Origin of the sequence: Streptomyces cinerochromogenes, assembly GCF_014648635.1 — a bacterium.
In the GTDB taxonomy this organism is placed as follows: Bacteria; Actinomycetota; Actinomycetes; order Streptomycetales; family Streptomycetaceae; genus Streptomyces; species Streptomyces cinerochromogenes.
On sequence record NZ_BMRM01000002.1, the window covers coordinates 57,672 to 113,737 of the forward strand.

Consider the following 56,066-nt stretch of genomic DNA (forward strand, 5'->3'; position numbering starts at 1 on the left):
GGCGGACGCGGCGCCGCCGGAGGACGACGAGGAGGACGAGGAGGACGAGGACGAGCCCCCGGAGGACGACGAGGACGAGCCGCCGGCCGCCGACACGTCCAGGGTCAGGGACGGCTTCGGGCTGTTGGCCGGCGTGCACGTCGTCGTCGTACCGAGCGCCTTGATGGTGAGCGTGCCCGCCGTGAAGGTCACCTTGCCGCTCTTCTTCGGCGTGTACGTGCCGCTCAGGTCGCTGATCTTGATGGGGGTGTCGGCCGGGATGGCGGCGGAGTTGGCGGGACCGCTGACGGCGAGCGTGCCGCTGGCGGCGCCGCCCAGTTCGATGGTGGCGCTCGGGCTCATCGCTCCCTTGCCCAGTTCCACCGGGCTGGAGGAGACGCCCTTCTGCCAGGACATGGTGATCGTGTAGCCGCTGCCGCGCCTGGCGCTCTTGATGTCGATGGGCGAGACCGCGCTCTTGACGCCGATCGGCGTCTGGCAGCGGTAGTTGACGTCGACGACGTCGGCCTGCGCGGCCGGCGCGGTCAGCAGCACCGCGGAGCCGGCCAGGGCCGCGGCGGACGCGAGCGCGGCGGTTCGTTTCGGGTACGACACGTTCGGTCCACCCCATTCATTCCTGACGGCACATCAGATTCGGCCGTCAAGGTACGCCCGGGGTCGTGAGGAAGGAAGACGCGGCGCACGCCGGAGTTGTGGCGATCCGGCGTGCGCGAAGGGGTGCCGGAGCGGAGACCGCGGCCGAGGCGGCCCTACGGGGCGTCAGGCGGGGGCGCCCAGCTCCGCCCAGACCGTCTTGCCCGGGGTGCCCGGGGCGCGGACGACGCCCCAGTCCAGGCAGAGCCGCTGCACGATGAACATGCCGTGCCCGCCGGGACGGCCGGCGCGGTGCGGGGTGCGCGGGGACGGCTGGCCGGCGCCCCGGTCGGAGACCTCCAGCCGGATCACCTTGTTGTCGCAGGCGAGCCGGAGTTCGTCGGGACCCTCGGCGTGCAGGCAGGCGTTGGTGACCAGTTCGGAGACGACGAGCAGCACGTCCTCGGCCGCGGCCTGCTGGTCGGCGCCGGCGGCGGGCAGCCAGCCCCACGCGTACAGCGCCTGGCGGGTGAAGTCGCGGGCGAGCGGGACGACCCCGCTCTCGCCTTCGAGGCGGAGTCTGCGGACCTGCCGCCCCCGCGCCTGTGGCGCGCCGTCGGCCGGCACGGCCGGCGGGGCCGGCGCAGAGGGCGCGGTCGGCACGGACGGCGCGGCTGCCCCCGTGGCTGCGCCGACGGCCGGCGCCTCCCCCTCGGGCGCCCCGGAAGCGCCGCTGGGCTCCGGGCCGCGGTCGCCCGGCGAGTAAGGCCGGGTGGTGCTCATCAGCGCTTCACCTCACCGATTCGCCAGTTCACGATTCAATAGTCCGGTCAGTTGTCGCTCGACAGCCCGGTGAGCGGTCCGGCCGGCCGTCCGGCCGGTGGTCCGGCCGGTGGTCCGGCCGGTGGTCCGGCCGGTGGTCCGGCCGGTGGTCCGTACGGCGCCGGTGCCGGCCGGTCGCAGACCGCCCGCGGGCCGTACGCGCCGCGTCCGCCGCGGGCCGCTGCCAGGGCGGGGTCCCGTCCCCCGCCCGTCCGCCGGACGCGCGTTCCGTCCAGGGCGTTCGTTGCATCCAGGTCTTCCGCCGGCCTCCGTCGGGCTCCGGCGACCGGCCGGCGGCCGGTGGCCGGCAGGAGACCTCCTGCCTTCTGCCCTCTCCTGCCCGGCCGATCCGGCGGGACACCCCCGTATTGGACGTGACCCACACAACGCCCGCGGAGGCCGGTGCGGACCGGTCCGGACGAGGTCAGGGATCAGTCGGCACCGTCGGCCAGGGCCGCCTCCACAGAGTCGTGGACGGTGAAGACCGCCTCGGCCCCGGTGATCTCGAACACGCGGGCGACGACGGGCAGCATCCCGGCGAGATGGACCCCGCCTCCGGCGGCCTCCGCCTTCAGCCGGGCGCCGAGCAGGACGTTCAGCCCCGTGGAGTCGCAGAACTCCAGCCGTGAGCAGTCCACCACGAGCCGCGAGAAGCCCTTGGCCAGGAGGTCGTCGAGGGGCTCCCGCAAAAGATCGGCGGTGTGGTGATCGAGCTCACCCGCCGGTGTCACAACGGCGCTGGAGCCCTCTTCCCGCACCTCCACCAGAAGCCGGCCCGACTGTGCGCTGCCGACCGTCCCGTGGTCCATGCCGTCTCTCTCTCCCGAGGTCGTGGCTGCTGATGCCCTCGAACATTACGCCTTCTATGCGCACTCCGACACCCGAACATCCGCACACAATCGGACATATCGACACAGAACGCACTTGCGACCCGCTCGGTGCACCGGGTAGGGCTAGTAAGGACACACACCCCTACACGCCGGCTTCGGAGGCGCCCGCACACCGCAGTGCACGTACTGGCTTCGGCAGCCATATGCCGAGAACGATGGAGGACACCCATGTCACCCCGGCTCGACGCATCGCCTACCCCGATCGCGACGTCGACACCCCCACCGGAACAACTGGATCATCCCATCGACACCCTCGACCTCTTCGAGGGACTCCCGGAGATCCCCCCGTACGACGAGATCGGCCCGGTCGACGCGCGGGCCCTGTCCAAGACCCTCTTCGAGCGCCTGGAGTCGCTGGAGGAAGGGACGCACGACTACGCGTACGTCCGTAACACCCTGGTCGAGCTGAACCTCGCGCTCGTCAAGTTCGCCGCCTCCCGCTTCCGCTCCCGCAGCGAGCCGATGGAGGACATCATCCAGGTCGGCACCATCGGCCTGATCAAGGCGATCGACCGCTTCGAACTCTCCCGCGGCGTCGAGTTCCCCACCTTCGCGATGCCGACCATCATCGGCGAGATCAAGCGGTTCTTCCGTGACACCTCGTGGTCCGTGCGCGTCCCGCGCCGGCTCCAGGAGCTGCGGCTCGACCTCGCCAAGGCCGGCGACGAGCTGGCGCAGCAGCTGGACCGCGCCCCCACGGTCGCGGAACTCGCCGAGCGCCTCGGCCTCTCCAACGAAGAGGTCGTGGAGGGCATGGCGGCCTCGAACGCCTACACCGCCTCCTCGCTGGACGCCCAGCCGGAGGAGGACGAGTCCGAGGGCGCGCTCGCGGACCGCATCGGGTACGAGGACCACGGCCTGGAGGGCATCGAGTACATAGAGTCGCTCAAGCCCCTGATCGCCGAACTCCCGCCGCGGGACCGGAAGATCCTCTCCCTGCGCTTCGTGGCGAACATGACCCAGTCGGAGATCGGCGAGGAACTCGGCATCTCCCAGATGCACGTGTCCCGGCTGCTGTCGCGCACCCTGGGACGGCTGCGCAAGGGGCTGACGCTGGAGGAGTGACCCTCCGTCCGTTCGAGGAGCGGGCTCCCTGTCCCCCACCAGGGAAGCGGCCCGGCGGACGGCCCACTCGGGAAGCGGCCCGGCGGACGGCGCCGGGCCGCTCCGCCGTGTCCGGGGCCTGCTCCGCCGGTCACCGGGTGCCCCGCACCCCAACCGTTATGCGGTGACCGGCACAAACCTCTTCCCGGCGCCCGCCCGCTCCCTCACCATGGGCCTCCCGAACACCACGGCCTCCCGAACACCACGGCCTTCCGAACCGACTGACGCGCCAGCCGGTTCGGAAGGCCGTGGTGGTGGAGGGGGCCGCACGACCGAGGGGAAGCACGCCGGGGCGGGGAGCCACGAGACACACCCTGGTGATCGCGGAGACACAGCCTGGTGATCGCGCACACGGCGCGCCGAGCACCCGCCACCGTGTGTCCTACCCCGTTCCCGTACGTCCCCCGTCTCCTGAGGAGTGTGCGCATGCCCGTCACCGCGGCCGGCAGAGGCCGACTGACCGATCTTCCCGTGCTGCTGGTCGCGGTGGTCTGGGGCTCCAGCTATCTGGCCGCCAAGGGCGTGACCACGGAGCGGACCGTGCTCGCCGTGCTGGTGCTGCGGTTCGCCGTGGCGCTGCCGGTGCTGGCAGCCGCCGGGTGGCGGCGGCTGCGCGCGCTGAGCGCGGTGCAGCTGCGCGGCGCCGGGCTGCTGGGGCTGGTCCTCGCCGGGATCTTCCTGCTGGAGACGTACGGGGTGGTGCACACCTCGGCGACGAACGCCGGGCTGATCATCAGCCTGACGATGGTGTTCACCCCGCTCGCCGAGAGCCGGGTGCGCGGCACCCGGCTGCCCGGGTCCTTCATGGGGGCGGCCGGGCTGTCGGTGCTGGGCGTGGCCCTGCTGACCCAGGGCGCGGGCTTCACCGCCCCGACCGGCGGCGACCTGCTGATGCTCGGGGCGGCCGTCGCCCGTACCGTGCACGTCCTCGCCATGTCCCGCATGGAGTCGGTGCGCGGGGCGGACGCGCTGTCGCTGACCACCGTCCAACTGGGCGGGGCGGTCCTCGTGTTCGCCGCTCTGGTGGCACTGCCGGGCACCGGTGCCTCACCGTGGTCGGCGGCGGCCGCCTTCGACGGCGGGGACTGGCTGGAGCTGGTGTACCTGTCCGTGTTCTGCACGTTGTTCGCGTTCTTCGTGCAGATGTGGGCGGTCCGTCGCACCTCTCCGTCCCGGGTCAGCCTGCTGCTCGGCACGGAGCCGGTGTGGGCCGCGGCCGTCGGCATCGCCGTGGGCGGTGACCGGCCGGGCGTGCCCGGCCTGCTCGGCGCGGTCCTGGTGCTCGCCGGTACGGCGTGGGGGCGGACGGTGGCCGATCGCGAGCGGGGAGCCGGTGCGGACGGCGCGGCAGACGGCGGGAAGGGCGGTGGGAAGGGCGACCGGAGGGGCCGTGGGGTCGTGGCGGCCGGCGGTGTCCCCGAGGGTGCTGGGGGTGCCCCCGGGGGCACCGGGGGTGTCCCCGAAGGCGCCGGTGGTGTCCCCGAAGGCGAGGCGAGGACGCCTTGACCGGTGTCCCCGCCTCCCGGGCTCGCCGGCGTCCGGTCAGACGACCCGTACGCCCTTCCGCCACACCCCGCTGACCAGCGGTACGCCCGGCCGGTAGGCCAGGTGGACGTGGCTGGGGGCGTCGAGGAGGGTGAGGTCGGCGCGGGCACCGGGGGCGAGGCGGCCGATGTCGGTGCGGCGGAGGGCGGCGGCGCCGCCCGCCGTGGCCGACCAGACCGCCTCGTCCGGGGTCATCCGCATGTCGCGGACGGCCAGGGCGATGCAGAAGGGCACGGAGGAGGTGAAGGACGAACCGGGGTTGCAGTCCGTGGAGAGGGCGACCGTCACCCCGGCGTCCAGCAGGCGGCGGGCGTCCGGCCACTCGGCGCGGGTGGAGAACTCGGCGCCGGGCAGCAGCGTGGCGACCGTGTCGCTGTGCGCGAGGGCGTCGACGTCCGCGTCCGTCAGGTGGGTGCAGTGGTCGGCGCTGGCCGCGTCCAGTTCGACGGCCAGCTGGACGCCCGGGCCGTAGGAGAGCTGGTTGGCGTGGATGCGCGGGTGCAGGCCCTTCGCCTTGCCCGCCGTGAGGATCGCGCGGGCCTGGTCGCCGTCGAAGGCGCCCTTCTCGCAGAAGACGTCGATCCAGCGGGCGTGCGGCGCGCAGGCGTCCAGCATCTCGCCGGTGACCAGGGCGACATAGGCCGCCGGGTCGTCGGCGTGGTCGGGGCTGACGATGTGCGCGCCGAGGTACGTCACCTCGTCGGTGTGCTTCGCCGCGAGGCGCAGGGCGCGGGACTCGTCCTCGACGGTCAGGCCGTAGCCCGACTTCGTCTCGAAGGTGGTGGTGCCCTGGCGGAGGGCCTCGGCGAGGTAGCGGGTGAGGTTCGCCTCCAGTTCCGCGTCGCTCGCGGCCCGGGTGGCGGCGACCGTGGTGCGGATGCCGCCGGCCGTGTAGGAGCGGCCGGACATGCGGGCGTTGAACTCCTGCGTCCGGTCGCCCGCGAAGACCAGGTGGGAGTGGGAGTCCACGAAGCCCGGCAGCACCGCCCGGCCGCCCGCGTCGACCCGGTTGTCAGTGGCGGGTGCTTTGCTTGACTCACCGGTCCACGCGACACGGTCGCCGTCGATGACGACGGCCGCGTCCTGGATCAGACCGAGAGGGGAGCCGTCACCGAGGGAGGGGTCGTTGGTGACCAGCGTGGCGATGTTGGTGATGACGGTGCTGCTGCTCATGGTGTCCTCGTGGGTGATCGTCAGGCGCGGAGGGCTTCGACTGCCCGCGCGAGGGCGTGCGGCACGTCGGGTACGAGCGTGTGCGCCCCGTCGCGTACGACATGCCGCCCGCCCACGACCGTATGCCGGACGTCCGCTGCCGTCGCCGCGAATACGGCCGTCTCGGCGCCCAGCCTGGGCAGCGGCCCGGCCGTCCTGACGGAGTCCAGGGCGACCGTCGTCAGGTCGGCGAGCGCGCCGGCCTCGATGGTGCCGGCCTCGTCCCAGCCGAGGGCGGCGTGGCCGTCGGCGGTGGCGGCCCGCAGCAGGGCGGCGGCCGTCCAGTGGCCCCGGGTGCGGGTGCGCAGCCGCTCGTTCAGCTCCATCGCGCGCGCCTCTTCGAGCAGGTCGATGACGGCGTGGCTGTCGGAGCCGAGGGAGAGCGGGGAGCCGGCCCGCTGCAGGGCGACGGCCGGTCCGATGCCGTCGGCCAGGTCCCGTTCGGTGGTGGGGCACATGCAGGTGCCGGTGCCCGAGCCGCCGAGCAGCGCGATGTCCTCGTCGGTGAGGTGGGTGTTGTGCACCCCGGTGGTGCGCGGCCCCAGGACACCGTGGTCGGCGAGCAGCCGGGTGGGCGTGCGGCCGTGCGCGGCGAGGCAGGCGTCGTTCTCGGCGGTCTGCTCCGACAGGTGCACGTGCAGTGGCGCCCGCCGCTCCTCGGCCCAGCCCGCCACGGTCGCCAGCTGCCCCGCGGGCACGGCCCGCACGGAATGGATCGCCGCCCCGATCCGCGCGTGGTCCCGCTCCTTGAGAACTGCACAGCGTGTCGCCCAGGCCTCCGCGCTGCCGTCGGAGAACCGCAGCTGGTGGTGGTTGGGCGGCTCCCCGAAGCCGGAGGAGAGGTAGCAGGTGTCCAGCAGAGTGATCCGGATGCCGGCCTCGGCGGCGGCCGCGACCAGAGCCTCGCCCATGGCGTTGGGGTCGGCGTAGGGGGTGCCGCCGGGCGCGTGGTGGACGTAGTGGAACTCGCCGACACAGGTGATGCCGGCGAGGGCCATCTCCGCGTACACCGCGCGGGCCAGGTCGTGGTAGGTGTCCGGGGTGAGGTGGTCGGCGACGGAGTACATCACCTCGCGCCAGGTCCAGAAGGTGCCGGAGCCGACCTGGACGGTGCCGCGCAGTGCCCGGTGGAAGGCGTGGCTGTGGGCGTTGGCGAGCCCCGGCAGCGTGAGCCCGCGCAGCACCTCGGCACCGGGCGGCGGGGTCGGCACGCCCGTGCGGACGGCACTGATCCGCCCGTCCGCGACGTCGACGGCCACGCCGGGCTCGACGGTCGTGCCGAGCCAGGCGTGCTCCAACCAGTAGGTCCCCTTGGTCACCTGCAGGCCAGCCCTTCCAGTACGTCGGCGAGTGCGCGCACCCCGGCCACGCAGTCGTCCTCGGCCGCGAACTCGGCCGGGGAGTGCGAGACACCGGTGGGGTTGCGCACGAACAGCATGGCGGTCGGGATGCTCCCGGACAGGATCCCGGCGTCGTGTCCCGCGCCGGTCCCCAGGACCGGCACCGTCAGGCCGGTGTCCTTGCCGAGGATGCGGCCGAGTTCGTCCCGCAGGGCGTGGTCGAACTCGACGACGGGGGTGAAGGACTCCCGGACGACGTCGAGGTCGATGCCGTGGGCGTCGGCGTACTCCCGGGCCGCCTTCTCGATGCCGCCCACCACCGTGTCCAGGGTGTCCTGGTCGGCGGCGCGGGAGTCGAGCCACCCGCGCACGAGGGACGGGATCGCGTTGACCCCGTTGGGCTCCACGGCGATCTTCCCGAACGTGGCGACGGCACCGGCGAGTTCGGCCTCGCGGCGGGCCGCGAGCACGGTCTCGGCGTACGACAGCATGGGGTCGCGCCGGTCCACGAGCCGGGTGGTGCCGGCGTGGTTGGCCTCACCCCGGAAGTCGAACCGCCACCGGCCGTGCGGCCAGATGGCGCTGGCGATGCCGACCCGGTCGCCGGACAGGTCCAGCGCACGGCCCTGTTCGACGTGCAGCTCCACGAACGCGCCGATCCGGGCCAGCCGCTCGGGGTCGGGCCCGATGGCGTCGGGGTCGTACCCGGCGGCCTCCATGGCCCGGGGCAGGCTGATCCCGTCCCCGTCGGTGAGCCGGTGCGCCTGCTCCACGGTCAGCTGCCCGGCGGTGAGCCGGGAGCCAACGCAGGCGAGCCCGAACCGGGCCCCCTCCTCGTCCCCGAAGTTGACGATGGCGACCGGCTTGGCGAACTCCGCTCCCCGGCCGCGCAGTTCGTCCAGTGCGGCGAAGGAGGACACGACACCGAGGGGCCCGTCGAAGGCACCGCCGTCCGGCACGGAGTCCAGGTGCGACCCGGTGACGACGGCGTCCCCGGCCGCCGGGTCCCCGAGCCACGCCCACTGGTTCCCGTTCCGGTCGGCCTCGTACACCAGTCCCCGGTCCTCGGCCTGCTGCCGGAACCACTCCCGGCAGTCGGCGTCGGCCCCGGTCCAGGCGTAGCGGCGGTAGCCGCCGGAGGCGGAGCTGCGGCCGATCGGCAGCAGCTCCGTCCACATGCTGTGGAAGGTCACGCCTGGTCACCCTCACGCATCGGCACCCGGACCCCCCGCTCGCCCGCGACGGACTCCGCGATGTCGTACCCGGCGTCCACGTGCCGGATGACACCCATCCCGGGGTCGTTGGTGAGGACGCGCCGGATCTTCTCGCCGCCCAGCTTGGTGCCGTCGGCCACCGTCACCTGGCCGGCGTGGATGGACCGCCCCATGCCCACGCCGCCGCCGTGGTGGATGGAGACCCAGGACGCCCCGGACGCGACGTTGACCATGGCGTTCAGCAGCGGCCAGTCGGCGATCGCGTCGGAGCCGTCGAGCATGGCCTCGGTCTCGCGGTACGGAGAGGCGACGGACCCGCAGTCGAGGTGGTCGCGGCCGATGGCCAGCGGCGCGGCCAGCTCACCGCTCGCCACCATGTCGTTGAACCGCTCGCCGGCCTTGTCGCGCTCGCCGTAGCCGAGCCAGCAGATGCGCGCGGGCAGGCCCTGGAAGTGGACGCGTTCGCCGGCCATCTTGATCCAGCGGGCGAGGGACTCGTTCTCGGGGAACAGCTCCAGGATCGCCTTGTCGGTCTTGGCGATGTCGGCCGGGTCGCCGGACAGGGCGGCCCAGCGGAAGGGGCCCTTGCCCTCGCAGAAGAGGGGGCGGATGTAGGCGGGGACGAAGCCGGGGAAGGCGAACGCCCGGTCGTAGCCCGCGAGCCGGGCCTCGCCGCGGATGGAGTTGCCGTAGTCGAAGACCTCGGCGCCAGCGTCCATGAAGCCGACCATGGCCTCCACGTGCCGTGCCATGGACTCACGCGCGCGCGTGGTGAAGCCGGCCGGGTCCTTCGCGGCCTCGTCGGCCATGTCCTCGAAGGCGACGCCCACCGGGAGGTACGACAGCGGGTCGTGGGCGGAGGTCTGGTCGGTGACGATGTCGATGGGGGCGTTCATCGCGAGCAGCTGCGGGACCAGCTCGGCGGCGTTGCCGAGGACGCCGATGGAGAGCGGCCTGCGCTGGTCGCGGGCCTCGGTGGCCAGCTGGAGCGCGTGGTCGAGGCTGTCGGCCCTGACGTCGAGGTAGCGGTGCTCGATGCGGCGCTCGATGGCGCGCGGGTCGCAGTCGATACAGATCGCGACGCCGTCGTTCATGGTGACGGCGAGCGGCTGGGCGCCGCCCATGCCGCCGAGGCCGGCGGTGAGGGTGATCGTGCCGGCCAGGGTGCCGCCGAACTTCTTCGCGGCGACGGCGGCGAAGGTCTCGTAGGTGCCCTGGAGGATGCCCTGGGTGCCGATGTAGATCCAGGAGCCGGCGGTCATCTGGCCGTACATGGTCAGGCCGAGGGCCTCCAGGCGGCGGAACTCCTCCCAGTTGGCCCAGTCGCCGACCAGGTTGGAGTTGGCGATGAGAACGCGCGGGGCCCACTCGTGGGTCTGCATGACGCCGACCGGGCGGCCGGACTGGACCAGCATGGTCTCGTCCTGCTTGAGGGTCTTCAGCGTGCGGACCATGGCGTCGAAGGAGCGCCAGTCGCGTGCGGCCTTGCCGGTGCCGCCGTAGACGACCAGCTTGTCGGGGTGCTCGGCGACCTCCGGGTCGAGGTTGTTCTGCAGCATGCGCAGAGCGGCTTCCTGCTGCCATCCCAGGGCGCTGAGTTCCGTGCCGCGCGGTGCTCGTACGGGGCGGGGTCCCGACATCGTCTGCCTCCTCCTGTGCCTACGTCTATTCACATCCTGTCGATCTGAATAGAGCTAGTCAATACATCGGCTCGGCCACGTCCGCGCGCGGCGGGTGTTTGGCTGGAAGCACCGGTAGCCGACAGGACGGAGCAGCCGTGGCGGAGATCGAGACGGTCGAGGACATCGGGAGCGAGGCGCACGGGCGGGCGGCACGGCGGGACCGGGCCGTGCGGGCGGCCGTCGAGCAGGGGCTGTTGGGCCCCGACGCGGCCGTGGCGGGCCTGCTGGACGTCACCGGCATCCGGGAGTCGGCGGCGGCGCTGCGGGCGGCGTTCGAGGCGGTGACGGCGCCCGGCACCCCCGTGCTGCACGCCTTCGCGGTGAAGGCGACCCCGCTGGTGCCGGTGGTGCGGCTGCTGCACGAGGCGGGCGTCGGCGCGGAGGTCGCGAGCCCCGGGGAGCTGGCCCTGGCCCGGGCGGCCGGGGTCCCGTCCGGCCGGACGGTGCTGGACTCGCCGGCGAAGACCCCGGCGGAGCTGCGCGAGGCCCTGGCCCTGGGCGTCGCCGTGAACGCCGACAACCCGCAGGAGCTGGACCGGCTCGACGCCCTCGTGGGCTCCGGCCCGGTCCGGTCCCCGCTCGGGCTGCGGGTCAACCCGCAGATCGGCGGCGGCACGATCGGGGCGACCTCCACGGCGACGCGGACCTCGAAGTTCGGCGTGGCACTGCGGGACGAGGGGGCGCGCGAGTGGGTCGTACGGGCGTACACGGAGCGGCCGTGGCTGACCCGGCTGCACGCGCACACCGGCTCGCAGGGCATCCCGCTGCCGCTGCTGGCGCGGGGCGTGGCGGAGGTGTACGCGCTGGCGGAGGAGATCAACGCGGCCGTCGGGCGGCGGCAGGTCGACACGGTCGACATCGGCGGCGGGCTGCCGGTGAACGTCGCGTCGGAGGCGACGGCCCCGACGTACGCGGAGTACGCGCGCGTGCTGGCCGGTCAGGTGCCGGGGCTGTTCGACGGGCGGTACGGGCTGGTGACCGAGTTCGGGCGGTCCCTGCTGGCCAAGCACGGGACGGTGGTGGCCCGGGTGGAGTACACCAAGAGCGCGGGCGGGCGGCGGATCGCGGTGACGCACGCGGGCGTGCAGGTGGCGGCGCGGACGGTGTACGTGCCGGGGGCGTGGCCGCTCCGGATCGCCGCGTACGACGCCGGGGGGCGGCCAAAGGCGGGGCCGGAGACGGTGCAGGACGTGGCCGGGCCGGCCTGCTTCTCGGGCGACCTGCTCGCCGAGGGGCGCGCCCTGCCACTGCTGGAACAGGGCGACTACGCGGCGGCGCTGGACACGGGGGCGTACTACTTCGCCCACCACTACGCCTACAACTCCCTGGCCCGGCCGGGCATCTACGGCTACGCGCCGGACCCGGACGGGGGCGTCGCCTTCGCGGTCGTACGGGAGCCGCAGAGCCTCGCGGAGGTGGTGGCCGAATCCGGAGGGGCGCACGCGTCCGCGCTCACCACCCTGGGCGCGCCCGGGAGCCGTTGACGCACTCCGGCCACCCTCGAACAAATGGATCAACGGCCATGGAACATACGTCAGTTGACCCACACTAGTACGCGGGACGAATGTTCCACTGGAAAATGCCAAAGGCCTCACCTCCCGCACACACGTTGCGTAGTGTCGGCGTCACTCAACCGGAGTCACAGGCGGGAGGGGAGCCACGGTGCCCGGAATCGACGAGTGCTTACTGGAAGCGATGCGGCTGCCCGGTGCCCGGGGGGCCGCGCTGGTGGACTGGACGAGCGGACTGGCCCTCGGCACGGTCGGGGAGGCACCCGGCGGCGATCACGAGACGACCGCCGCCGAGGCCGCCGAACTGGCCCGGATGGCCGCCGAGCACGGCACCTTCGCGGCGCGCGGCGATGACGCGCCCCCGGTGGAGGACGTGATCATCAGCAACGGGGACAGCTACCACCTGCTGCGCTTCGTGGACACGTCCTTCGACAGCAGCGTGTTCCTGCACCTGTGGCTCGGCCGCGAGGAGGGCAACCTGGCGCTCGCCCGGATACGCCTCGGCGAGATGGCCGCCCGGCTGGTGCTGGGATGACCGTGGTCAGGACCCCTTCGCCGGCCCTGCCGGTGCGGGACAGGGGCGCCACCCGCGCCCTGTCCCCGATGCTGACCCGGCTCGCCGAGGAGCGGGCCACCGGCGTCCTGGTCCGCGAACACGGCGTCCTGTACCTGGCCGAGGGCCGGGTGGTGCACGCCGAGAGCCCCCTCGCCCCGGGCCTCGACGTGCTCCTCACGGCCCACGGCACACTCGCGGGCACCGCCTGGCAGCAGGCCGCCGCGCAGAGCCCGGGCCCCCTGCACGCGGCCGAGCTGCTGCTGCGCTCCGGGGTGCTGCCCACGGGCGCGCTGGAGCTGTGCCACCTGGACGCGCTGTACGACGCCGGGTACTTCACGCTGGCGCCGAGCAGCACCCCGGGCCGGTTCCGGTACGACGCCGCGCCCCGCCTCGGCCCGCTGCCCTCGGTCCCGGTCGTCGCGCTGGAACGCGAGACGCTGCGCCGCCGTCTGCTGCTGCACCGGCTCTGGCCCGACCCGGCCGCCGACAGCGCCCCGCTGATCCGCGCGGACCCGGCCGCCGGCCGCACGCCCGGGGCGCCGGTCACCCCCCGCCAGCGCGCCGTCCTGGACCGCGTGGACGGTGTGCGCACGGCCGCCGACATCGCGCGGAACCTCGGCCGGCAGGCGTTCCACACGCTGGTCGACGTACGCCGGCTCACGGCGGCCGGGCTCATCGCGCCCGCGCCCACGGCCCCCGCCCCGCCGCCCCCGGCACGGGCACCGGCACCGCACCCGGCACGGGCACCGGCACCGGCACCGGCACCGGCACCGGTCCACCTGGTCACCACCGACCCCGACATCGCGCTGCTGAAGAGGCTCAGGGATGCGCTGGAGGCGCTTTGAACGGCACCGCCCCGCCGAGAGGAGAGACCTGATGGTGGCCGAAGACGACCTGCGGACCGTCCTGGAGGAGCTGCACCGGCTGCGCACCCGGGTGCCCCAGCTCACCGGCGCCCTCGCGGCCGGCGTGGACGGTCTCGTCGTCGCCCACGACACCCCCGGCGTCGATCCGGAGGGCCTGGCCGCGCTCACCGCCGCCGCGCTCGGCGTCGCCGTGCGGATCAGCGACCACACCGGGCACGGCGGCTTCCGGGAGCTGCTGGTGCGCGGCGAGCGCGGCTACATCGCCACCTACGCGGCCGGCCGCACCGCCGTCCTGACCCTGCTCGCCCAGGACCGGGTCAACGTCGGCCGGCTGCACCTGGAGGGCCGCCGGTCCGGCGCCCGCATCGGGGAACTGCTCGACGCCGTCGAGGCCGCACGCCCGCTCCCCAGGCCCACCGCCCCCGCCCGCACCCGCGCTCCTCGCGCGCCCCGCACCACGGCCGCCGAGGCGCGCACCGCAATCGACACGCGCACCGCAACCGACAGCTGAAAGGACCACCATGGCCAACACCGAGACCGCCCTGAAGGAAGCCCTCACCTCCATCGAGGGCGCCACCGGCGTCGCGCTCGTCGACTACACCAGCGGAATGGCGCTGGGCACGATGGGCGGCAGCAAGACCTTCGACCTGAACGTGGCCGCCGCCGGCAACACCGACGTGATCCGCGCCAAGATGCGCACGATGGAGATGCTGGGGCTCAAGGGCGGCATCGAGGACATCCTGATCACCCTGTCCGACCAGTACCACCTGATCCGTCTGCTGAGCAGCCGCGGCGGCAACGGCCTGTTCCTGTACCTGGTCCTCGACTCCGGCCGGGCCAACCTGGCCATGGCCCGGCACCAGCTGAAGAGGATCGAGGAGGACCTGGAGGTCTGACGGCGGCTCAGACCAGCGCCGCGGTACGGCGGCGGGCCCCGCCCGGGGCCGCGTCGCCGGCCGCGATGCCCGTACCGCGCAGGCCCTTCACGGCCTTGCCGGCCGGACGCCCGCCGCGCCGGTCGAGCCAGTCGACGCGCACCCACAGCAGCGTCTCGCCGGCCCGCTCCAGCCGCCCGATCCAGGCGGCCTTCAGCCGCACCCCGGTGCCGAGCCCGGCCAGCAGCATGCCGCCGGCCGCGGGCACCGCGAAGGCGGAGCCCAGCGCGGCCGCCCAGCCCAGCAGCAGCCACCAGCGGTGCCCCCGGCGCCAGGTGCGCACGGTCACCGCCCGGTCCTGCAGCACGTCGTACTTGCCCGCGCGGACCGCCCCGCGGGCCAGGGCGGTGTACCGGCCGCGCCGGACCAGCGCCACGACGGCCGCGCCGGCCAGGAACAGCACGGCCCCGGCCAGCACGCCGATCCGGCGCCCGGTCACTCCTTCCGGCACGATCCCGATCCCCGCGGCGGCCACCCCGAGCCACCACAGCGGTGCGGCCCCCGCCCGTACGACGACGGCCAGCCGGGCCAGTCCCTGTCCTCCGCGCGCCACGTCAGCCTCCCGTGTCACGTGTCCACAGCGCTTGTGTCCGCAGGGAAGCTAATAGCAGAACGTGAGACGAATCTGAGAGCGGCGGGGCCCGGTCGTCGCGAACCGGTCACCGTGACCCGGTCGTCGGGGCCCGGTCATCGTGACCCGGTCACTGTGACCCGGTCATTCGACGAACAGCCCGCGGGCCGCCGCCTTCGTGTCGAACTCCTCCAGGCGGGCCTGGGCGTCCGGCAGGTCGTCGCAGAGGGCCTCCAGCAGCACCCGGCCGAGCAGCATCGGCGCGCACGCGGTGTCGAAGGCGAGCCCGGTACCGACGGCGGCGGGCAGCAGCAGGTCGGAGTGCTTGGCGACCGGCGCGAACGCCGAGTCGGCGACGGTGACGACGGTCAGGCCGGCGTCCTGGGCGTAGGCGAGGGTGTCCACGACCTCGCGGGGGTGCCGGGGCAGCGCGAAGCAGAGCAGGGCGGTGGCGCCCGCGCGGACGGCGGCGTCGACGCGGTCCTGGATCATCGTGCCGCCCTCGTGCAGCAGCCGGACGTCCGGGTGGACCTTGGCGGCGAAGTACGCGAAGCCGTACGCCTGGGAGGCGGCGGCGCGCAGGCCGAGCACCGGCAGCGGGCGGGAGGCGGCGAGGATCCGGCCGGCCTTCTGCACCGGGCGCGGGTCCGCGAGCAGCTCGGCGAGGTGCTTCAGGTTCTCGATCTCGGCCTCGACGGCCTGCTGGTACTCGTTGTAGGCGGAGGCCTCGGCGGCCGGCTCGGCCGGGACGACCTCGCGCAGGTGCCTGCGCAGGGCCGGGTAGCCGTCGAAGCCGAGGGCGACCGCGAACCGGGTCACCGACGGCTGGCTGACCCCGGCCAGTTCGGCCAGCTCCACGCTGGACAGGAAGGGCACGTCGGCGGCCCGGCGCACCATGCTGTGCGCGATACGGCGCTGGGTCGGTGTGAGCCGGTGGCCCTCGAAGAGCGCCTGCAAGCGGTTGGCAGGGCTGTCGGTCGCGCTCATCACGTACTCCCCCTCCGGATTCCTCGACGCCCCGGGAGAGTACAGCGCCGAGGCATGGACGAACACGGACTGACTATTCAGACAGTGTGTCGCTGCATACCGTTATACAGCCCCGCGTGGGGGGTGCGCATGGCACCGGACCGGGGGGTTAGCCCCAGTGCGGCGCGGCGGACCGCTTCCTAGGCTGGCCGGTATGAGCACACTCGATCCGCGGGACGCCGGTCTCAGGTCGGACCCCGGCCTGGGGAAGGACCTGGACGCCACCGTGCGGGCCCGCCGGGAACTGGGCGACGACTACGACTCCGCCCTGGTGGAGTCGTTCCTGGAGAAGGTCGAGCAGCGGATCGACGGCATCGTGGACCGCCGGGTGCGCAGGCAGCTGGCCGAGCGGCAGATGGCGACGGCCCGCGAGAACCGGCACCCGAAGCCGGCCGACTCCTGGACCGAGCGCTACGGCTTCGCCCTGATCACGCTGGTGCTGGCCATCCCGCTGTCCGCGATCGCCGGTGCCTTCGCGGGGCTCGCCGGGATGGTGGTCACCTGGCTCGGCATCGTCGGCGTCAACGCGGTCCAGGCGGCGCGGCTCCACCCGGACCTGTTCACCGGCCGCGACGCTTCCGCGCGGGACGACTGACCGCCCCGGACATCAGGCCTGCCGGGTCGGCAGCACCATGATCTGGCGGAGGTTGACGTGCCGGGGGCGGCTGGTGGCGTAGGCGACGACGTCCGCGACCTCGGCCGCGGAGAGCCCGCCGATCGCCCCGAACATCTCCTCCAGCTGCCCGGACAGCTCCGCACTGCCGACGTGCGTCTTCAGCTCCGTCTCCGTCAGTCCCGGCTCGATGTTGGTGACCCGGACGTCCCGCGGGCCCAGCTCGCCGCGCAGCGACTGCGACAGGTAGGTGACGGCCGCCTTGGTCGCCCCGTACACCGCGTAGTTGGGGAAGGTCACGTGGGCGCCGATGGAGGAGATGTTCACCAGGTCGGCGGTGCGTCCCTGGGCCGCGGCGGCCAGCAGGTCCCCGGTGAAGGCGCGGATCATCCGCAGCACCCCGGTGACGTTGGTGTCGAGCATCCGCTGCCACTCGTCGATCCGGCCGTCGTCGACCGGGTTCGGCAGCATGACGCCGGCGTTGTTGACGAGGAGGTCGACGGCCCCGAACGCCTCGTGGATCCGGTCCCGGGCGGCCTCCACGGAGCCGTCGTCGGTGACGTCGGCGGCCACGGCGAGGGCCTCGCCGCCCTCCGCGCGAATCTTGTCCACCAGCAGCTGGAGCCGGTCCGCGCGCCGGGCGAGCAGCGCCACCCGGGCACCCTCCGCGGCCAGTTGCCGTGCCACGGCCTCGCCGATCCCGCTGGCGGCTCCGGTGACGACGGCGGTACGGCCGGACAGGTTCTCGTACGACATGGTGTTCCCTCGGGGTCGCTGGCCGGGGCGTTTCCCCGGCGGCTGACACCACTCTCACCGCGGCCGGCCGTCGTACCCAGGGATGCGCTTTTCCTGGGTCTGCCAGTACCAGGATGGCACCGGCACCGCTCCCCTACGATCGGGCCCATGGACGGGGACTGGACCGAAGCAGAGGTGGGCGACTTCCTGCGCTCACGCCGCGCCCGCATCCGGCCGGAGGAGGTCGGGCTGCCCGTGTACGGGCGGCGCCGGGTGCCGGGGCTGCGCCGCGAGGAGGTGGCCCAGCTCGCGGGCGTGAGCGTCGACTACTACGTCCGGCTGGAACAGGGCCGGGGCACGAACGTGTCGGACGCCGTCCTGGACGCGGTCGCACGGGTGCTGCGGCTGGACGAGACCGAGCACGCGTACCTGCGCACGGTGGCCCGTCCCCGCCGGCAGCCCGGGCGACCGGCCCCCGCGCCCCGCGTGCGCCCCGGCGTCCAGCTCATCCTCGACGGCTTGGAGCGCAACCCCGCGTTGCTGCTGGGCCGCCGCATGGAGGTGCTCGCCTGGAACGCGCTCGGCGACGCGGTGAACGGCTTCAGCCGCATGGCACCGGCCGAGCGGTACATGCCCCGGCACGTCTTCCTCGCCCCGGACGCCCGGGACCTCTACCCCGAGTGGGCGGCGGTGGCCGCGCAGACGGTCGCCCACCTGCGCCTGAACGCGGGCCGGTACGCCGACGACCCCGGGCTGTGCGCCCTGGTCGGCGAACTCTCCGTGAAGAGCGAGGACTTCCGCCGGCTGTGGGCGGACCACGAGGTCAGGGAGTGCGCGTACGGCGTGAAGAAGATACGGCACCCGGTCGCGGGCCTGCTGACCCTGCCGTACGAGACCCTGGCCGTCCCCGCGGACCCGGACCAGACCATCGTGGTCTACACGCCCGAGCCGGGCTCGGAGACGGCGGAACGGCTCGCCCTGCTGGGGAGTTGGAAGGCGACGGCCACCGCGACCGCCGACTGACGGCCCCCGAGACCGTCGGCCGAGGAGCCCCGGCGGCGGCAACCGCCTCCGCGGAAGCGGCGGCGGTCCAGCCGGAAAGAGGGATGCGCGGGGACCGCCGCACCCCCGTTTCCGGGGGGCGGGACGACGGCGGTCCCCGCGAAGGACGCGGGCCGGGTCAGGCCGGGCTTGCGCGTCCGTGGCGTCCATGGAGGTCCGGGAGCCGCTCCGGAGGTCCTTGGCGCCGTTCGGTGCCGGTTTGGGAGGGGAGCCTCCCCAGTGCTCAACGCCTGGGCGGTTCCCCCGCCTCCCTGCCGACACCCACTACTGTGCCGGACCCGTGTTAAGCCGGTGCTGCGCGCACGTGACACGCTCGTACACCTTCCGCGAACCCCGGTCCTCGGCCCGTGCCGGTCACCGCCCTCGGCGGGACAGGACGGCAGGTCCCGCCGACCGCGGCCGGACCGGCTCACCGGAGCCGGCCTGCGGCGGCGGGGCACTCCCGTCAGGTCAGGCGGAAGGGTTCGCGAGGAACGCCAGGAGGTCCTGGCGGGTGACGATGCCCGCGGGCTTGCCGTCCACCAGGACCACCGCCGCGTCACGGCCTTCGAGGGCGGACATCAGGCGCTCCACCGGCTCTCCGGAACCGACGACCGGCAGCGGATCCGACATGTACTTCTCCAGCGGAGCGTCGGAAGGGGCGTGGTCGGTCGCCAGGGCGTGGAGCAACTCCCGCTCCTCCACCGCGCCGATCACCTCTCCCGCCATCACGTCGGGGTGTCCCGCTCCGGGGGCCACCACCGGCATCTGGGACACGCCGTACTCGCGCAGCACGCTGATCGCCTCCCCCACGGTCTCCGTGGGGTGCATGTGCACGAAGTTCGGCATGCCCTCCTCCGCGTCCGCCTTCTGCGCGAGGACCGCGCCGACCGTCTGGGCGGCCGAGGCGTCCTCGCTGAAGCCGTGCTGACCGATCCACTCGTCGTTGAAGATCTTGCTGAGGTAGCCGCGGCCGCTGTCCGGCAGGAGCACCACCACGACGTCGTCCGGGCCGAGCCGCTCGGCGACCTTCAGCGCGGCCACGACGGCCATGCCGCAGGAGCCGCCCACCAGCAGGCCCTCCTCCTTGGCCAGCCGGCGGGTCATCTGGAAGGAGTCCTTGTCGGAGACGGCGACGATCTCGTCCGCCACGGTGCGGTCGTAGGCGGTCGGCCAGAAGTCCTCGCCCACGCCCTCGACCAGGTAGGGCCGGCCGGAGCCGCCGGAGTACACCGAGCCCTCGGGGTCGGCGCCGATGACCTTGACCTTCCCCTGGCTGGCCTCCTTCAGGTAGCGGCCGGTGCCGGAGATGGTGCCGCCCGTGCCGACGCCCGCCACGAAGTGGGTGATCTTCCCGTCGGTCTGCTCCCACAGCTCGGGGCCGGTGGAGTGATAGTGCGAGAGCGGGTTGTTGGGGTTGGAGTACTGGTCGGGCTTCCAGGCGCCCGGGGTCTCACGGACGAGCCGGTCGGAGACGTTGTAGTAGGAGTCCGGGTGCTCCGGCGCCACGGCGGTCGGGCAGACCACGACCTCGGCACCGTACGCGCGCAGCACGTTGATCTTGTCGGCGCTCACCTTGTCGGGGCAGACGAAGATGCACTTGTAGCCCTTCTGCTGGGCCACGATGGCGAGTCCCACACCGGTGTTGCCACTGGTCGGCTCGACGATCGTGCCGCCCGGCTTCAGCTCGCCGCTCTGCTCGGCGGCCTCGATCATGCGCAGGGCGATACGGTCCTTCACCGATCCGCCGGGGTTGAAGTACTCCACTTTCGCCAGGACGGTCGCCTGGATGCCCTTGGTCACGCTGTTGAGCTTCACCAGCGGGGTGTTGCCGACGAGGCTGATCATCGAGTCGTGGAACTGCACCGTTGTCTCCGGTCGCTGCAAAAGAAGTGTTCGTAGTGGTGCCGCCAGCCTACGGCCCCGCGTGCGGCCGGGGTGGTCGTTCACTCCCAGTGGAGATTGACCCACGGTCCGTACGGGGCAAGGAGTGGGTACGGCTACGAGGAGGTGGCGGCGACGCATGACGAGCATGTCGAGGGCGCGGGTGGCCCGGCGCATCGCGGCCGGGGCGGCGTACGGCGGGGGCGGGGCCGGACTGGTCGGCGCGGCCGTCGTCGGGCTGGTGCTGGCGGAGGTACGGCTCGCCCGGCGCCATGTGGGCAACGGCAGCGGCGGCCGGGTGCCGGTGGCCGACGGGGTGTACGGCCACGCGTACGACATCCCCGGCGAGCCGCCCCTGCGCCTGACCATGCTCGGCGACTCCACGGCGGCGGGGCAGGGCGTGCACCGGGCGGGGCAGACGCCGGGGGCGCTGCTGGCCTCCGGTCTCGCGGCGGTGGCGGAACGCCCGGTGGAGCTGCGCAACGTGGCGGTGCCGGGGGCCCAGTCCGACGACCTGGACCGCCAGGTGGCCCTGGTGCTGTCCTCCCCCGGCCCCGTCCCGGACATCTGCGTGATCATGGTCGGCGCGAACGACGTGACCCACCGGATGCCGCCGACCCGCTCGGTACGGCACCTGTCGGCGGCGGTGCGGCGGCTGCGCACGGCCGGCGCGGAGGTGGTGGTCGGCACCTGTCCCGACCTCGGCACGATCGAGCCGGTGCAGCAGCCGCTGCGGTGGCTGGCCCGGCGGGCGTCCCGGCAGCTGGCGGCGGCGCAGACGATCGGGGTGGTGGAGCAGGGCGGGCGCACGGTGTCGCTGGGCGACCTGCTCGGGCCCGAGTTCGAGGCCAACCCCCGGGAGCTGTTCGGGCCGGACAACTACCACCCCTCGGCCGAGGGCTACGCGACCGCGGCGATGGCGGTGCTGCCGACGGTGTGCGCGGCGCTGGGCCTGTGGCCGGCGGACGAGGAACGGCCGGACGTGTCGCGCCGCGAGGGCTTCCTGCCGGTGGCGCGGGCGGCGGCGGAGGCCGCGTCGGAGGCGGGCACGGAGGTGACGGCGGCGATGCCGACGGGCCCGCGGGGACCGTGGGCGTTGCTGAAGCGCCGGCGCCGGCGGCGGGTACCCGAGGCGGAGCCGGCCACCCGGCCGCTCTGACCGTCTGCGCCGAGGACCGGCGGAGCCAAGCAAGCGCTTAGACAATTGCGGTCAGTGTCACACCGCAACACCGGTGACCTGGGCCATACGTACGGGTAACTTCCCAACCGGCCCTGCCCAACCCCCTTCCACTGGAGCCGTGATGCCCGAAGCCGTCATCGTCTCGACCGCCCGCTCCCCCATCGGCCGCGCGAACAAGGGCTCCCTGAAGGACCTGCGCCCCGACGACCTCACCGCCACGATCATCCAGGCCGCGCTCGCCAAGATCCCCGAGCTGGACCCCCGGGACATCGACGACCTGATGCTCGGCTGCGGCCTCCCCGGCGGCGAGCAGGGCCACAACCTCGGCCGGATCGTCGCCGTGCAGATGGGCATGGACCACCTGCCGGGCTGCACGATCACCCGTTACTGTTCCTCCTCCCTGCAGACGTCCCGCATGGCGCTGCACGCCATCAAGGCCGGCGAGGGCGACGTCTTCATCTCGGCCGGTGTCGAGATGGTCTCCAGCTACCGCAACGGCAGCTCCGACATGCCGGGCACCTACAACCCGCTGTTCGCCGAGGCGCAGGCCCGCACCGAGGCCGTCGCCCAGCAGGAAGGCACGACCTGGCACGACCCGCGCGAGGACGGCCTGCTGCCCGACCCGTACATCGCGATGGGCCAGACCGCCGAGAACCTGGCCCGCGCCAAGGGCGTCACCCGCCAGGAGATGGACGAGTTCGGCGTCCGCTCGCAGAACCTCGCCGAGGAAGCCATCAAGAACGGCTTCTGGGAGCGCGAGATCACCCCGGTCACGCTGCCCGACGGCACGGTGGTCAGCAAGGACGACGGCCCGCGCGCCGGCGTCACGCTGGAGGCCGTGCAGGGCCTGAAGCCGGTGTTCCGCCCGGACGGACTCGTCACCGCCGGCAACTGCTGCCCGCTGAACGACGGCGCCGCCGCGCTCGTCATCATGTCCGACACCAAGGCCCGCGAGCTGGGCCTGACCCCGCTCGCCCGGATCGTCTCCACCGGCGTCTCCGGCCTCTCCCCCGAGATCATGGGCCTCGGCCCCGTCGAGGCGAGCAAGCAGGCCCTTCAGCGCGCCGGCCTGACCATCGACGACATCGACCTGGTCGAGATCAACGAGGCCTTCGCCGCCCAGGTGATCCCGTCGTACCAGGACCTCGGCATCGACCTCGACAAGCTGAACGTCAACGGCGGCGCCATCGCCGTCGGCCACCCCTTCGGCATGACCGGCGCCCGCATCACCGGCACGCTCATCAACTCGCTCCAGTGGCACGACAAGCAGTTCGGTCTGGAGACGATGTGCGTCGGCGGCGGCCAGGGCATGGCGATGGTCATCGAGCGCCTCAGCTGACCCACCGTCCGTAGCGAACCCCGCACGGTACGTCGCAGAAGGGCCCAGAACCCAGGAAACACCACGGTTCTGGGCCTTTTCGTGATCCAATCTCCCCCAGGATGTGACCTATCTCGCTCGGCTGGCGCATCGGTGCAGGTCAGGGCCGGTCAGCGGAGCGTGCGGCGGAACGGCGGACCCAAAGTCCTGTCCGTTTCGTGACGTTACGCACTGACAGTTGGATAGTCCGCCCTTCAAGCTGATGTAGGAAGTCGGGGGTCGACTTTGAACCGGGAGTATGTCAGTGAGCGCCATGCCTATCGCCCTGCTGCTCACCACGGCAGCCACCGGCGCCGTGGGCGTCGCCGTCCTGCGCACCGTTCTGAAGCTGCGCCGCCAGCTCACCGAGCTGCAGCGGCAGCTCGCCGCCGACCAGGCGGCCTCGGCGCGCGCCCTGCTGCCGAACGCCCGTACCACCGCCGACGCCGAGCAGATACGCGCGGCCGTGGCCGCGGCACTCGCCGAGGAGCGGGAGCGCGAGCTGGCCGAGGCCCGTGCCTTCTGGGCGGCGCAGGAGGCCCGCGACGCCTCGGACGCGCCCTCGCTGTTCGGGCTGCCCGAGGCGGACGTCTTCCTGCCCCGGCAGGCGGACTTCGTCGGCCTGGAGCCGCTGGAGCCGGTGTCCGAGCCGAGCGTCGACGCCGAGGACTTCGCCGGGGGCACGCCTCCGGGCGCCCCTTCCGGAGACTCCCCGGAACTGGCCGCGGCCCGCCGCCGGCACCCCTCGCACCCCGACTTCGTCCCGGTGCAGTCGCCCGCCGTGGGTGACCACGAGCGCACGGTGACCACCCTGGAGGAGCTGGCCGCCGACCGCGTCGAACTCTCCGACGTCCGCCCCGGCCCGCTCGGCACCCTCGACGTCTACGTCTTCGCCGACGGCACCACCCTCTGCATGACCCCGGGCCACCGTGAGACGGCGGAACGCCTGGCGGCGGCCCTGGAGTCGGGCGAGTCCCCGTACCTGCTGGGCGGTTCGGGCATCTCGGGCGCGTACACGCTGACGTTCGCGTGCGGCGAGGAGACGGTCTACATCCTGGCGGACCGCGTCATCGCGTCCCTGTAGGACATCGCGTCCCTGTAGGACATCGCGTCCCTGTAGGACAGCGCCCTCAGACCCCCGCCCGCTGCCGCGCCTCCTCCACCAACCGCACCGCTTCGGCGACCTGGTCCTCACTGCGCACCACGACCGCGAGGTCGTGCGCGGCCACCAGGATCTGGTCGGCGGCGGCGAACATGCCGGCGTCCGGCATCTCCCGGGGCTCACGCCCCGGGTCCTCCATCAGCTGGGCCCGCCGGGAGAGTTCCCGGGCCACGGCCAAGGCCTCGGCGGCAGCGCCGCGTTGGAGCCGGCTCTGCGGTGCCGCCCGCAACCGGTCGGCGAAGTGATCCACTGCTTGGGTCAAGGGCGTCGTATCAACCACCAGCCGAGCGTAACCCGCCGCACTGTTGCCAATACGCGAACGCTCAGGCACGGTGACGTGAAGGACCGGCTTACATCCCCTTTGCGTTCGGAGGCGCCGATGTCCCACGTCTTCTCCGAGGAGACCCACCGCAATCTGCTCGCCCGCATCCCGCACTGCACCGGTCGTGAGATCTCCGACTGGCTGCGCACCGTCGAAGAAGGCCCGGCGCTCTTCCGCTTCGAGGAGAAGGTCAGCTGGCTCCGGCACGAGTACGACCTGGCGTACGGCCACGCGAAGGCGATCGTGCACGAGTACGACCTGAGGAGGGCGGCGCGCAAGCTGCTCTGAACGGCACAGGGCCCCGGGCGGATCGCCCGGGGCCCTGCCGGTGACCGGCGCTCACGCGCCGGTCGTTGTCCCTGACGGCCGTTGTCGCCGGCCGTTGTCGCCAGTCGTCGTCGCTAGTCGTTGCTGCTGAAGATCGCGACCAGCCGCAGCATCTCCACGTAGATCCACACCAGGGTCATGGTGAGGCCGAACGCGGCCAGCCAGGACTCGTTGCGCGGTGCGCCGTAGGCGATGCCGTCCTCGATCTGCTTGAAGTCGAGGGTGAGGAAGAACGCGCCGAGCAGGATCGCGATGATGCCGACGAGCGCGCCGAGCGGCCCGAAGCTGCGCAGTCCGCCGTCCTCGGCGACGCCGAAGGCGACCAGCAGCAGGTTGATCGCCATGACCACCATGAAGGCGATCGCGATGGCGATGCCGATGCGGGCGTAGCGCGCGGTGACGCGGATCCAGCCGGCCTTGTAGACCAGCAGGGTGGCACCGGAGACCGCCATGGTGCCGAGCACGGCCTGGAAGGGCGCGCCGCTCCACCGGCTGTTGAACATCTCGCTGAAGACGCCGAGGAAGACGCCCTCGAAGGCGGCGTACCCCAGGATCAGCGCGGGGGACGGGGTGCGCTTGAAGCTCTGGACCATCGCCAGGACGAACGCGATGAGCGCGGCGCCGACGGCCAGGCCGTAGCTGGTGCCCGAGACGGGCAGGAGCGCCCAGGCGAGGACGGCGCCGACGGCGACCGTACCGAGCGTGAGGGCCGAGCGGACGACGACGTCGTCCATGGTCATCCGGTCGGTGGTGGCCGGGGCCTGCGGCGGGGCGCCGTGCTGGACGTCACCCTGCGCGTACGGGTTCTGCGCGTACGGGTTCTGCGCGTACGGGTTGCCCTGTGCGTACCCGGCCTGCGGTGCGGTGTTGAAGCCGGCGTAGCCGTTGTCGCGGCTGAACCCCCGTCGCGAGAAGACCGGGTTGCTGCTCCTCATTTCACTCCTCCATGGCTGCCGAGCGCAGCCTTGGCTCAAGAGTAATGGATTGGCAAAGGATCGACCATGATACTTGAGGAGGATCTTTCTCTGTGGATCTTCCCTCGGTGGATCTTTCCCTGTGCCTCTTTCCCCTGCCGTGCTGCGCAACACGCTACGCGCGGGCCTGATTCCCGGCCACGGGCGGACGGCTAACCGAGCGGAAACCCCGTGTACGCCTCGGCCAGGTCGGTCTCGGCCGCGCGGGAGGAGGCGATCCGTTCCAGCCGGGCGAGCTGGAGGCGGGCGTCGAAGGCGGTGGCGTCCGGGGAGCGGTGCAGCAGGGTCGTCATGTCGTAGGAGAACCGCTCGGCCTGCCAGACCCGGCGCAGACAGGTCGCGGAGTAGGCGTCGAGGAGGTCCGGGGAGCCGGTCTCCTCCGCGTGGACGAGGGCCCGGGCGAGGGTGACGACGTCGCCAACGGCGAGGTTCAGCCCCTTGGCACCGGTGGGCGGGACGATGTGGGCGGCGTCGCCCGCGAGGAAGAGCCGGCCGTGCCGCATCGGCTCGTGCACGAAGGAGCGCATCGGCGTGACCGACTTCCGGGTGACGGGCCCGCGCTCCAGCCGCCAGCCGTCGTCCGTCTCGAACCGCCGCTCCAGTTCGTCCCAGATCTCCTCGTCACCCCACTCCTCGGCCTCGGTCCCGGCGGGCACCTGGAGGTAGAGCCGGGAGACGGCCGGCGACCGCATGGACAGCAGGGCGAAGCCGCGCTCGTGGCGGGCGTAGACGAGTTCGTCGTGCGAAGGGGGGACGTCGGCGAGGATGCCGAGCCAGGCGTAGGGGTACGTCCGCTCGAACACCCGAGAGACGCCGGCCGGGAAGGCCGCGCGGGCCACGCCCCGGAAGCCGTCGCAGCCGACGGCGTAGTCGCACTCCAGTACGTCTTCGCGCCCCTGGTGCCGGAAGGGGATCCGCGGCCGGTCGCCCTCCGCCCCCTCCACCGCCAGCGCCTCGGCCCCGAACAGCAGCGGGCCGCCCTCCTTCGACTGGAGCGCGATCAGGTCCTTGCAGACCTCGGTCTGGGCGTAGACGGTCACCGACCGCCCGCCGGTGAGCGCGGGGAAGCCGACGCGGTGCCGGCGCCGGTCGAACCGCAGCTCGATCCCGTCGTGCCGCAGCCCCTCCCGGTCCATCCGCTCCCCGGCCCCCACGGCCCGCAGCACGTCGACGGTCCCCTGCTCCAGAATCCCGGCCCGCTGCCGCCGCTCGACGTAGGCACGGTCACGGCTCTCCAGTACGACCGACTCGACACCGGCACGGTGCAGCAGCCGCGCGAGCAGCAGCCCGGCGGGCCCCGCTCCGATGATCCCGACGGTGGTGCGCATCGGCCGTCCCCTGTCTTCGCCACCCCAGGCCGCGTTCGTCTGGTGAACTTTCCTTCACTGACGTGGGACGTGAGTTTCGGACCGCACGGGGCACCCTGTCAACGGTCGCGCGGCGGTTCGATGGATTCAGGAGGTGACGCCACGAGGTGACGTCAGGAAGTGGCGTCAGGGAGTGACGTCATGGGGAGGGAAGGTGCCCGGAGCCGGACTTGAACCGGCACGCCCGCGAAGGGGCAGCGAGGTTTAAGCTCGCCGTGTCTGCATTCCACCATCCGGGCAGGCCATGGGCTCCGCTTCGAGGTTCGAGCCTATCGGGACCCATCCCCCGAACAGCGGACGGGTGGACCGATGTTGTCTTATTTTATTGACGTCTGAGGGTGCATCAGCCGACGGAACGCGCCATCCGCACTTGCCAATAGCCTGACGCGACGGCTTTGCGCGCGTACGTGAAATGACGGAATTTCACCGTCCGAACGAGGGCGTTCCACCTGTTCTCCGGACGGCGGGAGTCAGGGTCGCCCGTCCTCCCCAGGTATGACACCGGGCCGCCCCGTCCGACCCGAGTCCCCCTCCGGAACCGGAACAGCGACTGACTCCACGCGTGCTGCGCGCCGGGACGATGGATCCGTCCCCCACGAACAGACGTCGTACCGACAGGAGCCTCCTCCCGTGACCACCACACCCACCGCCGGCCGGACCACCGCCGTGGCCGCACGCGCCACGGAGCTGTCGAAGATCTACGGGCAGGGTGAGACCCGGGTGGTCGCCCTGGACCGGGTCTCCGTCGACTTCCGGACCGCCGAGTTCACCGCGATCATGGGGCCGTCCGGCTCCGGCAAGTCCACGCTGATGCACTGCGTGGCCGGACTGGACACCTTCTCCTCCGGGTCCGTCCGGATCGGGGACACCGAGCTGGGGTCCCTGAAGGACAAGCAGCTCACCAAGTTGCGCCGGGACAAGATCGGCTTCATCTTCCAGGCGTTCAACCTGCTGCCCACGCTGACCGCCCTGGAGAACATCACCCTCCCGATGGACATCGCCGGGCGGAAGCCGGACAAGGCGTGGCTGGACCGGGTCATCGAGATGGTCGGGCTGTCCGGGCGGCTCGGCCACCGGCCCTCGCAGCTCTCCGGCGGCCAGCAGCAGCGCGTCGCCGTCGCCCGCGCCCTGGCCTCCCGGCCCGAGATCATCTTCGGTGACGAGCCGACCGGGAACCTGGACTCCCGCTCCGGCGCCGAGGTCCTCGGCTTCCTGCGCAACTCCGTGCGCGAGCTGGGGCAGACCGTCGTCATGGTCACGCACGACCCGGTGGCCGCCGCCTACGCGGACCGCGTCATCTTCCTGGCCGACGGGCGGATCGTCGACGAGATGTACGGCCCGACGGCCGACTCCGTCCTCGACACCATGAAGCAGTTCGACGCGAAGGGCCGTACCAGCTGATGTTCCGCACCGCCCTGCGCAACGTCCTCGCGCACAAGGCCCGGCTCCTGATGACCGTGCTCGCCGTCATGCTCGGCGTGGCGTTCGTCTCCGGGACGCTGGTCTTCACCAACACCATCTCCGACGCCTACCAGAAGAGTTCGGCCAAGGGATTCGACCGGGTCGACGTCGCCGTACGGCCCGAGTACCAGGACTCCGAGGGCGACAAGGTCGGCACGACGCCCCGGCTGACCCGGGCCCTGCTCGACAAGGCCGCCAAGGTCCCCGGCGCCGCCTCCGCCACCGGTGTCGTCACCGGCTTCACCGCCCTCGCCGACAAGGACGGCAAGCTCGTCGGCGGCGACTGGCAGTCCGCCGGCGGCAACTACTGGGGCACCGAGGACCCGCGTTACCCGCTGGTCAGCGGCCACGCCCCGCGTGGCAGCCACGAGGTGGCGATCGACTCGGCGACCGCGCAGCGGGCCGGCTACCGGGTCGGCGACACCGTGCGCCTCTCCGTCGACGGCCCGGTCCTCACGCCCACCGTCAGCGGCATCTTCACCACCGACGACGGCAACGTCGCCGCCGGCGGCAGCCTCACCCTGTTCGACACGGCGACCGCGCAGTCCCTGTTCGGCAAGAAGGGCACGTACGACGAGATCGACGTGCAGGCCGCGCCCGGCACCGGCCAGGCGGCGCTCAAGGCCGAGCTGGACAAGGCCCTGCCCGCGAAGCTGGTGGACACCACCACCGGCCGGCAGCTCGCCGACGACCAGGCCGAGGCGATCTCCTCCTCGATGAGCGGCCTGAAGCAGGGCCTGCTGGTGTTCGCCGGCATCGCCCTGTTCGTCGGGACGTTCATCATCGCCAACACCTTCACCATGCTGGTCGCCCAGCGCACCCGCGAACTGGCCCTGCTGCGGGCCGTCGGCGCCTCCCGCCGCCAGGTCACCCGCTCGGTGCTCCTGGAGGCCTTCGCGGTCGGCGCGGTCGCCGGCGTGGCCGGCCTCGCCGCCGGTGTCGGCATCGGCGCGGGCCTGCGCTCCCTGCTGGGCTCCTTCGGCGCGAGCGTCCCCGACGGACCGCTGGTGATCAGCCCCGGCACGGTGGTCACCGCCCTCGCGGTCGGCATCCTCATCACCATGCTGGCCGCCTGGCTGCCCGGCCGCCGGGCCGCGAAGATCCCGCCGGTCGCGGCGATGAGCAGCGTGCACGCCCAGGCCACGGCCAAGTCGCTGGTGCTGCGCAACACCCTGGGCTCGCTGTTCGCGGCGGCGGGCGTCGCGACGGTCCTGGCCGGCACGAGGATGGACGCCGACACCGGCCAGGGCGTGATGGGCATCGGCGCGGTCCTGCTCATCATCGGCGTGTTCATCCTGACCCCGCTGCTGTCCCGCCCGCTGATCGCCGCCGCCGCGCCGGTGCTGCGCGCCTTCGGGGTGTCGGGCAAGCTGGCCCGGCAGAACTCGGTGCGCAACCCGCGCCGTACCGCGGCCACCGCCTCCGCGCTGATGATCGGCCTGACCCTGATCACCGGCATGACGGTGATGGCGGGCAGCCTGCAGCAGTCCATCGACAAGATGGCCAGCTCGGCGATCCGCGCCGACTACGTCGTCTCGATGGCCAACCGCGGCCCGCTCTCCCCCGAGGTGGAGAAGAAGCTCGCCGCCGCCGACGGGGTCACCGCCAGCAGCCCGCTGCGCAACGGCGAGTCCCGCATCGACGGCGGCACGCAGTACCTGACCGGTGTCGACGGCGCGGCCATCGGCAAGCTGACCGACCTGAAGGTGACCGACGGCTCCTTCACGGTGGGCGGCACGCGGGTCGTCGTGGACGAGGACCGGGCCGAGCAGCACGGCTGGAAGGCCGGCTCGCGGTTCACCGCGCACTTCGAGGACGGCAAGGCGGCGCGGCTGACGGTCGCGGGGGTCTACGAGGGCAACGACATGCTCAACGGGATCATCCTCGACAACAAGGTCCTCACCCCGCACCTGACCGACCCGGCCGACATGCAGGTCATGGTCAAGACCGCCGCCGGCGCCTCCGACGCGGTCAAGGACCGGCTGGAGAAGACCCTCGGCACCAACCCGGCGATCAAGGTCCAGGACAAGCAGGACATCTCCAACGAGATCGCGCAGATGTTCACGCTGATGCTGAACATGGTCTACGGCCTGCTCGGCATGGCGGTGATCGTCGCGGTGCTCGGCGTGATCAACACGCTGGCCATGTCCGTCTTCGAGCGGGCGCAGGAGATCGGCATGCTGCGCGCGATCGGCCTGGACCGTCGTTCGGTCAAGCGGATGGTCCGCCTGGAGTCCCTGGTGATCTCCCTGTTCGGCGGGGTGCTGGGCATCGGCCTGGGCGTGTTCTTCGGCTGGGCGGCCGGCGAGCTGCTGGGCACCAAGATGCCGACGTACGAGCTGGTGCTGCCCTGGGGCCGGATGGCGGTGTTCCTGCTGCTGGCGGGCGTGGTCGGCGTCCTGGCCGCGCTGTGGCCGGCCCGCCGCGCGGCCCGGCTGAACATGCTGACGGCCATCAAGGCCGAGTAGGCGCAGCAGAGCGCGCAGACGGTCGTACGACGGTGAAGGGGGCCCCTCGGGAAGGGGCCCCCTCTGTCGTACCGCCGGCAGCCGTGGCCCCGGCAGCCGTGCCGCCGGTCAGCCGTGCCAGGTGCGCGGCCGCAGCGGGAGGCCGGAGGCGCCGGACTCCGGGGTGCGGATCGCGAGGACCTGGTTGACGCCGATGCGGTTGCGTTCGAAGGCGAGCGCGCAGGCGGCCATGTACAGCAGCCAGACCCGGGCCCGGCCCGGACCGGTGAGCCGGACCGCGCGGTCCCAGTCGGCCTCCAGGTTGGTGACCCAGCGGCGCAGGGTGCGGGCGTAGTGCTCGCGGATGGACTCCACGTCCCGGACCTCGAAACCGGCCCGTTCCAGCTGGGTGACGGTGGAGCCGACGGGGGCCAGTTCGCCGTCCGGGAAGACGTAGGAGTCGATGAACGCGTCGACCTCGTACGCCGACTCGTCGGTCTGCGGGCGACGGGCGATCTGGTGGTTGAGCAGCCGGCCGCCGGGCTTCAGCAGGCTGTGCAGCCGGCGGGCGTACTCCAGGTACCGTTCGGCGCCGACGTGTTCGGCCATGCCGATGGAGGAGATCGCGTCGAAGGGGCCGTCCGTGACGTCCCGGTAGTCCTGGACCCTGATCTCCACCCGGTCGGTCAGTCCCTCGTCGGCGACGCGCTTGCGGGCGTACGCCGCCTGCTCCTGGGACAGCGTGACGCCGACGACGCTCACGCCGTGCTCGCGGGCCGCGTGGATGGCCATGGAGCCCCAGCCGCAGCCGACGTCCAGCAGCCGCTGACCCTCCTTCAGGCCGAGCTTGGCGCAGACGAGTTCGAGCTTGTCGCGCTGGGCGGTCTCCAGGGTTCCGGCGTCCTCCCAGTAGGCGCAGGAGTAGACCATGGACGGGCCGAGGACGATCTCGTAGAAGTCGTTGCCGACGTCGTAGTGGTGGCTGATGGCCCGCTTGTCCGTGCGGCGCGTGTGCAGGCGCCGGCGGGGCCTGCGGATCTCCTCGCGCGGCGGGGCGGGCGGGACCGGCGGCCCGGCCAGTTTCAGCAGCTCGCGGGCGGCGGCCCGGACGCCGGGGTCGCGCACGGCCTGCCCGAGGCTGCGGGCGTCCTCGCCGCGCTCCCAGACGAGGCCCGCCATCAGGTCGAGCGTCGTGTACAGGTCGCCCTCGATGTCCAGGTCACCGGAGACCCAGGCGCGGGCGAGGCCCAGTTCGCCCGGTTTGAACAGCATGCGGCGCAGGGCGCGGCGGTTGCGCACGACGAGCGCCGGCGCGTCGGGCGGCCCGGCCTGTGATCCGTCCCAGGCCTTCAAGCGCACCGGGAGCGGGGCCCCCAGCATCTGCTCGGCAAGACTCCTCAGCCGCTGCGCGGCTTCGGCCATGGCGCACACCTCCGTCTTGAGACGTCTGACACCGTCCACCGGAAAACGATCGCCTACGCCGATGTCATTCCCCTCCGTATCCGGATGCCGACACTCCGCGGCCGTGCGGACCGGACGTCGCGGCCGGATCACCCGTGCGGCGGGGGCGGGCGGGAGGACGAAAGGGGCGCGGAATTGTGCGGCGCACCCCGGGTCCGGTCAAGCCCCGAGTCCGCGTGCCACGGGAAGCCGGGGCATGACCCGCCCCCGGGCCCCGGGTCGTAATGGAGACATCCCCACTCCCCCTCTCCCAAGGATGTGCATCCCGATGACCCGTCTCTCCCGCTTCCAGCGCCTCACTCTCCTCGCCGCCTCCGCCACGGTGATCACCGGCGGTGTGCTGCTGCCCGGCACCGCGTTCGCCGCCCCGGCGTCGCAGACCGCGGCCGTCACCGACGTCGCCGCGCACTGGACGCAGACCACCGACTCCCCGAGCGGCATCTCGATCCAGCTTCCGGGCAAGGCCGAGGCCCAGAAGACGAACGACAACGGTGTGACCACCCGCTGCTACATCACGCAGACCCCGTACGGGGCCATGGGCTTCAGCGTGGACGAGGTGCCCGGCACGGACGCGTCCGCTCCGTGGGACCTCCAGGGCAGCCTCAAGGCGGCCGTCGACGGCTACAACTCCGACTCCAAGTCGTCCGACGACGTGCTGCGCAGCACCGACGTCAAGGAGGGCATCACCGCGGACGGCCACCGCGAACTGAGTGCGGAGCTGACCGCGCCCGACGGCACCAGGGGGCACATCTACCTGGTGGACCAGGGCAAGTACCTGGTCACCGTGTTCACGGCCTCCGTGAACGGCCATCTGGACCAGATGGACCGCGACCACCAGCACGCCCTGGACAGCATCAAGGTGCCGGACAGCCAGGCCGGGCAGTCCGACCGGGCCGACCGGTCCAGCGAGGCGCCGCGCTCCATCTGACCGACGGCGACGACCACGGTGCCGACCACGGCGAAGAGCCGCGGCGAAGACCCCCGGTGACAACCGACGTGAACGACCGCACACAGCCCGAAGGGGCCGCCCGCACCACGGATGGCAGGCGGCCCCTTCGGGCTGAGCTGGTGGACCTGAGGTCAGGAGGCCTTGGCCTTCTCCTCGGACTTGCTCGCGGCGACCGGCGCCGGCTTGGCGGCCTCGTAGAACTCCTCGCGAGGGTTCTCCATGGCGCCCAGCGACACGACCTCGCGCTTGAGGAACATGCCGAGGGTCCAGTCGGCGAAGACGCGGATCTTGCGGTTCCAGGTCGGCATCGCCATGCCGTGGTAGCCACGGTGCATGTACCAGGCGAGGCGGCCCTTGAGCTTGATCTTCACCTTGCCCATGACGATCATCGCCACGCCCTTGTGCAGGCCGAGACCGGCGACCGCACCCTTGTTGGCGTGCTCGTACTCCTTCTGCGGGAAGCCCCGCATACCGGAGACCACGTTGTCGCCGAGCACCTTGGCCTGGCGCAGCGCGTGCTGGGCGTTCGGCGGGCACCAGGCGTTCTCGTTGCCCGCCTTGCGGCCGACGAGGTCCGGGACCTGCGCGTTGTCACCGGCGGCCCAGATGTAGTCCGTGCCCTTGACCTGGAGCGTGGGCTCGCAGTCGACGTGGCCGCGCGGGCCGAGGGGCAGACCGAAGCGGGCGAGGGCCGGGTTCGGCTTGACGCCGGCCGTCCACACGATCGTGTTGGCGTCGACCTCGAGGCCGTTCTTCAGCACGACGTGACCGTCGACGCAGGAGTCCATCGAGGTGGAGAGGTAGATCTCCACGCCCCGGCTCTCCAGGTGCTCCTTGCCGTACTGGCCGAGCTTGGGGCCGACCTCGGGGAGGATCTTGTCGGCGGCGTCGACCAGGATGAAGCGCATGTCCTCGCGGGACACGTTCTTGTAGTACTTGGCGGCGTCCCGGGCCATGTCCTCGACCTCGCCGATGGTCTCCGCGCCCGCGAAGCCACCGCCGATGAAGACGAAGGTGAGCGCCTTGCGGCGGATCTCCTCGTCGGTCGTGGAGTCGGCCTTGTCCAGCTGCTCCAGCACGTGGTTGCGCAGGCCGATGGACTCCTCGATGCCCTTCATGCCGATGCCCTGCTCGGCGAGGCCGGGGATCGGGAAGGTGCGGGAGACCGCGCCGAGCGCGATGACCAGGTAGTCGAAGGGCAGCTCGTACGCCTCGCCCACCAGCGGGGCGATCGTGGCGACCTTGCGGTCCTGGTCGATGGTGGTGACCCGGCCGGTGAGGACCTCCGCCTTCGGCAGCACGCGTCGCAGCGGGACGACGACATGGCGAGGGGAGATGTTGCCGGCGGCGGCTTCGGGGAGGAAGGGCTGGTAGGTCATGTACGACCGGGGGTCGACGACCGTGACGGTCGCCTCGCCGTAGCGCATCTTCTTGAGGATGCGCCGAGCTGCGTACAGGCCTACGTACCCACCGCCTACTACGAGGATCCTGGGACGCTCCGTGGTGCTCATGCCATCGAGTATCCACCCGCCGTCCGGGGGCCGCTCGTGCGCCCCTTCACAAGGTCTGACAGGCCCTGTGTTAAACTCCGCGGCCCGCGTGACGCAGGTCATGCGGACGACGGGGAACCGCGGGGCGCTTCGCCCCGTTGTCAAGGCCGCGTGAGCTGCCTCTCCAGGCCTCCGGGGTGACCGTGAGGGCGTGGTGACACCCTCGGAACAACCCCTTCCGGGCCCCTTCCGCGCCCTTCATCTGAACATGTTCAAACGACTCTTGACCCCCCGGAAGGGCCAGTGGACCCCATTCCGGGACCCACTCGGAGGGAATTCCTTGTGAAGAACTTCACGAAGTTTCCCGCGCCGGTACGACCAAGGGCCCCTCAAGGGGGCCCCGGCACCGCTCAAACGGTATCCAACCTGCTCAGCAGTTGACTACCGATGAGTAACAAAAGAGAGCTACGCCACCGCTCACGCCACCGACCAGGCGATGCCGTCGAGGATGTCGTGCTCGCTCACCACGACCTCCTCCGCGCCGATCCGCTCCATGATCGCGAGCAGGACGAGGGCGCCCGCGCCGATGACGTCGACCCGGCCCGGGTGCATGGACGGGACCGCGGCGCGCTCGGCGTGCGTGGAGCGCAGCAGCCACTCGGTGATCTCGCGGACGCGGTCCCGGGAGATCCGGGAGTGGTGGATGCGGGTGGAGTCGTACTCGGGCAGCTCCTGGGCGATCGCGGACACCGTCGTGACCGAGCCGGCCAGCCCCACCAGGGTGTGCGCCTCGCGCAGCGGGACCGTCCGCTCGGCGAGGTCGAGGGCGGCCTCGATGTCGGCCCTTATGGCGGCGATCTGCTCCTCGGTGGGCGGGTCGCTCACCCGGCCCTCGTGCACCAGGTGCCGCTCGGTCATCCGCACGCAGCCGACGTCCACCGACCGGGCGGCGCGCACGTGGTCGTCCCCGACGACGAACTCCGTGGAGCCGCCGCCGATGTCCACGACCAGGTAGGGCCGGGTCAGGTCGGTGCGGCCGGTGAGTTCCCTGGTGGCGCCGGTGAAGGAGAACTCGGCCTCCTGGTCGCCGCTGATGACCTCCGGCTCGACCCCGAGGATGTCCAGCACGCCCCGCACGAAGTCGTCGCGGTTCTCGGCGTCGCGGGAGGCGGAGGTGGCCACGAAGCGCAGCCGCTCGGCGCCGTACTCCTTGATGACGGCCGCGTACTCACGGCAGGCCGCGAAGGTGCGCTCCAGCGCCTCCGGGGCGAGCCGGCCGGTGCGGTCGACGCCCTGGCCGAGCCGCACGATGGTCATCCGGCGGTCCAGCTCCGTCAGTTCGCCCGTCTCCGGGTCGGCGTCGGCGACCAGCAGGCGGATGGAGTTGGTGCCGCAGTCGACGGCGGCGACGCGGGTCACGGCCGGCCCTCCTCGGTCTCGTCGGACGTCACGCACGCGCCCTTGCGCCACCACTCCGGCAGCATCGCCAGCGCCTCGTCGCCGAGCGGGTTCACCCCGGGGCCGGCGGCCAGGGAGTGGGCGACGAGCACGTGCAGGCACTTGACCCGGTCCGGCATGCCGCCCGCGCTCGGGAAGCCCTGCAGGACCTCGATCTCGTCCCGGCGCCGGATGTAGTCCTCGTGCGCGGCCCGGTAGGCGGCGGCCAGCTCGGGGTCGGTCTGCAGCCGCTCGGTCATCTCCTTCATCACGCCGTTCGCCTCCAGCGTGCCGATGGCGGAGGACGCCTTGGGGCACGTCAGGTAGTACAGCGTCGGGAAGGGGGTGCCGTCGGGCAGGCGCGGAGCCGTCTCCACGACGTCCGGCTGACCGCAGGGGCAGCGGTGCGCGATGGCCCTGAGGCCCCGCGGCGGGCGGCCCAGCTGCTGCTTGAAGGCCTCTACGTCCGCGTCGGTGGGCTCGGTGCGCGGAGTGGGCGGCGGAGGCGTTTCCATGACTGCTTTCGGGGTGGCTTTCTGGTCGTTGTGCCGGCGTTCGCGCCGGCTCACTGGTCGGAGGCGTCGGACTTGTCGACGCCGTCCCAGACGTTCGCGTACCAGGGCCGGTGGGCGGCCCCGAGGTCGGCGCGGGACTGCTTGGCCGCGCCCGGGTCGATGACCACGTACCCGGTCTCGCCGGGCCGCACGTAGTGCAGACGGCGGCGGATCTGCTGCTCGGCGTAGGCGTCGTCCTGCCAGCGCGCCTTGAGGTCGCGCAGCTGCTCGACCCGCTCGCGGGCCTGCTCCCGCTGCCGCCGGAGGTCGGCGATCTCCGCGCGCTGGGAGACGTACTGCCGCATCGGGTAGGCGAGGGCGACGACCAGCGAGCAGAGCACCAGCGCGAGCAGCGCCGCCCGGCCGGTGAGCCGGGAGCGGCGGGCCTGCCGCTTGGTCTGGGAGCGGTAGACCCGGGCGGCCGTCTGCTCGCCGAGCAGCCGCAGCCTGGTCGCGGTGGAGAACCGGTCACGGTCCTTCACTGCCATCTTCCCCGCCTCCCGTTCACACACGCGCGTACGTCCCCGGACACGGTACGGGACCGGGTGCGGGGACGTACGTACGACTGGCTAGGCCTTACGCCAGGTTGGCTCAGCCCTTCGAGACCGCGCCCCGGAAGCGGGGGAACGCGCTGCGGCCGGCGTACACCGCGGCGTCGTCGAGGATCTCCTCGATGCGCAGCAGCTGGTTGTACTTGGCGACGCGCTCGGAGCGGGCCGGGGCGCCGGTCTTGATCTGGCCGCAGTTGGTGGCGACGGCCAGGTCGGCGATGGTGACGTCCTCGGTCTCGCCGGAGCGGTGGGACATCATGCACTTGAAGCCGTTGCGCTGGGCCAGCTCGACGGCGTCCAGGGTCTCGGTCAGCGAGCCGATCTGGTTGACCTTGACCAGCAGGGCGTTGGCGGCGCCCTCCTCGATGCCGCGGGCCAGGCGCTCGGGGTTGGTGACGAACAGGTCGTCGCCGACGAGCTGGACCTTGTCACCGAGCTTGGCGGTGATGGTCTTCCAGCCCTCCCAGTCGTCCTCGAACAGCGGGTCCTCGATGGAGACCAGCGGGTACGCCTCGACCAGCTCGGCGTAGTACTCGGTCATCTCGGCGGCGGAGCGCTCCTTGCCCTCGAAGAGGTAGGAGCCGTCCTTGTAGAACTCGGACGCGGCGACGTCGAGGGCGAGCGCGATCTGCTCGCCGGGGGCGTAGCCGGCCTCCTTGATGGCCTCCAGGATGAGGTCGAGGGCCTCGCGGTTGGAGCCGAGGTTCGGGGCGAAGCCGCCCTCGTCGCCGAGGCCGGTGGACAGGCCCTTGTTCTTCAGGACCTTCTTCAGCGTGTGGTAGACCTCGGTGCCCCAGCGCAGGGCCTCGGAGAAGGACTCCGCGCCGATCGGAGCGATCATGAACTCCTGGATGTCCACGTTGGAGTCGGCGTGCGAGCCGCCGTTCAGGATGTTCATCATCGGCACCGGCAGCAGGTGCGCGTTCGGACCGCCCAGGTAGCGGAAGAGGGGCAGGTCGCTGGCCTCGGAGGCGGCGTGGGCGACGGCGAGCGAGACGCCGAGGATGGCGTTGGCGCCGAGGGAGCCCTTGTTGTCGGTGGCGTCCAGGTCGAACATGGCCTGGTCGATCAGGCGCTGCTCGGTGGCGTCGTAGCCGACCAGCTCCGGGCCGATCTGCTCGATCACGGCGAGGACGGCCTTCTCGACGCCCTTGCCCTGGTAGCGGTTCGGGTCACCGTCGCGCAGCTCGATGGCCTCGAAGGCGCCGGTCGAGGCGCCGGACGGGACGGCGGCACGACCCGTGCTGCCGTCGTCGAGGCCGACCTCGACCTCGACCGTGGGGTTGCCTCGGGAGTCCAGGATTTCCCGGGCTACGACGACGTCGATGGACGGCACGAGCATCTCCTTCTTGGATGTGACGCTGGAAGTGCGGGGCTGGATGCCTTACGGCTGTGCCTTGCGACTAGAGCCTAACCGTCCCGGGGGCGTCGGCCACCGACCGACCGCCCCGTGGACATGCCGACGGTACCTTTTGTTCCTGCCCGAAACAAAGGGCTCGGGGCCTCGGGGCAGAAAAAAGCCCCGCCCCGGTGCGTACGGGGGAACACGCACCGGGGCGGGGAGCCCGTGGGGACGGGGGGTGACCCGCACGGGGGCTGGGGGCCCGCAGGGGGCCGGGCCTGAGCGGAGGCCGGCGGCCCGCCTGCCCGCCGCTGCCTACTTCAGGTGCAGCTGCTGGCCCGGGTAGATGAGGTTGGCGTCCTGGACGATGTCCTTGTTCAGCTCGAACAGCTTCTGCCAGCCGCCCTTGACGCCGTGCTTCTGGGCGATGGTGCTCAGGGTGTCGCCCGCGACGACCTTGTACTCGCCGTCACCCTTCTTGACCTTCTTGCCGGTCGGGGTGGTGACGGTCTTGTCCGCCTTGTCCGCCGACGGGGCCGTCCGCGTGGTGGAGCGGGTGGTGGACTGCTGGTCGGTGGAGCGGGTGGTGGTGCCGCCCGAGCCGGCGGTGCTGCCGGAGGTCGAGGGGGCGCTCGGGGCGGAGCCGTTGTAGGGGGTGCCGGACAGGCCCGTGCCGCAGACCGGCCAGGCGCCCTTGCCCTGCGCGGCGAGAACCTTCTCGGCGACCGAGATCTGCTGCGACTTGGAGGCCTTGTCGGCGGTGGCGGCGTACTGCGTGCCGCCGTACGCGGCCCAGGTGGAGGCGGAGAACTGCAGACCGCCGTAGTAGCCGTTGCCGGTGTTGATGGACCAGTTGCCGCCGGACTCGCACTGGGCGACCTTGTCCCACTCGGCGGTGGTGGCGGCGGAGGCGTTGCCTGCCGCCATCAGCGGGGCGGCGACGGCGGCACCGGTGACACCGGCGAGCGTGATGGCGCGGACGGCCTTGGACGGACGACGGTGCTTGCCCTTGCCGGTAAACAGCATGGATCGATCCCCTCACCGACGCCTGCGAGGTGAGCTGTCGGGTTCGGGCCGGTTGAGTTGCCCGGCCGCGCTCCCGCTTGCGCGGAAGTCGCGGCTTCACCCCCAGCCGGTTCCAGCCTCAACTGCTGGTCCCGGCACCTACCTTGGGTCCCCCGCTCCTGCCTACGGCGCTTGACGCGACGACTGTTCCCGGGTGGCCGCTGGCAGGATTCGGCGTTGCGGCCGCCGGGGCTCGTGGTGACGAGCGGCCTCGACCGTAGACACGCGCCGCGCGGAATTTCAAAGACGATCAGGGCTTCTGAGACTCATCCCACACTTTCGCCAAACCGGACATTACGGCGCCAAATGGGGCGTCAACTCCGGCTAGTTCGCGTCCGTTTCACCCACGACGTCCAGGGTCTGACCGGCACTGATGTGGTTCGGGTCGGACCCGATGGCCTTCTTGTTGCCCGCGTAGAGCGCGTGCCACCCGCCGTCGACGTCAAGGGAGTCGGCGATGGAGGCGAGGGTGTCGCCCTGGCGGACGGTGTACGTGTCCGTTTCGCGGGATGCGTGCCGGCCCGAAGCGGTGGAGTCCTGACCGTTTGTCACGTTTTCGTCCGCGCTCGCCCCGCGGTGGCGTCCGCCGCCGAGCGCACCGGTGTCGACCAGGCTCCAGGAACCGGCGGCCCGCTGCGGGTCGTTCTCGATGCCCGCCTCCGGGGTGGCCGTGGCGGAGCCGCCGCCGGACCCCTGGGAGCCACCGGTGTCCGGCGAGGCGGAATTGTCGGGCTTGGGGGCCTTGGTCCCCGTGGAGCCGGTGTCCGCGCCGGCATGCTTGCCCGGCTTGCCGCTCGGCGCGGCCGGATCCGCGGAGGAACCGGTGTGGGAGCCGGAGTTGGCGTCGGATCCGGTACCGGTGGAGGACGGCGAATCCGGCGAACCGGATGTGCCGGAGCCGTCGGAGGAACCCGACGTACCGGAGGTACCGGAGCCGTCGGACTTCCCGGCCGATCCGGACGACCCACCCGAACCGCTCTGGCCGCCGGAGCCGCCGACACCCGTGTCGACGTCCACGGAGCCCGAGTCGGTGGTCAGGCCGGACAGCAGGGCGCAGGTGGCCCACGGGGTGGTGCCCTTGTCGGCGAGGATCTTCTCGGCGACGGCGATCTGCTGGTTGCGGCTGGCCTGGTCGGGGCTGGCCGCGTACTGCCCGCCGCCGTACGTGTTCCAGTCCTCCTGGGAGATCTGGAGGCCGCCGTAGTAGCCGTTGCCGGTGTCCGCGCTCCAGGAGCCGCCGCTCTCGCACTCGGCCACCTTGTCCCACGTGCCGCCGTCGGCCGCGCTGGCGCTCGCCGCGCCGAGGAGCGGGATGGCGATGGCGGAGCCGGTCACTCCGGCCGCGACGAGAAGTGCCGGGGCCTGGCGGGGGCGACGGTGTCGGCCGTTCCCGGAGAGCATGCAGAAGCCTTTCGAGCGACAGCAGGGCCGGCGCGGCGGATGGAGCCGGTCGCCGCGCTGATGGGTGAACGTATAGGCAGACGATCACTTGTCACAAGTTCATGCCGCACAGATCACGTGAAGATCACAAAGTTGAACGCCTGTCATCTTCCCCGGGAGGGCCGGTGTTCAGGCCGTGGGCGTGAACTCGACGGGCAGGGAGCGCAGGCCGCGCATGATGAGTCCGCCGCGCCAGCGCAGCTCGGCCGGATCGGCGGCCAGACGCAGGTCGGGCAGGCGGGTGAGCAGGGTGGCGAGGGCGGCCTGGCCCTCCAGGCGGGCGAGCGGCGCGCCCAGGCAGTAGTGGATGCCGTGGCCGTAGCCGAGGTGCTGGTTGTCGCGGCGGCCGAGGTCCAGCACGTCCGGGTCGGCGAACCGCTCCGGGTCCCGGTCGGCGGCGGCGAGGACGACGAGCACCGGGTCGCCCGGCGCGATGTCCTGCCCGCCGATGGTGAGCGGCTCGGTGGCGAACCGCCAGGTGGCCAGCTCCACCGGGCCGTCGTAGCGCAGGAGTTCCTCGACCCCCGTCTCCAGCAGGTCCCGTTCGCCCCGGGCCAGGCCGGCCTGGAGCCGCGCGCGCTGGTCGGGGTGGGTGAGCAGGGCGTAGGTGCCGTTGCCGATGAGGTTGACGGTCGTCTCGAAGCCGGCGAAGAGCAGGATGAAGGCCATGGCGGCGGCCTCGTTCTCGGTGAGGTGCTCGCCGTGGTCGGAGGCGCGGATGAGGCCGGAGATCAGGTCCTCGCCGGGCGTGGGCGCGGCGGGCAGCGCCTCGCGCTTCTTGTGGATCAGCTCGGCGAGATAGCCGCGCATCTTCTTCACCGACCGGGCGACCCCGCCCCGGGGGCCTCCGCCGTGCCGGATCATCATGCCCGCCCAGTCCCGGAAGTCGTCCTGGTCCTCCCGCGGGACGCCGAGCAGGTCGCAGATGGCGTAGATGGGCAGCGGGAAGGCGAACTCGTGGATGAGGTCGGCGGAACCCGTCTTGGCGAACTGGTCGATGAGGTGGTCGGTCAGCTCCTGCACCCGGGGGGCGAACTCGGCGACCCGGCGCGGGGTGAACGCCTTGCTGACGAGCCTCCGGAGCCGGGTGTGGTCCGGCGGGTCGATGTTCAGCAGGTGCGTCATCAGCTCGGCCTTGCGCTCGCCCGGGATGCCCGTCTTGCCCTTGGCGTGCGCGGGCTCGTCGTGATGCGCCGGGTTCTTGCTCAGCCGCTGGTCGGCCAGGGCCTGCCGGGCATCGGCGTACCGGGTGACCAGCCAGGCCTCGACCCCGCTCGGCAACCGCGTCCGGTGCACGGGGGCGTGCTCGCGCAGCCAGGCGTACGCCGGGTAGGGGTCGGTGGCGAACTCCCAGGTGAAAAGGGCGGGCGTCGGCTGGTCGGGGCAGTGCTGCTCGGTCACTCCTCGACGGTATCCGGCCCGCCGGCGGGTGGGGCGGGGGGTGGGGGCGGCAGCGTGGCGGGCAGGCCCTTCGGGACGACGGCGGCCTCGCGCAGCCACGCGTCGGCTTCCGCGTGCTTCCCCTGCTTGAACAGCAGGAAGGCGAGGTGCTGGGCGGCGTACGTGGCTCCGCGCTCATGTCCCGTGCGGTACCACGACTCGGCCTCCTCGTACCGGCCGAGGGACTCCAGGACGACGCCCAGGTTGCCGGCCCCCGCCGCGTCTCCGCCCTCCGCCGCCTGCCGGTACAGACTCTCCAGCTCGGCGGCGTCGCCCGCCTTCGTGGTGTGGAGGTGGAACCCGAGGTCGTTCGCGGCGCGCGCGTCACCCCAGGCGGCCGCGTAGCGCAGCCACTCCTCCGCCTCCGGGTTGTTCCAGCTCGCCAGGAGGGAGCCCAGGCTCCCCGCGACCTCGCGGTGTCCCGCGGCCGCGGCCCGGCGGTACCAGCGCAGCGCCTCCTCCTCACTCCCCGGCCCGACCAGCATGTCGCCCAGCTCGTGCGCCGCCGCGCCGTCGCCCGCCTCGGCGGCCTGCCGCAGCCAGTGCTCGGCGCGAGTGCGGTGGTACCGGCCCAGCTGCCGTGCCGCCCAGGCGAATCCGGCCTGCGCCGCCGCCGTCAGGTACGGCAGCGCCTCCTCCTCGTCCCCCCGCTCCACCAGCAGCAGCGCCAGCACGGAGGCGGCCTTCGCGTGCCCCCCGTCGGCCGCACGGCGCAGCAGGGCCTCGCTCTCCTCACCCTCCGTGTGCAGCGCGAGGTTGAACGCCACCCCCACGTCGCCCGCCTCGATGCGCGGGCTCAGGGCCGTACGAGCCGCGCCGAGAATCGCGCCGTGGTCCAGCCGTGCCCCGGCCCCCGACCGGCTCTCGGCCGTGTCCAGCAGCGTCCACCACACGCGGTCCGGCACCGGCTCCAGGTCCCCCCGCCCCAGCGCCTCGGCGACCAGCGCCCCGTACGCCCGCCAGGTGCCGTCCTCCGCGCCCTCCACGAGCAGCCCCGAGACACCGAACATGGGCGCCGTCGCCCAGGCGAACGCCTGCTCGTACGCCTCCCTCGCCGCCGCCTCCGCGTACTCCTGCCCGTACCGCTTCTGCACCTTCCTCAGCAGCGACGCCGGCACCGCGCTCTCGATCCCGCACTGGGCGACGTCGACCGCCGCCCGGACCAGTAACCGCCCCAGCGGGTGGTCCTGCCGGGTCCCCGGCCGCCGCCACTCGTCGAACAGCAGGTGCCCGACCGCGAAGTACGACCCCACCCCCTCCCTGCCGCTCCACATGTACGCCGGGTACGCCCGCGGGTCGTCGCGCGCCGACAGCCGTGCCAGCTCGGCCTCGCTCCACTCCCGGCGCAGCTCCACCGTGCGGGCCGCGGCGACGACCCGGTCGCCGGGGGCGGTCCCGGCGCGCCGCCGGTAGTACTCGGCGGGGCGCATCGTGGCGAGCACGACGGCGCCGAGGTCGTTGAGCCGCCCGAGCAGCGGCAGGTCCAGCCGGCCCGGGCCGAGGTGCCGGGTCAGCTCGTCCAGCCAGACCACGTGTCCGCCGGGGCTGCTCCGCAGCGCGGCCACCAGGGGGCGCAGGTCCTCCCCGGGGTCCGGTGCGTACACACGGTGGCCCTTCAGGGAGCGCACGGCGTGCCAGGCGGTGTACGAGGTGCCCGCGTACGGTTCGCCGAGGATCAGCACCAGACCGGGGCGGGCCAGCAGGGCGCGCAGCTCCTCGTCGCGGTCGCGCGGCACGTACGGCGGCACGTCGGGCAGCCCCGGCACCGGCCGTGTCGGCCACACCCCGAACTCCAGCGGCCCCACGCCGTCGGCGGGCCGCCACTCCGCCGGCACCGGGGCCGTGCCGTAGTGGTGGTGCTGTACACCCACCGTGGGCCCGTGGAAGGTGCCGTCGCGGAAGTCGACGTGGTCGCCGGCGCGGTGGGGGGCGGCGCCTGGCCGACCGGGTGAATGCCCCTGAGCCGCGTGCTCCTGGGGTTCCTGCTCCTGAGGCGGCCGCTCTTCGGATGCGTGTTCTTCGGGTACGGGCTTCTCGGGTGCCTCCTCCTCGGTCTCGTCGGTCTCGTCGGTCTCCGCTGTCGCCTCGGGTACTTCGGGTACTTCGGTCTTTTCCGTTCCGGGCGTTCCGGGGGTGGTGCGGGTCGGCGGGAGCGCTGTGCCGGGGGCCGTGGCGAGCTCCAGCAACTCGTCGAACTCGTCGGGGTGTCTGTCGCGCAGCAGCTCCAGGGACAGGAGCTGGAGCTGGATCGTGAGCGGGTCGTCGTCCGAGCGGGTCCAGGCCTGTGCGGCATGGGCCATGCCCGCCCGCTCCAGTGTCTTCTCGAGCCGCAGCGCCACGGCCGGTGAGCGGCGGACCGCACCCAGCAGCGCGCGCCTCAGCTCCTCTAATTCAGCTGTCACGCCGGCCCCCACGCCTCGCACCCGCCCGTCGGGGCAACGGTACTAAGCGGACAGGCCCTCAGCAGCCCGTATCGCGTCCCGGTACGCCCGTGCCGCCGCTCGCAGGGCCGCCTCCGGGTCCACGCCGGCCGCCTCGGCGCGGACCGCCAGCGCCAGCAGGTCGTACCCGATGCCCTCGCCCTCGGGCAGGGGGACCGCCAGGCCCGCCGTGCGGGTGCGGGAGGCGAGCTTGGCCGCGAGGGCCAGGCCGGGCTGGCCGAGCGGGACGCCCTCCGTGACCGAGGTGCGCTGCTTCTCCTCGGCCTTGGTGCGCAGCCAGTGCTCCTTGACGTCCTCCGGTGTCTCGGCCTCCTCGTCGCCGAAGACGTGCGGGTGCCGGTGGATGAGCTTGGCGACGATGCCGCCGGCGACGTCGTCGACGGAGAAGGGCGCGTCCGGGTCCTCCTCGGCGATCCGGGAGTGGAAGACGACCTGGAGGAGGACGTCGCCCAGCTCTTCGCGCAGCTCCGCGCGGTCGCCGGCCTCGATCGCCTCGACCAGTTCATAGGCCTCCTCGATGCCGTACTTCGCCAGGCCCTCGTGGGTCTGCCGGGAGGACCACGGGCACTCGGCGCGGATACGGTCCATGACCTGCACGAGGTCCAGCAGGCGGGCGCCCGGCAGGTCGTAGGAGGCGGGGAGCAGCTCCAGCTCCGGCATGGCGACGCGGCCGGAGCCGGCCAGCCGGGCGAGGCCGTCGGTGAGCGCCGGCTCGCCCTCGCCCGTCGCCACGACCACCACCGTGCGCCCGCCGGCACAGGCGTCGACCAGCTCCTGCGCGGTGGGGGACGCCTCCGCCACCGCTATCCCGGCCTCGCGCAGATACGGCAGCTGCGGATGGGCGCCGTCCGCGCACAGCACGGCGTCGGCGGTGCGCAGGGCCTGCCAGGCGGGCCAGGACAGCAGGCCGGGGGCGACGCGGTGGCTGGTGGTGAGCAGGACGATGCGGCCGGGGGCGGCTTCCTCGTGGGCGTCGGCGCGGGGCTCCGGGCGGCCTTCGGCGCGGGGTTCGGGGCTGGTTTCGTTCACGATCCGAACGTAACCCACGGCGCGAGGGAGCGGATCTCGTTGTCCACAGGGCCGAGAGATCCTGTGATCACGTGATCGTATGACCGGCTTACGCCGACACCGGCTGCCCGCCCGCCGTCGTGACCTCCCGCACCCACGGCGTCTCGGCGTCCACCCGGCTGCTCTTCTGCACGTCCCAGGTGCCGTAGCGCGGGTTGAGGTCGACGTGGAGCTCCTCGGACGCCTTGGACAGGGCCTTCCAGAAGGCGGGCCGGCTGGTGTCGGTGCCGAGCTTCTCGGCGAGCTTCTGCGCCTCCAGTTGCAGGCGCAGGTTGTCGTCGAGGCGGCCGGGGGCGATGCCGTACTTCTGCAGCCAGGCCGTCTCCAGGCCCTTGCTGCCGCCGGCCTGCCGCTCCAGGTCCGCGCGCATCTGCTGGATCTCCTTGCGGGTGACCGTGATGCGCTGGTCCTGAGCGGCACGGTGCAGCACCCGGTCGAGCACCATGTTGTGCAGGGTGTCGCGGGTGAGGCTGCTGGTGGAGGAGACGACCTGCTGGTACTGCGTCTCGTCCGGCACCACGGCCCGCTGGGCCCGGCGTACCTCCTTGACCCGGTTCTCCAGCTGGGCGACGGTGATCCGCTGCCCGCCGACGACGGCCGCGGCGCCCGGATGCGCATCGCTTCCGCAGGCGGTCAGCAGGGGTGCCGCGGCGGCGATCGCGGCGGTGAGGACGAGCGCGGTGCGACGGCGGCGGTGCAAGGAGACCTCCAAGGGGAGATTGTGCGACGGTGCACAAAGTCTTGCGGTGATCGATGGTAGGCAGTGGGCAGGCCGTGGCCAACCCATTCGACCAACGATTCGCGCGCCCTTCGGGCACCGCCGACCGCTCCGCCCGCGCTATCCGCGCACCTGCCCCAGCCACTGCAGGGTCCGCCGGACCTCGACGGCCAGCGGATGGCCGGGGCCGTGCAGCCGCTCGACGTCCATGACCAGCCGCGCGAGGGTGTCGTGGGCGGCCGACCGGTCGCCGAGGGCCAGCAGCAGGTGGCCGATGCGGCGGCGGACGTCATGGGCGAGCTGCGGGTCCCCGGAGACGTACTGGTTCTCGTAGTACGGCAGCAGCGCGCGGTACTCGGCGAGCGCCGCCGCCGGTTCGCCCAGCTGCTCCAGGCACTGCGCGGCCTCGTAGCGGTAGCGCAGTGACTGCGGGTCGGCCTGGCCGGCCTCGGCGGCGCGTTCGTCGGCGAGGCGGCGCAGTTCCGGCAGCGCGCGCCGGTACTGGCCGTCGTCCATGAGCGTGGCCGCGTACTGCTTGCGCAGCGTGCGCACCACCGGGGAGTGCTCGCCGTGCTGCTCGGCGGCGGCCGGCAGGATCGCGCCCAGGATGTCGACGGCCTGCGTGATACGGCCCTCCCCCAGCAGGCGCTTGACCTCGTCCACGGCGGCGGCGACATCGGGCTTCTCGGCCACCGGCGGCGCGGGCGCCACCGGGGCGGGCTGGGGCGCCGGGGTCCGCGCGCGGTCCGGCCAGGGGGCGTGCGGACGCAGGAAGGGGCGCGTGGGGTCCAGGGGCGCCCCGGTGGGCGTCCCGCGCGCGGGCAGGAGCAGCGCCAGGTCCTCGTACACCTCCTGCGCGGACGCCGGCCGGTGCTGCGGGTCCTTGGCGAGCAGCCGCAGCACCAGGGACTCCAGCGCCTCCGGCACCTCCGGGCGGATCCGGCGCACGGGAAGCGGGGGCTCGTACAGATGCCGGTGCAGCACCCCGAGCGCCGTGGAGCCCGCGAACGGCACCTCGCCGCTGAGGAGTTCGTGCAGCAGCACGCCGAGCGCGTACAGGTCGGTGTACGGGCCGACCGCGCCGCCCATCGCCTGCTCCGGCGCCATGTAGGCGGGCGAGCCGATCGGGGAGCCGGTGTGGGTCAGGCGCGTGGTGTCGGTGTCCATCACGGAGGCCACGCCCAGGTCGAGGACGGTGACCGTGCCGTCCTGCTTCACCATCACGTTGCGCGGCTTCAGGTCGCGGTGCACGATCGGCACGGCGTGCACCGCGCTCAGCACGGCGCACAGTTGCGCGGCCACCGCGACCGCCCACGGCCACGGGTACGGGTCGTGCTCGGCGAGGTGGTCGGAGAGGTCGGCGCCGTCGACGTACTGCATGACGAGGAACAGTTCCTCGCCCTCGCTGCCCGCGTCGTGCACCGTCACCAGGCCGGGGTGGTCCACCTGCGCGGTCACCCGGCACTCGCGGACGAACCGGCGGCGCAGTTCGTCCGCCTCCTGGCCCGCCACCTTGTCCGGGCGCAGCAGCTTCACCGCCACGCGCCGGTCGAGCCTGCGGTCGTACGCCGTCCAGACCTGGCCCATGCCGCCCTGCCCGATGAGCGTGGACAGTTCGTAACGGCCGGCGATCATGCGGCCCGTCGTCACCGTCACCGTCCGCCCTCATGGCCGTCCTGCTTGCGCAGGTAGTCGCTCAGCTCGTCCAGCTCGGCCCGCACCTGGTCGATCCGGGCGGGCGCGGGACGCTGGAGCGGCGGGGTGGCCGGCGGTGGCTGGGGCACGGGGGTGTGCGACACCGGGGGCGGCGGGGTGTGCGGGGCGGTCGGAGTGTGCGGGGCGGTCGGGGCTGTCGTCGTCGGCAGGGTCGGGACGGTGGTCGCGGCGTACGGGGCCGCGGGTATCGGGTAGCCGTACGCCGGGGTCTGCGCCCCCTGGGCCGCGTACGCCTGCTGCTGCAGCAGGAAGTGCCGGATGTCCGCCGCGAGGTAGTAGGCGATGGCGGCCACGAGCGTGCCCAGCAGGAGCAGGATGCCCACGTAGCCGCCGGTGGTGTGGATCTCGTCGCCGGGCTCCATCGCCACCAGGGTGAAGCTCAGGACGTCGGCGGCGAGCACCGCCACGAACAGCCCCCAGTCCAGCGACCGGCGGGTGACGGCGGCCAGCCGCAGCAGCATCGCCCAGGCCAGGAAGCCGATGGTGAGGATGCCGAGCGCCACGAACAGCACGCGCAGGCAGACCAGCCACGCGGTGTGCGGCGGCTGCTTCACCGGCTGTCCGTAGCCGTGGCCTTGCATGGCTGCTCCCGATCCTGAAAGTGGGCGTGCCTGCCCGCCGGCATGGTCCGCGGGGCGGACGACGCCGGTCGCGCGATGTCGCTTCGAGCATATGGCCCGGCAAGGACAAGCGGTCCGGGTTGTACCGAACCGTTGTCCGGTGACCGGCACGGAGCCTGCACGGAGCCGGCGCGGAGCTGGCGCGGTGGGACGAGCAGGGGCCAGTGGATCAGGCGCCAGTGGGATCGGTCGCCGGGAGGATCAGTTGCCGGGGGCAGTCGCCGGTGGGCAGTCGCCGGGGGGGGATCAGGCAGGTACGACCGTGCCGTCCGTCAGGCCGTCGTACATCCCGCGTACGAGTTGCTCCCCCAGCCGGCTCGCGTGCCGGAGCGCCCGCTCGAACTCGTCCAGCGCGCGGAACCGTGCGCCGTAGCGCCGCTGTTCCTCCAGCGGGAGCCGGGGCAGTTGCAGCCGGCGCACGTCCAGGCGGGTCGCCGTGGAGGCATAGCTGCTGGCCTGCCGGTTGTTGGCGGTCCCGCGCAGGAACCCGGCGAGGAACCACGGGTCGAGCGCCGTGGCATCGGGGCGCAGCAGCACCAGGTTGCGCCCCAGGGCGGCGCCCTGCGTCGTCCCGTCGATCACCCGCGCCACCGAGCCCCCGCCGAGCACGGGTACGACGACATCGCCCGGTTCGGTCAGCACGGCCTCCTCCTCGCTCTCCGGGAGCGTGCCCGAGGGCGCGGTCCCGGCGAGGACGTCGTGGTCGGTGAGGACCGGCACGCGCGCGTGGCCGCCGTTCCCGCCGGTGCGCATCACCAGCGCGCCGCCGCGCGCGAGTTCGCCCACCGTGGTGAGCGGCCAGCGCGCGGGCGGTGCGGGGGTGGCCGGGGGCGGGGTCAGCTCGGCGGTCAGGCGCAGGGTCGCACCGAGCCGTTCGCGCACCTGCGTGAGCTGCTCCGCGCCGTCGGCGACCGCGGCCGGCGGCAGATGGCGGGCGGGAGCGAGGTCCACGTCGTCGTCGAGGAGTTCGATGACCGGCACCGAACGGGCGAGCCCCGGCCGCTCCGCGAGCCGCCCCGCGCGCGTGAAGGCGCGCCAGGCGTCCGTCACGGCCTCCCGCACCGCCTCCCAGTCCGGCCCGCCGCGCCCCTCGCCGGCGAACTGCCCGGAGTCCACGAGCAGCACCTCGGGCGTCGCCGGTGTCCGGTCGGGCCGGCGCAGCACCCACAGGTGCAGCGGGATGTTGTACGGCGGTGCCGCGCCGACCGGCAGCGCGACGACGGCCCGCAGCGCGCCCCGGCGCAGCAGGTCGGCGCGGATCCGGCGCCCGGAACGGCGGGAGGCGGCGGCCGGCGGCATGAGCAGCACCGCGGTGCCGCCGTCGGTCAGCCGGGCCAGCGCGTGCTGCACCCAGGCCAGCTCGGACTCGGTGCGTGCCGGGAAGCCGTACTCCCAGCGCGGGTCGTAGGCGAGCTCGTCGTGACCCCAGTTGCGCTCGTTGAACGGCGGATGGCACAGGACGACGTCGGCGTGCAGCCCGGGGTGCGCGTCGGCGCGCAGGGTGTCACCGGCGGCGCCGTGCACGGTGGCCCGGCTGTGCAGCGCGAGCCGCAGCGTGCTGAGCGCGGCGAGTTCGGGGGCGCTGTCCTGGGCGTACAGCTCCTGCCCGGGGCGGGGGTCGACGGCGCGCAGCAGGGCGCCGGTGCCGCAGGCGGGGTCCAGGGCGGTACGGGCCGGTCCGGCGAGGTCGGCCATGAGACCGGCGAGTTCGGCCGGGGTGAGCGTGTACTGGCGGGGGTTGGCGTCGAGGTGCCGGCCCAGCAGGAACTCGAACGTCTGTCGGGCCCCCATCTCGGCGGCCAGCTCGGCGGCACCGCGGAGGAGGGGGGCGGAGGGGAGGAGTTGGGGGCCGGTGGGGGTACGGAGGGCGGGGGCCGGGGCCGCCGTAGCCGGCGGGGCTGCTGTGAGTTCCGGGGCCGCCATGGCAGAGAGGGCTGCCGCGGCTGGCGGGGCTGGTGTGACCGGAGGGGTTGTCGTGGCCGACGTGACCAACGGGGCTGTCATGGCAGCCGTGACTGTCGTGGCTGCCATGGCTGCCGTGGCTGCCATGGCTGCCGTGGCTGCCGTGGCGGCCGTGGCGGCCGTGGCGGCCGTGGCCGCAGGCTCCTCCACCTTGGCCGTGCTGTGAACAGCCGGTGCCGGGTTCACAGGCGGGAGGGTGCGTGACGGGTTCACAAGCCGTTGGGCCGGTGCCGAGTTCACAGGCGGAGGCGTGACAGAGGCATTCACACCACCCGCGCCGACCGCGGCGTTCACACCGCCGTCACCGTCCACAGAGTTCACACCGCCGAACCGCGGCGCCAGCACCTCCTCCAGCACCCCCGGCAGCAGCGCGGCCAGCCGTGCGTCCGAGCCCGCGCTCGCGTCGAGCCAGACGGTGGGCCGCTCGTGGATCAGCAGCAGCACACAACCGGCGTGCACCAGGGCCGTGAGCGGGCCCTCCGGGTGGCCGGCGAGCTGTTGCCAGACGCGTTCACGCAGCGGGACCTCGGCGAGCTTGCCCTGCTTGCGCAGCCAGGCCTCGACCTCGGCGAGCGCGAAGGAGGGGCTGGTCTCGGTACCGCCGACCGGCTTCGGGAAGTCGGCGTGCCGGCGGCGCCAGTTGCTGACGGCGGCGCGGCCCACTCCGGCGAGCCGCGCGATACCGGCTGCGGTCACCTCTGTCGCGTTGTCCTGCACCGGCCCTGCTCCCCTCGTCCCGTGTGTGCGCCGAGCATACCGGCGTACACAAGATCTACCGATTCACGAGCGTGTACTGGCACCAATCCGTGAACCGTGTTGACTCGGTTCACAAGCTCTGCTCTTATTGACCCAGCGAACGAGCGGCCGCCGAGGGGGAGGCCGCAACACTCAGGGGAGGGGTTCGCCATGGGTATGAAGGCCAAGGTCGCGTTCGGCGCCGTCGTGGGGATCGTCGTCATCGGCGCGGTGTCCGCGAACGCCGGCGACGACGGCAAGGACGGTGGTGCGAGAGGCGGCGACAAGGGCTCCTCGACGTCGGCCGACCACAAGTCGGGCGGCCTGAAGGGCTCGGGCGGCACGAAGGGCTCGGGCAGCACGAAGGCGGCCGAGGAGAAGAAGGCCGCCCTCGGGGGCGACGGCGAGTACCAGGTCGGCTCCGACGTGAAGCCGGGGACGTACCGCACGACCGGCAACACCGACGACATGTGCTACTGGGAGCGCGCCAAGGACGCCTCCGGCGAACTGGACTCCATGCTCGCCAACGACAACGTCAGCGGCACGAGTTACGTGACCGTCAAGCCCACCGACAAGCTGTTCAAGTCCAGCGGCTGCAAGGACTGGGAGGCCGTCGACCCCAAGGCGAAGGGCACGCCCGGCTCCTCGATGGACGGCGACGGCGGCATGTACAAGGTCGGCACGGACATCGCGCCGGGCACCTACAGGTCGACCGGGAACACCGACGACTCCTGCTACTGGGAGCGTACGAAGGACGCCGACCACGGTCTGGACTCGATCATCGCCAACAACAACGTCAGCGGTACGGCCGTCGTCACGATCAGCCCGTCGGACGCCTACTTCAAGACGAACGACTGCGGCGACTGGAAGAAGGCCTGACGCCCATCACCCGGCAGGGGCCCGCCGTCCCTGCCGCCCGCCGAACACACACCCCCCGTTCCACCCCCCACACCCCGTTTTCAACCCCCGCTCATCATCTCTGAAGGACTGTCATGCGTCTCTCGTCCCGTGCCGCAACGCTGCTCGCCGTCGCGGTGCTCCCTCTGGCCCTGTCCGCGTGTTCCTCGGACTCGTCCTCCGGCACCGGTGCGAGCGCCCAGCCGGCCAAGGCGAAGAACCCGAACGCCGGCCTGTTGACCGGTACGCAGCTGAAGAAGGCGCTGGCGCCCTCGTCGGCCTTCCCGGCCGGGTTCACCCTGGAGGCCGACGGCGCCTCGGACAGCGGCGGCAAGTTCCTCGCCCCGTCCAGCCGGAAGACCGCGAAGCCGGACTGCACCCGGCTGGAGGGCACGTCCTGGATCCAGGTGACGGGCTTCGAGGGAGGCGTGGCCTTCGCGCAGGACGACTACGTCAACCAGGACAAGACCGAGGAAGTGGCCCAGGAGGTCGACGCGTTCCAGGGCACCACGGCGAAGACGGTGATGAAGCAGATGCAGTCCGTCGCCGCCGAGTGCGCCACCTTCACGGACACGGACACGCACGCCAAGGTGAAGGTGAAGGGCGCGTCCACGTCCGGGTTCGGCGACGAGGCGTACACGATGACGCTGACGAGCGGCGCCTGGGAGACCGGTACCACGCTCATCGCGGCCCGCTCCGGCAACCACGTGGTCACCGTGCTGTCCACCGCGGGCGGTGACGACGGCGCCGCGGCCGCGAAGAAGGTGACGACCCGGATCCTGGGCTCGCTGAAGGGCAAGTCCGCCGCGTGACCCGCGCGGGCCGCGGCGGTCCGCCCGACCACACATGACCTGGACCCCGGGCCCCGCCCCGGGGTTCAGGTCACAGCGGGTGCCGCATCCACACGTTGGGCTCGATATAGACGGCGTGCCCGTGCTCCGCGTCGCAGCGGACCGGGACCAGCGCGCCGGGCACCTCGACATCACCCGTCGTGTCGAAGGGCAGCCCGGTCCATCGGCGCCAGTCCTCCAGCGGGCCGCTCACGGTCATGGAGACCGGGGCGATGGAGTCGATGGTGGCGCCGGCCCGGGCGTGGACGCGCAGCCACGGGTCCTCGGGCAGTCCGTCGGGGCGGACCCGGTGGGCGTACTCGGTGATGGGGGTGCGCGGTTCGCGGTGCTTGGCGTTCGGGCGCACGGGGGCGACGACCTCGCGGAAGCCGCGGGCGCGGGCGTTGTCGCGCATCGCCGAGAGCATGAGGGCCGACAGGCCGTGGCCCTGGGCGTCCGGAGCGATGGTGACCGAGATGGCGCTCACGGTGTCCGGGCGGGTGCCGCGGCGCAGGTCGGCGAAGGCCCAGGCGAGGACCTGGTCCCAGCCCCGGGCGGGCAGGGCGCGCCGGCCCTCGACGTCGAGGGCGAACGGCACGCTGTAGGCGTGGGCGACGACCCGGCCGTCCTCGTCCTCGGCGAACAGGGCGTACTCCGGGAGTTCGGTGGGGATGCGGCCGTAGTGGGTGGCGCCCACGAGGTCCTGGGTGACGAACTCCGGCCAGGTATCGGTCATGCCGAGCACCGCCGGCAGCCGGTCGGGCCGCTCGGCGAGGCTGCTCACCTTGATGTCCATGCCGGTCACGGTAGGCGGTGCCCGTCCGGGGAGACAGTGATTTACCCGGCGCCGGACGGGTCAGCGGGCCCGGAAGCGCTCGGGTGCCTTCGTCGGGGTGCCGCCGGTGGGGAGCTTCTGGCCGGGGCAGGAGGACAGGACCTTCTTCATGGCGGCCTGTTCGGCGGCGGTGACCCACAGGCCGTACTTCTTCTTGACGGCGACCTGGGCGGCGACGTAGGCGCACCGGTAGGCCTTGTGGGGCGGGAGCCAGGTGGCCGCGTCGCCGTCTCCCTTGCCGCGGTTGGTGCTCGCGTCGACGGCGAGGAGGTTGAGGGGGTCGTTGGCCAGCGCTATGCGCTTGCCGGGGTCCCAGTACTTGGCGCCCTTCTGCCAGGCGTCGGACAGGGCGACGACGTGGTCGATGTCGACCTTGCTGCGGCCCCGCCGGTAGGTGATCTCCTTGCCCGAGTAGGGGTCGGGATCCAGCAGGCCGTAGGAGACCTTGCAGCTGCCGCCGGTGAACCGTACGTCCTTCAGGTCGCGCTTGAGGATGTCGTCGCGGGTGTCGCAGGAGTTGGAGTCGGTGTCCGCCCAGGCGGTGCCGAACCGTGCACGGGAGTAACCGGTCTTCGGCGCGCGTCCCTTGACGGTCAGTGAGCCGGCGGCGGCCAGGGCGGCGCCTGTGCCGCCGGTCTCCCCGGGGCCGTTCGCGCCCCCGGTCGCTCCCCCGGTCCGCTCGGCCGTACAGCCGGTCACGGCGACCAGCACGGCCAGGGCGGTGACCGCGGTGGCCGCTCCGCCCCTCGCACGCGTCACGCTTCGTCCCCTCGCACGCGTCACGGTTCGTCCCCTCGCTCGCCTGCCCGCCCCCCGGTACGGGGCGGATCGTTCCGCTCCCCCACGGTAACCGCCCTCCGCCGCACAGCAGATGGGGCACAGTGGGGCAAGTCGGGCTCCGTGTCGGGTTTTTGCCGGCCGCCCGGCTTGACCCTGTCACTGGCGTCAGGGTCCGACGATCGACGGCATGAGCGAGAACAGCAACGCCCGAACCCCCCGTACCGTCCTCGTGACCGGCGCCGGCACCGGTATCGGCCGTGCCACCGCCCGCGCCTTCGCCGCCGAGGGCGCCCGGGTCGTCGCCGTCGGCCGCCGGGCCGCGCCGCTGGCCGAGACGGCCGAGGGGCACCCCGGCATCACGCCGCTGTCCGCCGACCTCACCGCCGAGGACGGGCCCCGGGCCGTCGTACGGGCCGCACGGGAGCGGTACGGCCGGATCGACGTGCTCGTCAACAACGCGGCCGTCGTCACCACCGACTCCCTGCGCACCTACACCCGCGCGTCGGTACAGCCGCTGCTGGAGACCAATCTCCTCGCGCCCGTGCTGCTCACCCAGGCCGCGCTGCCCGCGCTGGAGGAGAGCCGGGGCGTGGTGGTGAACGTGACGACCTCGGTCGGCCAGCGGGGCTGGCCCGGGAACTCCCTGTACGCGGCGGGCAAGGCGGCCCTGGAGGTGCTGACCCGCAGCTGGGCGGTGGAACTGGCACCGCGGGGCGTCCGGGTGGTCGCCGTGGCCCCGGGCGCGATCGAGACGCCGATCGCCGACCACGCCGGCTACACCCCCGAGCGGCGGGCCGCCATCCGCAAGTGGCAGCTGGACCACACCCCGCTCGGCCGGATCGGCCGGCCCGAGGAGGTGGCCTGGGCCATCACCCGTCTCGCCGCGCCGCAGGCGTCGTTCGTGACGGGGGTGGTGCTGCCCGTGGACGGCGGTGCGGTCGTCGCCTGACCCCGGCCCCGTCCGATCGCCCCCCGCCCCGGCCTGCTCCGTACCGTTCGGTCGGCTCGGTTCAGTCGG

51 protein-coding genes, 1 tRNA gene and 1 riboswitch (2 of these 53 cut by a window edge) are annotated in these 56,066 nt (G+C 72.7%); of the genes, 19 read left to right on the forward strand and 33 right to left on the reverse strand.

Annotation, left to right across the window (positions count from 1 at the left end):
• The 3 genes from IEZ20_RS04020 to IEZ20_RS04030 all read right to left on the reverse strand — a co-directional run.
• Window positions 1-594 carry the 5' portion of an LPXTG cell wall anchor domain-containing protein gene (locus IEZ20_RS04020; protein ID WP_189294698.1) on the reverse strand. The gene continues 132 nt to the left of window position 1, outside the view, so the window shows 594 of its 726 coding nt (coding positions 1-594); it begins with the start codon at window positions 592-594; its stop codon lies beyond the left edge, outside the window.
• A 165-nt stretch (window positions 595-759) separates the two neighbouring features.
• Window positions 760-1,356 (reverse strand): ATP-binding protein, encoded by a 597-nt coding sequence (locus IEZ20_RS04025; RefSeq protein WP_189294699.1) that lies wholly within the window; start codon window positions 1,354-1,356, stop codon window positions 760-762.
• Between the two features lie 470 nt (window positions 1,357-1,826).
• The gene (locus IEZ20_RS04030; RefSeq protein WP_059251093.1) at window positions 1,827-2,204 is read right to left on the reverse strand and encodes an STAS domain-containing protein; all 378 of its coding nucleotides are present in this window, start codon (window positions 2,202-2,204) and stop codon (window positions 1,827-1,829) included.
• A 249-nt stretch (window positions 2,205-2,453) separates the two neighbouring features.
• Here IEZ20_RS04030 and IEZ20_RS04035 point away from each other — a divergent pair, with 249 nt between their 5' ends.
• Window positions 2,454-3,350: an RNA polymerase sigma factor SigF gene (locus IEZ20_RS04035; RefSeq protein WP_189294700.1), complete on the forward strand. Its 897-nt coding sequence runs from the start codon at window positions 2,454-2,456 to the stop codon at window positions 3,348-3,350.
• 465 nt (window positions 3,351-3,815) lie between these two features.
• Entirely contained in the window at window positions 3,816-4,895 is a 1,080-nt protein-coding gene (locus tag IEZ20_RS04040; protein WP_189294701.1) for a DMT family transporter, read from the forward strand.
• 36 nt (window positions 4,896-4,931) lie between these two features.
• Here the strand turns inward: IEZ20_RS04040 and hutI are convergent, their stop codons facing one another.
• Genes hutI through hutU form a run of 4 tightly spaced genes read right to left on the reverse strand, consistent with a single transcriptional unit; the run spans window position 4,932 to window position 10,340 of the window.
• Window positions 4,932-6,107 carry an imidazolonepropionase gene (hutI, locus tag IEZ20_RS04045; RefSeq protein ID WP_189294702.1) on the reverse strand — a complete coding sequence of 392 codons (1,176 nt, stop codon included), beginning with the start codon at window positions 6,105-6,107 and terminating at the stop codon, window positions 4,932-4,934.
• Between the two features lie 20 nt (window positions 6,108-6,127).
• Window positions 6,128-7,465 carry a formimidoylglutamate deiminase gene (locus IEZ20_RS04050; RefSeq protein WP_189294703.1) on the reverse strand — a complete coding sequence of 446 codons (1,338 nt, stop codon included), beginning with the start codon at window positions 7,463-7,465 and terminating at the stop codon, window positions 6,128-6,130.
• Window positions 7,462-8,679, reverse strand: coding sequence for an allantoate amidohydrolase (locus IEZ20_RS04055; protein ID WP_189294704.1), 1,218 nt, complete (start codon window positions 8,677-8,679; stop codon window positions 7,462-7,464). The genes IEZ20_RS04050 and IEZ20_RS04055 overlap by 4 nt, the downstream gene beginning before the upstream one ends.
• Entirely contained in the window at window positions 8,676-10,340 is a 1,665-nt protein-coding gene (gene hutU / locus IEZ20_RS04060; RefSeq protein ID WP_189294705.1) for a urocanate hydratase, read from the reverse strand. Before hutU ends, IEZ20_RS04055 begins: the two co-directional genes overlap by 4 nt.
• Here hutU and IEZ20_RS04065 point away from each other — a divergent pair.
• The 5 genes from IEZ20_RS04065 to IEZ20_RS04085 all read left to right on the forward strand — a co-directional run bounded on the left by IEZ20_RS04065 (window position 10,313) and on the right by IEZ20_RS04085 (window position 14,211).
• Window positions 10,313-11,866, forward strand: coding sequence for a type III PLP-dependent enzyme domain-containing protein (locus IEZ20_RS04065; RefSeq protein WP_268253027.1), 1,554 nt, complete (start codon window positions 10,313-10,315; stop codon window positions 11,864-11,866). The two genes, hutU and IEZ20_RS04065, sit on opposite strands and share 28 nt — an antisense overlap.
• Window positions 11,867-12,044: 178 nt before the next feature.
• The gene (locus IEZ20_RS04070; RefSeq protein ID WP_189294707.1) at window positions 12,045-12,428 is read left to right on the forward strand and encodes a hypothetical protein; all 384 of its coding nucleotides are present in this window, start codon (window positions 12,045-12,047) and stop codon (window positions 12,426-12,428) included.
• Complete coding sequence (locus IEZ20_RS04075) at window positions 12,425-13,294, forward strand: transcriptional regulator (protein WP_189294708.1); 870 nt, start codon at window positions 12,425-12,427, stop codon at window positions 13,292-13,294. Before IEZ20_RS04070 ends, IEZ20_RS04075 begins: the two co-directional genes overlap by 4 nt.
• 31 nt (window positions 13,295-13,325) lie before the next feature.
• Window positions 13,326-13,826, forward strand: coding sequence for a roadblock/LC7 domain-containing protein (locus tag IEZ20_RS04080; RefSeq protein WP_189294709.1), 501 nt, complete (start codon window positions 13,326-13,328; stop codon window positions 13,824-13,826).
• 10 nt (window positions 13,827-13,836) lie between these two features.
• A complete protein-coding gene (locus tag IEZ20_RS04085) occupies window positions 13,837-14,211 on the forward strand; it encodes a roadblock/LC7 domain-containing protein (RefSeq protein ID WP_189294710.1) in 375 nt (124 codons plus the stop codon).
• A 7-nt stretch (window positions 14,212-14,218) separates the two neighbouring features.
• Here the strand turns inward: IEZ20_RS04085 and IEZ20_RS04090 are convergent, their stop codons facing one another.
• Window positions 14,219-14,803 carry a hypothetical protein gene (locus IEZ20_RS04090; protein WP_189294711.1) on the reverse strand — a complete coding sequence of 195 codons (585 nt, stop codon included), beginning with the start codon at window positions 14,801-14,803 and terminating at the stop codon, window positions 14,219-14,221.
• A 162-nt stretch (window positions 14,804-14,965) separates the two neighbouring features.
• Complete coding sequence (locus IEZ20_RS04095) at window positions 14,966-15,808, reverse strand: MurR/RpiR family transcriptional regulator (RefSeq protein WP_189294712.1); 843 nt, start codon at window positions 15,806-15,808, stop codon at window positions 14,966-14,968.
• A gap of 193 nt (window positions 15,809-16,001) precedes the next feature.
• Between IEZ20_RS04095 and IEZ20_RS04100 the strand changes: the two genes are divergently transcribed.
• Entirely contained in the window at window positions 16,002-16,442 is a 441-nt protein-coding gene (locus IEZ20_RS04100) for a hypothetical protein (RefSeq protein WP_189294713.1), read from the forward strand.
• A 12-nt stretch (window positions 16,443-16,454) separates the two neighbouring features.
• On the opposite strand, the gene IEZ20_RS04105 is transcribed toward IEZ20_RS04100, so the two are convergent.
• On the reverse strand, window positions 16,455-17,216 hold the full coding sequence (locus tag IEZ20_RS04105; RefSeq protein ID WP_189294714.1) for an SDR family oxidoreductase: 762 nt from the start codon (window positions 17,214-17,216) through the stop codon (window positions 16,455-16,457).
• A 147-nt stretch (window positions 17,217-17,363) separates the two neighbouring features.
• Here IEZ20_RS04105 and IEZ20_RS04110 point away from each other — a divergent pair, with 147 nt between their 5' ends.
• A complete protein-coding gene (locus tag IEZ20_RS04110; protein ID WP_189294715.1) occupies window positions 17,364-18,218 on the forward strand; it encodes a helix-turn-helix transcriptional regulator in 855 nt (284 codons plus the stop codon).
• 489 nt (window positions 18,219-18,707) lie between these two features.
• Here the strand turns inward: IEZ20_RS04110 and IEZ20_RS04115 are convergent, their stop codons facing one another.
• Window positions 18,708-20,102: a cystathionine beta-synthase gene (locus IEZ20_RS04115; RefSeq protein ID WP_189294716.1), complete on the reverse strand. Its 1,395-nt coding sequence runs from the start codon at window positions 20,100-20,102 to the stop codon at window positions 18,708-18,710.
• Between the two features lie 157 nt (window positions 20,103-20,259).
• Between IEZ20_RS04115 and IEZ20_RS04120 the strand changes: the two genes are divergently transcribed.
• The 3 genes from IEZ20_RS04120 (at window position 20,260) to IEZ20_RS04130 (ending at window position 23,741) form a co-directional block, all read left to right on the forward strand.
• Window positions 20,260-21,279 (forward strand): SGNH/GDSL hydrolase family protein, encoded by a 1,020-nt coding sequence (locus IEZ20_RS04120; RefSeq protein WP_189294717.1) that lies wholly within the window; start codon window positions 20,260-20,262, stop codon window positions 21,277-21,279.
• Window positions 21,280-21,421: 142 nt separating this feature from the next.
• The gene (locus tag IEZ20_RS04125) at window positions 21,422-22,639 is read left to right on the forward strand and encodes an acetyl-CoA C-acetyltransferase (RefSeq protein WP_189294718.1); all 1,218 of its coding nucleotides are present in this window, start codon (window positions 21,422-21,424) and stop codon (window positions 22,637-22,639) included.
• Window positions 22,640-22,922: 283 nt separating this feature from the next.
• Entirely contained in the window at window positions 22,923-23,741 is an 819-nt protein-coding gene (locus tag IEZ20_RS04130; protein ID WP_189294719.1) for a hypothetical protein, read from the forward strand.
• Between the two features lie 46 nt (window positions 23,742-23,787).
• Here IEZ20_RS04130 and IEZ20_RS04135 read toward each other — a convergent pair whose 3' ends face one another.
• On the reverse strand, window positions 23,788-24,099 hold the full coding sequence (locus IEZ20_RS04135; RefSeq protein WP_189294720.1) for a hypothetical protein: 312 nt from the start codon (window positions 24,097-24,099) through the stop codon (window positions 23,788-23,790).
• A gap of 99 nt (window positions 24,100-24,198) precedes the next feature.
• On the opposite strand from IEZ20_RS04135, the gene IEZ20_RS04140 reads away from it, so the two are divergent.
• Window positions 24,199-24,429, forward strand: a complete 231-nt coding sequence (locus IEZ20_RS04140) for a DUF4287 domain-containing protein (RefSeq protein WP_189294721.1) — start codon at window positions 24,199-24,201, stop codon at window positions 24,427-24,429.
• A gap of 113 nt (window positions 24,430-24,542) precedes the next feature.
• Here the strand turns inward: IEZ20_RS04140 and IEZ20_RS04145 are convergent, their stop codons facing one another.
• The 3 genes from IEZ20_RS04145 to IEZ20_RS04155 form a co-directional block, all read right to left on the reverse strand.
• Window positions 24,543-25,403 carry a Bax inhibitor-1/YccA family protein gene (locus IEZ20_RS04145; protein ID WP_189294722.1) on the reverse strand — a complete coding sequence of 287 codons (861 nt, stop codon included), beginning with the start codon at window positions 25,401-25,403 and terminating at the stop codon, window positions 24,543-24,545.
• Window positions 25,404-25,594: 191 nt separating this feature from the next.
• Window positions 25,595-26,770 carry a 4-hydroxybenzoate 3-monooxygenase gene (locus IEZ20_RS04150; RefSeq protein WP_189294723.1) on the reverse strand — a complete coding sequence of 392 codons (1,176 nt, stop codon included), beginning with the start codon at window positions 26,768-26,770 and terminating at the stop codon, window positions 25,595-25,597.
• Between the two features lie 194 nt (window positions 26,771-26,964).
• Window positions 26,965-27,048, reverse strand: a tRNA-Leu gene (locus IEZ20_RS04155).
• Window positions 27,049-27,439: 391 nt separating this feature from the next.
• Between IEZ20_RS04155 and IEZ20_RS04160 the strand changes: the two genes are divergently transcribed.
• Window positions 27,440-28,210 carry an ABC transporter ATP-binding protein gene (locus IEZ20_RS04160; protein WP_189294724.1) on the forward strand — a complete coding sequence of 257 codons (771 nt, stop codon included), beginning with the start codon at window positions 27,440-27,442 and terminating at the stop codon, window positions 28,208-28,210.
• The gene (locus tag IEZ20_RS04165; RefSeq protein WP_189294725.1) at window positions 28,210-30,738 is read left to right on the forward strand and encodes an ABC transporter permease; all 2,529 of its coding nucleotides are present in this window, start codon (window positions 28,210-28,212) and stop codon (window positions 30,736-30,738) included. Before IEZ20_RS04160 ends, IEZ20_RS04165 begins: the two co-directional genes overlap by 1 nt.
• Window positions 30,739-30,846: 108 nt before the next feature.
• On the opposite strand, the gene IEZ20_RS04170 is transcribed toward IEZ20_RS04165, so the two are convergent.
• Window positions 30,847-32,139 carry an SAM-dependent methyltransferase gene (locus IEZ20_RS04170; protein WP_189294726.1) on the reverse strand — a complete coding sequence of 431 codons (1,293 nt, stop codon included), beginning with the start codon at window positions 32,137-32,139 and terminating at the stop codon, window positions 30,847-30,849.
• A 307-nt stretch (window positions 32,140-32,446) separates the two neighbouring features.
• Here IEZ20_RS04170 and IEZ20_RS04175 point away from each other — a divergent pair, with 307 nt between their 5' ends.
• Window positions 32,447-33,106 (forward strand): hypothetical protein, encoded by a 660-nt coding sequence (locus IEZ20_RS04175; protein ID WP_189294727.1) that lies wholly within the window; start codon window positions 32,447-32,449, stop codon window positions 33,104-33,106.
• Between the two features lie 152 nt (window positions 33,107-33,258).
• Here the strand turns inward: IEZ20_RS04175 and IEZ20_RS04180 are convergent, their stop codons facing one another.
• The 14 genes from IEZ20_RS04180 to IEZ20_RS04245 all read right to left on the reverse strand — a co-directional run bounded on the left by IEZ20_RS04180 (window position 33,259) and on the right by IEZ20_RS04245 (window position 51,688).
• On the reverse strand, window positions 33,259-34,638 hold the full coding sequence (locus IEZ20_RS04180) for an NAD(P)/FAD-dependent oxidoreductase (protein WP_189294728.1): 1,380 nt from the start codon (window positions 34,636-34,638) through the stop codon (window positions 33,259-33,261).
• A 456-nt stretch (window positions 34,639-35,094) separates the two neighbouring features.
• On the reverse strand, window positions 35,095-36,036 hold the full coding sequence (locus tag IEZ20_RS04185) for a Ppx/GppA phosphatase family protein (protein ID WP_189294729.1): 942 nt from the start codon (window positions 36,034-36,036) through the stop codon (window positions 35,095-35,097).
• A complete protein-coding gene (locus IEZ20_RS04190; protein WP_189294730.1) occupies window positions 36,033-36,569 on the reverse strand; it encodes a DUF501 domain-containing protein in 537 nt (178 codons plus the stop codon). Before IEZ20_RS04190 ends, IEZ20_RS04185 begins: the two co-directional genes overlap by 4 nt.
• Before the next feature lie 50 nt (window positions 36,570-36,619).
• Entirely contained in the window at window positions 36,620-37,096 is a 477-nt protein-coding gene (locus IEZ20_RS04195; protein WP_189294731.1) for an FtsB family cell division protein, read from the reverse strand.
• 103 nt (window positions 37,097-37,199) lie between these two features.
• On the reverse strand, window positions 37,200-38,495 hold the full coding sequence (eno, locus tag IEZ20_RS04200) for a phosphopyruvate hydratase (protein ID WP_189294732.1): 1,296 nt from the start codon (window positions 38,493-38,495) through the stop codon (window positions 37,200-37,202).
• 321 nt (window positions 38,496-38,816) lie between these two features.
• The gene (locus IEZ20_RS04205; protein WP_189294733.1) at window positions 38,817-39,527 is read right to left on the reverse strand and encodes a transglycosylase family protein; all 711 of its coding nucleotides are present in this window, start codon (window positions 39,525-39,527) and stop codon (window positions 38,817-38,819) included.
• A 4-nt stretch (window positions 39,528-39,531) separates the two neighbouring features.
• A riboswitch (cyclic di-AMP (ydaO/yuaA leader) is annotated at window positions 39,532-39,707 on the reverse strand.
• A gap of 183 nt (window positions 39,708-39,890) precedes the next feature.
• Window positions 39,891-40,967: a LysM peptidoglycan-binding domain-containing protein gene (locus IEZ20_RS04210; RefSeq protein ID WP_189294734.1), complete on the reverse strand. Its 1,077-nt coding sequence runs from the start codon at window positions 40,965-40,967 to the stop codon at window positions 39,891-39,893.
• Between the two features lie 168 nt (window positions 40,968-41,135).
• On the reverse strand, window positions 41,136-42,407 hold the full coding sequence (locus IEZ20_RS04215) for a cytochrome P450 family protein (RefSeq protein WP_189294735.1): 1,272 nt from the start codon (window positions 42,405-42,407) through the stop codon (window positions 41,136-41,138).
• Window positions 42,404-44,848, reverse strand: coding sequence for a tetratricopeptide repeat protein (locus IEZ20_RS04220; protein ID WP_189294736.1), 2,445 nt, complete (start codon window positions 44,846-44,848; stop codon window positions 42,404-42,406). Before IEZ20_RS04220 ends, IEZ20_RS04215 begins: the two co-directional genes overlap by 4 nt.
• Window positions 44,849-44,890: 42 nt before the next feature.
• A complete protein-coding gene (locus IEZ20_RS04225) occupies window positions 44,891-45,916 on the reverse strand; it encodes a nucleoside triphosphate pyrophosphohydrolase (protein ID WP_268253028.1) in 1,026 nt (341 codons plus the stop codon).
• Between the two features lie 88 nt (window positions 45,917-46,004).
• Window positions 46,005-46,655, reverse strand: a complete 651-nt coding sequence (locus IEZ20_RS04230; RefSeq protein WP_189295329.1) for a SurA N-terminal domain-containing protein — start codon at window positions 46,653-46,655, stop codon at window positions 46,005-46,007.
• A gap of 138 nt (window positions 46,656-46,793) precedes the next feature.
• On the reverse strand, window positions 46,794-48,308 hold the full coding sequence (locus tag IEZ20_RS04235; protein WP_189295331.1) for a serine/threonine-protein kinase: 1,515 nt from the start codon (window positions 48,306-48,308) through the stop codon (window positions 46,794-46,796).
• A 17-nt stretch (window positions 48,309-48,325) separates the two neighbouring features.
• Complete coding sequence (locus IEZ20_RS04240; RefSeq protein ID WP_189294738.1) at window positions 48,326-48,970, reverse strand: hypothetical protein; 645 nt, start codon at window positions 48,968-48,970, stop codon at window positions 48,326-48,328.
• 285 nt (window positions 48,971-49,255) lie between these two features.
• Window positions 49,256-51,688, reverse strand: coding sequence for an N-6 DNA methylase (locus tag IEZ20_RS04245; RefSeq protein ID WP_189294739.1), 2,433 nt, complete (start codon window positions 51,686-51,688; stop codon window positions 49,256-49,258).
• A gap of 189 nt (window positions 51,689-51,877) precedes the next feature.
• On the opposite strand from IEZ20_RS04245, the gene IEZ20_RS04250 reads away from it, so the two are divergent.
• Window positions 51,878-52,585 (forward strand): Rv1352/Rv1906c domain-containing protein, encoded by a 708-nt coding sequence (locus IEZ20_RS04250; protein ID WP_189294740.1) that lies wholly within the window; start codon window positions 51,878-51,880, stop codon window positions 52,583-52,585.
• Between the two features lie 113 nt (window positions 52,586-52,698).
• Window positions 52,699-53,415, forward strand: a complete 717-nt coding sequence (locus IEZ20_RS04255; RefSeq protein ID WP_189294741.1) for a hypothetical protein — start codon at window positions 52,699-52,701, stop codon at window positions 53,413-53,415.
• A 70-nt stretch (window positions 53,416-53,485) separates the two neighbouring features.
• On the opposite strand, the gene IEZ20_RS04260 is transcribed toward IEZ20_RS04255, so the two are convergent.
• Both IEZ20_RS04260 and IEZ20_RS04265 read right to left on the reverse strand, forming a co-directional pair.
• Window positions 53,486-54,229: a GNAT family N-acetyltransferase gene (locus IEZ20_RS04260; RefSeq protein ID WP_189294742.1), complete on the reverse strand. Its 744-nt coding sequence runs from the start codon at window positions 54,227-54,229 to the stop codon at window positions 53,486-53,488.
• Window positions 54,230-54,289: 60 nt separating this feature from the next.
• On the reverse strand, window positions 54,290-55,027 hold the full coding sequence (locus IEZ20_RS04265; protein WP_189294743.1) for an HNH endonuclease family protein: 738 nt from the start codon (window positions 55,025-55,027) through the stop codon (window positions 54,290-54,292).
• Between the two features lie 208 nt (window positions 55,028-55,235).
• On the opposite strand from IEZ20_RS04265, the gene IEZ20_RS04270 reads away from it, so the two are divergent.
• On the forward strand, window positions 55,236-55,997 hold the full coding sequence (locus IEZ20_RS04270; RefSeq protein ID WP_189294744.1) for an SDR family NAD(P)-dependent oxidoreductase: 762 nt from the start codon (window positions 55,236-55,238) through the stop codon (window positions 55,995-55,997).
• A 61-nt stretch (window positions 55,998-56,058) separates the two neighbouring features.
• Here the strand turns inward: IEZ20_RS04270 and IEZ20_RS04275 are convergent, their stop codons facing one another.
• A protein-coding gene (locus IEZ20_RS04275; RefSeq protein ID WP_189294745.1) for a MerR family transcriptional regulator crosses the window boundary here: on the reverse strand, window positions 56,059-56,066 show its 3' portion. Its footprint extends 355 nt past the window's final position; 8 of the gene's 363 nt are visible here — the last part of the coding sequence; its start codon lies beyond the right edge, outside the window; it ends in the stop codon at window positions 56,059-56,061.

Coding starts and splice junctions, on each gene's coding strand:
- IEZ20_RS04140 (WP_189294721.1), top strand. CDS start 24,199: ATGTCCCACGTCTTCTCCGAGGAGACCCACCGCAATCTGCTCGCCCGC.
- IEZ20_RS04170 (WP_189294726.1), bottom strand. CDS start 32,139: ATGGCCGAAGCCGCGCAGCGGCTGAGGAGTCTTGCCGAGCAGATGCTG.
- IEZ20_RS04260 (WP_189294742.1), bottom strand. CDS start 54,229: ATGGACATCAAGGTGAGCAGCCTCGCCGAGCGGCCCGACCGGCTGCCG.
- IEZ20_RS04235 (WP_189295331.1), bottom strand. CDS start 48,308: ATGATCGCCGGCCGTTACGAACTGTCCACGCTCATCGGGCAGGGCGGC.
- IEZ20_RS04175 (WP_189294727.1), top strand. CDS start 32,447: ATGACCCGTCTCTCCCGCTTCCAGCGCCTCACTCTCCTCGCCGCCTCC.
- IEZ20_RS04035 (WP_189294700.1), top strand. CDS start 2,454: ATGTCACCCCGGCTCGACGCATCGCCTACCCCGATCGCGACGTCGACA.
- IEZ20_RS04105 (WP_189294714.1), bottom strand. CDS start 17,216: ATGTCGTACGAGAACCTGTCCGGCCGTACCGCCGTCGTCACCGGAGCC.
- hutI (WP_189294702.1), bottom strand. CDS start 6,107: ATGAGCAGCAGCACCGTCATCACCAACATCGCCACGCTGGTCACCAAC.
- IEZ20_RS04110 (WP_189294715.1), top strand. CDS start 17,364: ATGGACGGGGACTGGACCGAAGCAGAGGTGGGCGACTTCCTGCGCTCA.
- IEZ20_RS04255 (WP_189294741.1), top strand. CDS start 52,699: ATGCGTCTCTCGTCCCGTGCCGCAACGCTGCTCGCCGTCGCGGTGCTC.
- IEZ20_RS04190 (WP_189294730.1), bottom strand. CDS start 36,569: ATGGAAACGCCTCCGCCGCCCACTCCGCGCACCGAGCCCACCGACGCG.
- IEZ20_RS04095 (WP_189294712.1), bottom strand. CDS start 15,808: ATGAGCGCGACCGACAGCCCTGCCAACCGCTTGCAGGCGCTCTTCGAG.
- IEZ20_RS04075 (WP_189294708.1), top strand. CDS start 12,425: ATGACCGTGGTCAGGACCCCTTCGCCGGCCCTGCCGGTGCGGGACAGG.
- IEZ20_RS04165 (WP_189294725.1), top strand. CDS start 28,210: ATGTTCCGCACCGCCCTGCGCAACGTCCTCGCGCACAAGGCCCGGCTC.
- IEZ20_RS04240 (WP_189294738.1), bottom strand. CDS start 48,970: ATGCAAGGCCACGGCTACGGACAGCCGGTGAAGCAGCCGCCGCACACC.
- IEZ20_RS04180 (WP_189294728.1), bottom strand. CDS start 34,638: ATGAGCACCACGGAGCGTCCCAGGATCCTCGTAGTAGGCGGTGGGTAC.
- hutU (WP_189294705.1), bottom strand. CDS start 10,340: ATGTCGGGACCCCGCCCCGTACGAGCACCGCGCGGCACGGAACTCAGC.
- IEZ20_RS04030 (WP_059251093.1), bottom strand. CDS start 2,204: ATGGACCACGGGACGGTCGGCAGCGCACAGTCGGGCCGGCTTCTGGTG.
- IEZ20_RS04125 (WP_189294718.1), top strand. CDS start 21,422: ATGCCCGAAGCCGTCATCGTCTCGACCGCCCGCTCCCCCATCGGCCGC.
- IEZ20_RS04025 (WP_189294699.1), bottom strand. CDS start 1,356: ATGAGCACCACCCGGCCTTACTCGCCGGGCGACCGCGGCCCGGAGCCC.
- IEZ20_RS04100 (WP_189294713.1), top strand. CDS start 16,002: ATGAGCACACTCGATCCGCGGGACGCCGGTCTCAGGTCGGACCCCGGC.
- IEZ20_RS04040 (WP_189294701.1), top strand. CDS start 3,816: ATGCCCGTCACCGCGGCCGGCAGAGGCCGACTGACCGATCTTCCCGTG.
- IEZ20_RS04085 (WP_189294710.1), top strand. CDS start 13,837: ATGGCCAACACCGAGACCGCCCTGAAGGAAGCCCTCACCTCCATCGAG.
- IEZ20_RS04150 (WP_189294723.1), bottom strand. CDS start 26,770: ATGCGCACCACCGTCGGGATCATCGGAGCGGGGCCCGCCGGGCTGCTG.
- IEZ20_RS04195 (WP_189294731.1), bottom strand. CDS start 37,096: ATGGCAGTGAAGGACCGTGACCGGTTCTCCACCGCGACCAGGCTGCGG.
- IEZ20_RS04270 (WP_189294744.1), top strand. CDS start 55,236: ATGAGCGAGAACAGCAACGCCCGAACCCCCCGTACCGTCCTCGTGACC.
- IEZ20_RS04080 (WP_189294709.1), top strand. CDS start 13,326: ATGGTGGCCGAAGACGACCTGCGGACCGTCCTGGAGGAGCTGCACCGG.
- IEZ20_RS04145 (WP_189294722.1), bottom strand. CDS start 25,403: ATGAGGAGCAGCAACCCGGTCTTCTCGCGACGGGGGTTCAGCCGCGAC.
- IEZ20_RS04120 (WP_189294717.1), top strand. CDS start 20,260: ATGACGAGCATGTCGAGGGCGCGGGTGGCCCGGCGCATCGCGGCCGGG.
- IEZ20_RS04250 (WP_189294740.1), top strand. CDS start 51,878: ATGGGTATGAAGGCCAAGGTCGCGTTCGGCGCCGTCGTGGGGATCGTC.
- IEZ20_RS04210 (WP_189294734.1), bottom strand. CDS start 40,967: ATGCTCTCCGGGAACGGCCGACACCGTCGCCCCCGCCAGGCCCCGGCA.
- IEZ20_RS04205 (WP_189294733.1), bottom strand. CDS start 39,527: ATGCTGTTTACCGGCAAGGGCAAGCACCGTCGTCCGTCCAAGGCCGTC.